Source organism: Dactylosporangium sp. NPDC050688 (assembly GCF_040654515.1).
Taxonomy (GTDB): Bacteria; Actinomycetota; Actinomycetes; order Mycobacteriales; family Micromonosporaceae; genus Dactylosporangium.
This window is the reverse complement of the sequence record NZ_JBFAIC010000041.1, coordinates 57,672-102,075: the sequence shown is the minus strand read 5'-3', so window position 1 is coordinate 102,075 and position 44,404 is coordinate 57,672. Positions and strand designations below refer to the sequence as shown.

At 70.1% G+C, this 44,404-nt stretch carries 23 protein-coding genes and 1 pseudogene (1 of these 24 running past the window's edge); 17 read left to right on the top strand and 7 right to left on the bottom strand.

The window, feature by feature from the left end; genetic code table 11:
• Positions 1 to 177: 177 nt before the first annotated feature.
• Together AB0H83_RS32115 and AB0H83_RS32110 are read right to left on the bottom strand one after the other, a co-directional pair.
• Positions 178 to 1,440 carry a hypothetical protein gene (locus AB0H83_RS32115; RefSeq protein WP_360101547.1) on the bottom strand — a complete coding sequence of 421 codons (1,263 nt, stop codon included), beginning with the start codon at positions 1,438 to 1,440 and terminating at the stop codon, positions 178 to 180.
• Positions 1,441 to 1,711: 271 nt separating this feature from the next.
• Positions 1,712 to 1,912 carry a hypothetical protein gene (locus AB0H83_RS32110; RefSeq protein ID WP_360101545.1) on the bottom strand — a complete coding sequence of 67 codons (201 nt, stop codon included), beginning with the start codon at positions 1,910 to 1,912 and terminating at the stop codon, positions 1,712 to 1,714.
• A gap of 345 nt (positions 1,913 to 2,257) precedes the next feature.
• On the opposite strand from AB0H83_RS32110, the gene AB0H83_RS32105 reads away from it, so the two are divergent.
• Complete coding sequence (locus tag AB0H83_RS32105) at positions 2,258 to 3,229, top strand: helix-turn-helix domain-containing protein (protein WP_360101543.1); 972 nt, start codon at positions 2,258 to 2,260, stop codon at positions 3,227 to 3,229.
• Positions 3,230 to 3,399: 170 nt separating this feature from the next.
• Positions 3,400 to 4,260 (top strand): terpene synthase family protein, encoded by an 861-nt coding sequence (locus AB0H83_RS32100; RefSeq protein WP_360101541.1) that lies wholly within the window; start codon positions 3,400 to 3,402, stop codon positions 4,258 to 4,260.
• 75 nt (positions 4,261 to 4,335) lie between these two features.
• On the opposite strand, the gene AB0H83_RS32095 is transcribed toward AB0H83_RS32100, so the two are convergent.
• Positions 4,336 to 5,967 carry a prenyltransferase gene (locus tag AB0H83_RS32095; RefSeq protein ID WP_360101539.1) on the bottom strand — a complete coding sequence of 544 codons (1,632 nt, stop codon included), beginning with the start codon at positions 5,965 to 5,967 and terminating at the stop codon, positions 4,336 to 4,338.
• A 238-nt stretch (positions 5,968 to 6,205) separates the two neighbouring features.
• Here AB0H83_RS32095 and AB0H83_RS32090 point away from each other — a divergent pair, with 238 nt between their 5' ends.
• From AB0H83_RS32090 to AB0H83_RS32075, 4 genes are read left to right on the top strand one after another with little or no spacing between them, the layout of a single operon-like run.
• Positions 6,206 to 8,620: a nitrate- and nitrite sensing domain-containing protein gene (locus AB0H83_RS32090; RefSeq protein ID WP_360101537.1), complete on the top strand. Its 2,415-nt coding sequence runs from the start codon at positions 6,206 to 6,208 to the stop codon at positions 8,618 to 8,620.
• 37 nt (positions 8,621 to 8,657) lie between these two features.
• A complete protein-coding gene (locus tag AB0H83_RS32085; RefSeq protein WP_360101551.1) occupies positions 8,658 to 9,080 on the top strand; it encodes a roadblock/LC7 domain-containing protein in 423 nt (140 codons plus the stop codon).
• A 10-nt stretch (positions 9,081 to 9,090) separates the two neighbouring features.
• Positions 9,091 to 9,474 carry a DUF742 domain-containing protein gene (locus AB0H83_RS32080; RefSeq protein ID WP_360101535.1) on the top strand — a complete coding sequence of 128 codons (384 nt, stop codon included), beginning with the start codon at positions 9,091 to 9,093 and terminating at the stop codon, positions 9,472 to 9,474.
• On the top strand, positions 9,455 to 10,063 hold the full coding sequence (locus AB0H83_RS32075; protein ID WP_360101533.1) for an ATP/GTP-binding protein: 609 nt from the start codon (positions 9,455 to 9,457) through the stop codon (positions 10,061 to 10,063). The genes AB0H83_RS32080 and AB0H83_RS32075 overlap by 20 nt, the downstream gene beginning before the upstream one ends.
• A 519-nt stretch (positions 10,064 to 10,582) precedes the next feature.
• Here the strand turns inward: AB0H83_RS32075 and AB0H83_RS32070 are convergent.
• A complete protein-coding gene (locus AB0H83_RS32070) occupies positions 10,583 to 10,810 on the bottom strand; it encodes a hypothetical protein (RefSeq protein ID WP_360101531.1) in 228 nt (75 codons plus the stop codon).
• Between the two features lie 193 nt (positions 10,811 to 11,003).
• Here AB0H83_RS32070 and AB0H83_RS32065 point away from each other — a divergent pair, with 193 nt between their 5' ends.
• Complete coding sequence (locus tag AB0H83_RS32065; RefSeq protein WP_360101529.1) at positions 11,004 to 12,197, top strand: S8 family serine peptidase; 1,194 nt, start codon at positions 11,004 to 11,006, stop codon at positions 12,195 to 12,197.
• On the opposite strand, the gene eccCa is transcribed toward AB0H83_RS32065, so the two are convergent.
• Complete coding sequence (eccCa, locus tag AB0H83_RS32060) at positions 12,097 to 16,059, bottom strand: type VII secretion protein EccCa (protein WP_360101527.1); 3,963 nt, start codon at positions 16,057 to 16,059, stop codon at positions 12,097 to 12,099. The genes AB0H83_RS32065 and eccCa overlap by 101 nt on opposite strands.
• Positions 16,060 to 16,173: 114 nt before the next feature.
• On the opposite strand from eccCa, the gene eccD reads away from it, so the two are divergent.
• The 7 genes from eccD to AB0H83_RS32025 all read left to right on the top strand — a co-directional run bounded on the left by eccD (position 16,174) and on the right by AB0H83_RS32025 (position 22,839).
• The gene (eccD, locus tag AB0H83_RS32055; RefSeq protein WP_360101525.1) at positions 16,174 to 17,547 is read left to right on the top strand and encodes a type VII secretion integral membrane protein EccD; all 1,374 of its coding nucleotides are present in this window, start codon (positions 16,174 to 16,176) and stop codon (positions 17,545 to 17,547) included.
• 18 nt (positions 17,548 to 17,565) lie between these two features.
• A complete protein-coding gene (eccB, locus tag AB0H83_RS32050; protein ID WP_360101523.1) occupies positions 17,566 to 18,993 on the top strand; it encodes a type VII secretion protein EccB in 1,428 nt (475 codons plus the stop codon).
• An 82-nt stretch (positions 18,994 to 19,075) separates the two neighbouring features.
• On the top strand, positions 19,076 to 19,384 hold the full coding sequence (locus tag AB0H83_RS32045; protein WP_360101521.1) for a WXG100 family type VII secretion target: 309 nt from the start codon (positions 19,076 to 19,078) through the stop codon (positions 19,382 to 19,384).
• A gap of 28 nt (positions 19,385 to 19,412) precedes the next feature.
• Positions 19,413 to 19,718: a WXG100 family type VII secretion target gene (locus AB0H83_RS32040; RefSeq protein WP_360101519.1), complete on the top strand. Its 306-nt coding sequence runs from the start codon at positions 19,413 to 19,415 to the stop codon at positions 19,716 to 19,718.
• Positions 19,719 to 19,720: 2 nt separating this feature from the next.
• On the top strand, positions 19,721 to 20,218 hold the full coding sequence (locus AB0H83_RS32035) for a hypothetical protein (RefSeq protein WP_360101517.1): 498 nt from the start codon (positions 19,721 to 19,723) through the stop codon (positions 20,216 to 20,218).
• A 22-nt stretch (positions 20,219 to 20,240) separates the two neighbouring features.
• On the top strand, positions 20,241 to 22,556 hold the full coding sequence (locus AB0H83_RS32030; RefSeq protein ID WP_360101515.1) for a hypothetical protein: 2,316 nt from the start codon (positions 20,241 to 20,243) through the stop codon (positions 22,554 to 22,556).
• On the top strand, positions 22,447 to 22,839 hold the full coding sequence (locus AB0H83_RS32025) for a YbaB/EbfC family nucleoid-associated protein (RefSeq protein WP_360101513.1): 393 nt from the start codon (positions 22,447 to 22,449) through the stop codon (positions 22,837 to 22,839). The genes AB0H83_RS32030 and AB0H83_RS32025 overlap by 110 nt, the downstream gene beginning before the upstream one ends.
• A gap of 7 nt (positions 22,840 to 22,846) precedes the next feature.
• Here AB0H83_RS32025 and AB0H83_RS32020 read toward each other — a convergent pair whose 3' ends face one another.
• Positions 22,847 to 24,397 (bottom strand): hypothetical protein, encoded by a 1,551-nt coding sequence (locus tag AB0H83_RS32020; protein WP_360101511.1) that lies wholly within the window; start codon positions 24,395 to 24,397, stop codon positions 22,847 to 22,849.
• Between the two features lie 609 nt (positions 24,398 to 25,006).
• Here AB0H83_RS32020 and AB0H83_RS32015 point away from each other — a divergent pair.
• The 3 genes and pseudogenes from AB0H83_RS32015 to AB0H83_RS32005 all read left to right on the top strand — a co-directional run.
• Positions 25,007 to 39,937, top strand: a complete 14,931-nt coding sequence (locus AB0H83_RS32015; protein ID WP_360101509.1) for a hypothetical protein — start codon at positions 25,007 to 25,009, stop codon at positions 39,935 to 39,937.
• Between the two features lie 104 nt (positions 39,938 to 40,041).
• A complete protein-coding gene (locus AB0H83_RS32010) occupies positions 40,042 to 40,602 on the top strand; it encodes a type VII secretion system-associated protein (RefSeq protein WP_360101507.1) in 561 nt (186 codons plus the stop codon).
• Between the two features lie 705 nt (positions 40,603 to 41,307).
• A pseudogene (locus AB0H83_RS32005) lies at positions 41,308 to 41,685 on the top strand (RICIN domain-containing protein); the annotation flags it as partial.
• Positions 41,686 to 41,700: 15 nt separating this feature from the next.
• Here AB0H83_RS32005 and AB0H83_RS32000 read toward each other — a convergent pair.
• Positions 41,701 to 44,404, bottom strand: the 3' portion of a protein-coding gene (locus AB0H83_RS32000) for a right-handed parallel beta-helix repeat-containing protein (protein WP_360101505.1). It continues 635 nt past the right edge of the window; only the last 2,704 of its 3,339 coding nucleotides appear in the window; the start codon falls outside the window, past its right edge; its stop codon occupies positions 41,701 to 41,703.

Below are 44,404 nucleotides of genomic sequence, written 5' to 3'. Positions count from 1 at the left end.
GCGCCGGGAACCGCCGCAACGCACGGAACTCCTCGAACGTCATCGACGCCACCACAAACTCCCCACCGGACGAGACAAGACGGGACGGACCCGGGCCGGGACAATCTAGCGAGCCACCGGCCACCCGCGAAACTCCTGACCGGCCGTGCGGCAGTCGCCGGCGACGCCCGGGAGGTCCTACGCGATCCACCCGCCGTTGAGGTAGAAGACGGTCAGCGCGCCCTGCAAGGTGAGGCCGACGTAGAGATACGCCCTGGCGAAGAGCCGGGCCTGCACGATCACCCGGCCCAGCAGGATGAACGCCGGGAAGATCTCCAGCACGTGACGCGACGCGGACGGCAGCCGGCCGGTGGGCTCGGGCCAGCCCGGGAAGCTGACGATGAACAGCCACTGCACGACGCCCAGCAACGGCAGCGCGAACAGGTGCCGGGGGAGTTTCCAGGGCCCGACGAAGCACAGCACGAGCAGCACCGCGACGAACACCACCGAGCCCAGGTTCAGCACGTTGACCGAGTTGGTCGAGATCGGCGTGTTGATCAGTCCCTTGACCGTGTCGGCGATCGCCACCCAGGGGGCCGCGAAGTGCCGGCCCCAGTTCTCCTGTGCGTGGCTGTACGCCAGCGCATCGCCGTACTTCGACCAGGTGTAGGTGGCGTAGGCGACAAGACCCATCGGCACCAGTCCGATCGCCAGCACATCCGCCCTGATCCGGCGGATCTTGAACTCGTGCTGGCGCAGGTACTCCCAGGCGAACGGCACCGCGAGGAGCAGGCCGGAGCCCCGGCTGCCCGACGCGAGCGCGCCGAGCAGACCGGCCACCCACCAGCGCCCGGCCCGCAGCGCCGCGAAGCAGGAGACGGACAGGAACAGGATGAGACCGGACGGATAGGGCGCGACGAGGAAAAATCCGGTGGGGAACACGGCCAGCACGGTCATCGCACGCTGCGCGGTCCGTTCGTCGAACTCCCGCGCGACCAGCCGGTGCAGGACCACCAGGGTGCCCAGCAGCGCCAGGCTCGACACGACGAGACCCGCGAACACCGGCGGCCCGGGCACGACGAAGTCGAACCCGCGGACCAGCAGCCCGTAGAGCGGGAAGAAGGCCGCGATCCGGGTGTCTTCCGGCGTGTACATCCCGTCGTAGCCGTCGGTGGCGATGATCCGGTAAAAGCCCCAGTCCCACTGTCCCCATGCCCCGACGAGGACCTTCCAGCTGACGGGATTGGGCTTCACGAGGTGCGCGAAGTAGGTGAGCACCAGCGCGTTGAGCATGCAGAGCAGCCACGCGGTCGTGCCGGCGAGCAGCGAGCCGCCGTACCAGGCGCGGACCCGGTCCAGCCGGCCAGGCGCCGCTGGGGGCAGTGCGTCGCCGTCCGAGGGCCTGCGCTGTGTGGGTATCGCGTCGGTGGCAGCCGGCACGGCTGCGGTGGGCCAGGTCACGGCGACGAGTGTATGGACGCGCTCGCCGGCGGTCTACGTCCGTGGTCACAGCGGCTGAAGCTGACCGGTACGGGGAACCCGGCAGCCGGCCAGGATCCGATGCCCCGACCGCGGGTGGGCCGTACCGCCCTGCGGCGTTCAGGGGCCCGGCCGGCGGCAGATGAGGTAGGTCGCGGGCCCGGCGGCGGCGAGCGCCGCTGCGGTGATGACGCGGAACATGGTGTCGTACCCGGGTAGCTGTTGCCGCCGAGCTGGTGGGCGAGCCAGGGGGTCAGGACCCGGAAGGCGTACGGCGTTTCGGTCGGGCCTTGGGCTCCAGTGCCATGTTGAGGTAGTGCGCGGCGTCGCCACCCGCGTACAGCGCGTGGGGCAGCAGGACGAGCCGGACGGCGGTCAGCGCGACCGACAGCCCGGTCGCGGTGAGGACCTGGACCGGGGTGACGCGCGGCGTCGCAGATGCCGAGGGTGTCATGGCGGGTCGTGTCAGGCCGTCTGGGAGTGGACGTTGTTGCCGGTCTTCAACACCTGGGTACGGTCGATCCACTGGGACAAGCGCGCGTTCGGCTCCGCCGACTGCATCCCCGTTCCTCCCCGTTCGAACGAGGGGCATTCTTTCTCATCGCCGTCGGGTACGGGGACCGGCGGCGCTGGGCGCGGGCATCGTCCCGTCAGGCGCCGGTACATCACAGGCAGCGACGGAAACACGTGTTGACAGTATTACCAAACGTGTGAATACGATCGCGCTGGGCAAATATTGATCACGTTGCGGGGTTGCCGGTGCGGCTCGCCGGGCGGTCCGTTACGGGGGGTGCGGGAAGTGCTGGCAACGCAGGCGGTCGACCTGTCGGAGCTTCCGGCCGCGCAGCGCTTCGACTACTGGTCGGAGCTGGTGGCCAAGGAGGTCGCGCCGAACCAGATCAGCAGCGACCACGCGCATGACTTCGACGCCCGGATGCAGATCACGAGTCTGGGGAGCCTCGGCCTCACCTCGCTGCAGTTCCCCTCGTTGACCACGCAGCGGACGGCTCGGCTGATCCGTCAGTCCGACCCGGAGCAGTACCACCTGGCGCTGCTGACCGCCGGCGCCGGGGCGGTCGAGCAGGACCGCCGGGAGTCGGCGATCCGGCCGGGCGACTTCACCCTGTTGAGCAGTTCCCGGCCGTACGAGGCGTCGCACGGCGTCCGCTCGGGCGGACCCGACCCCGTGAGCTCCGTCGTTGTCGTCATTCCGCACTCACTGCTGCCAATGCCGTACGACAAGGTGAGCCGGTTGTTCGGGGCACCCATGCCCTCGGCCGGCGGGATGGGCATTCTGGTGGCGCGGTACCTGCAGCACATCAGCGCACACCCTGAGCAGTACCAACGATCCGACGCGCTGTTTCTCGGCAATACCGCGCTCGACCTGATCGCCGCGATGCTCGCGCAGCAGCTCGATGCCATGAGTTTCCTGCCGGGCGATGTGCGGCAACATGTGCTGCGTGCGCGCATCGACGCGTTCATCGACGCCAATCTCGGGGATCCCGACCTGCGTCAGCAGACGATCGCGGTGGCGCACAACATCTCGGTCAGCACCCTGAAGCGGCTCTTCCGGGCGGACCACACCTCGGTCACCGAGCTGATCCGCACCCGCCGTCTGCAGCGGTGCCGGCAGGACCTGGCCAACCCGGCCCTGCGCGGCCGGCCCGTCTACGCCATCGCCGCCCGCTGGGGATTCCCGGACAAGGCACACTTCAGCCGGGTGTTCCGGGCGAAGTACGGGTTGACGCCCAACGAGTATCGCCAGCAGTAGCCGGCGCGTCCGCGGCCTCCGGCAGGTCCGGCGTCGTGTCCCTGATCACAGCACGGGCGCGGTGGAGGACCTTGCGATGATCATCTATCCCGGACGACGATGGAGGCAGGCCGGCAACCCTGTGCAAGCTCCAGGAGAAGCGGTCCTGCCAAGGCTGCGGGAGGCTCTGCATGGTGGCGTCGAAGGACATGCTGCGAGACGCCGGCGGTCCACCCACGCCGGCCACGATCGGCGAGGACCTGGCGCAGTGGGCGAAGGACCATGGGGCCGGCGTCGATCGCCGCCTTGCCCAGCGGCTCGCTGACGTCGTGACCCGCATCGCGCCGGATCTGCCCGCGGCCGGCCGCAGGCTGTTGGCCCGGTACAGCCTCTGGACCTTCCTCCTCGACGACGAGCTCGACGACGTCACCGCCGGGCCCGACGCCCTCGCCGAGCTGGCCGGCCGCCTCATCACGCTGGTCCGGACGGCCACCGCGGCCAGTACCCCGACGCGGACGATCGAGGCGATGCTCGCCGAGATCGTCATCGAACTCAGGTCGGTGGGGCCCCCCGCGCTGCTGGCCCGATTCGACGACGCGCTGTGCACCGCCATCAGCACCGGCGTCCAGCACACCGTCCGCGCCCAGCAGCTGCGTCAGGGCCGCGCCGGCGCGCCGACGGCCGTGGAGTACCTGACCGTCGCCGGCCACCACATCAACTACTGCAGCTTCGCCTACGCGCTGCTGATCCTCACCCGGGCCACTCCGACGGCGGCCGCCGCGCAGCGGATCGACAAGGCTCTCGTCGCGGCTTCCCGCGCCATCCGGATCGCGAACGACCTGGCATCCGCCGACCGCGATCGCGCCGAAGGCCGTCTCAACATCGTGCTGCTGCCGCCCGCGGACACCGTCGACATCGCAGCGCTGGAGCGCCAGGTCGACCGGTACGTGCGGTTGCACGACCGTCTGCTGCGCGACACCGCCGACGCCGGTGTGCTGCGCCGGAGCCTGCACACCGCGGTTGCGGTCTACCGCGTCACCGACCTGCGTTAGGGGATGCCGACGCACGGCGTCGCCGGGCCGACGTCATCGACGACGTGCCGATCCGGTCGGGCGCCACGGTGCTGGTCAGCTCAGGGCCGCTCGAGGCGCGGGCACCAGCGGCGCTGCGACCGCGCCGGCTGGAGCTGCACCTGAAGGCATCATGAAGCGGTCCGCGGCGCCGAGCGCGGCGAGCCGGGCGGCGCGGATGACCCGCAGCGGTGCATACAGATCTTTGGCGTGCCAGAGGCCGCGGTGCGGGCCGCTGTCCGGTTGCTGCCGCAGGTACGCGGCGCCGGCCATGACGGCCGCGGTGACGTCGATGCCGGCGCCCGCGCCCGCGCTGGCCAGCACGTGCACGCCGTACGCCGTCTCCTCGACGGTGCCGCCCCAGCGGCCCCACGACCCGTCGGAGTGCTGCGTGGCCACGGTCCACGTCACCGCCCGGCGAACGGCCTGACGGGCCGGATCGGCGGCGCGGGGGAGCAGCGCGTCGACGCAGCAGGCCGTCGCGTAGTACGGCGAGGCATGCCATTTGTCCCACCAGCAGCCGTCGGCGGACTGGACGTCGACCAGCCAGGCGGCGGTCGCCACCGCGACCGGATCCAGCCGACGGCGGTCGGCCGGCTGGGCCGCCATCGCCTCGTGCAGCGTCTCGAGCGCGTGTGCTGTCGTGCTCACCGACGGGGTCCGCTCGCTCGGGAAACAGCGGAAGTACGCGCCGGTGTGGTACCGCAGCAGCGCGTCGACGGGGCGTGCCCGGCCGTGCCGGTGCAGCGCGGTGAGGACCACGGCGGCGTCGTCGCAGTCCGGCGGCAGGCTGGGCGCGGCCGGGGCCCCGTCCGGACCGAGCGCTGCGTCGAGGCTGTCCAGCACGCTCGCGGCCGGGGAAATGCCGGGCATGACCGGCGCCAGGGTGCTCAGCACCCAGGACTGCTCGAAGTAGGTGATCGGCCAGACACCGGCAACAGGCCCGCCCCCGGCGGCCTGCAGCCGGTCGAGGTAGCGCGCCGCGGCCGCCGCGGCCGGCGTGCTGCGGTCCGCGTCCTCGCCCAGCCACGCCGCGGTCGCCGCCGGGGAACAGGCGATCATCCCGTCGTCGTGCGGTCGCACCGTGGCGAGGCGCTCGGCGCCCGCACCGAGCGCCTCAAGCGACGCCCACCACGTCTGCGGGCCGCCGCCGTGCTGCACCCGGGCCGCCAGCCGGTCCGCAGCCGTCGGGTCCATGCCGGCGGGCACAGCCAGCCGCACACCGCTGCCGACGGTTGATCCCGCCGCATCGAGATGCGCGTTGATCGCGGCGACCAGAGCCGGCACGACGAGCTCGACCGCAATCGTGTCCGGCACGGGCGCCCGGCTGCCCGACCAGTGCCGCAGCGCGGCCAGGCCGCGCTGCGCCGTGCTGCGCAGTTGTCCCGCCTCGACCCCGGCCACCGGCGGCCGGCGGAGGGTGGCGAGGACGGCCTCGACCGCGCTCAGCGTCGGGACCAGCGCATAACCGTCGGCCTCGCCCCAGAGGCCGTCGCTGCGCTGTCCGGCGATGAGGAACCGCAAGCGGGCCGTGTGGCCAGGCAGCGACGGGGTGAGGCTGACCAGCCGGGCAGTGTCGTAGATCGAGGCGGTCACCGCACCCCACGGGTCCGTGGCGACCTCATCCAGCAGGGCTGCTGCAGCGTGCCGGTCGAGCGACGGTTGATCTGCAACAATTCGGTCCGGCATTTGTGCACCCATCGCCCGTCGCCATTTTGATCATTGGGGCACAGTGTATGGCACCGTCCGACACTGATACATTGCCTGCCGTGTCATTGCCGGAATCGGGCAGGAGCCCGGGGTTTCGGCTTGCGTCCACGGCTCGCCCCAGACAATGGCGGCTGCTTCCCACCCCACGGATCGGGACGGGTGAATGATCTCCGCGAGTAAGCGCACGGCTGGTCAACCGCGTGGCACACGGCTGCGATTGAAAGTCGTCGCCCTGCTGTTGTCCCTCGTCGCGCTGTGGGCATTCGCCGCGTTCGTGACGCTGCGCGAGGGCCTCAACCTCTTGTGGGTCAGCACCCTCGACCCTGGTGTGGGCCGGCCGACCGAGTCCCTGGTCGGCGCGCTGCAGGCCGAGCGTCGGCTGTCGGTGGTGTACCGCAGCAGCCCGACCGCCCGCGACGCTCAGCGCCAGGCCATGGCCGACCAGCGCCGAGTCACCGACGAGGCAGTCGCCGTGTGGCGGGAGTCCGTGGGCGGCACCGGGGTGTCCTGGGCGGCGGACGGCACCCTCAAGGCCCGCATCCGCGACCTTGCAGGGCTGCTGGACCAGCTGCCCGTCCAGCGCACGGCCGTCGACAACGGATCCGGGACGAGCGTGTCCGGCCTGGCCGGCGAATACACGAAGATCATTGACGGCGCGTTCCGGGTCTACGGCTCGATCTCCGCCCTGGACGATCCCGAACTCGCCAAGCAGTCGCGGACCCTGATCGCCCTGACCCGGTCCCGGGAGCTGCTGTCGCAGGAGGACACACTGCTCGCCGGCGTGTTCGCCGCCGGGCGGTTCACCGGCTCCGACCCGCTGGACCTCGCCAGACTGGTCAGCGTCCAGCGGTACGCCTACGCGGAGGCGGTCGCCGACCTGCCCGGCCCCGAACGGGCAGAGTACGACCGGCTCGCCGACGGCGCCGCGCTGACCCGGCTGCGCACCATCGAAGACCAGCTGATCGGCAGCGCCCGGTCCGGGGCGGCGCCGACGGTCGCCGCGACCGACTGGACCACCGCGATCGCCGCGGCCACCGAGGAGCTGCGCAAGTTCGAGCTCGCCTCCGCCGACAAGACGGTGCAGCGCGCCCAACCGGCAGCCATCGGTGTCGTCGTCCGTCTCGTGCTCGCCGGTGGTCTGGGCCTGATCGCCGTCATCGCGTCCATCATCATCTCCATCACCACCGCCAGGACGCTGCTCGCCCAGCTCGTCCGGCTCCGTGACGCAGCAGATGAGCTGGCCACCCAGCGGCTGCCCGAGGTCATGGAGAAGCTGCGCCGTGGTGAACGCGTCGACGTCGACGTCGAGGCGCCGCCCCTGCAGTTCGGCACCGACGAGATCGGGCAGGTCGGTCACGCGTTCAACGCCGTGCAGCAATCCGCTGTCCGCGCCGCGGTTGAGCAGGCCGAGCTGCGCCGGAGCGTCCGCGACGTCTTCGTCAGCATCGCCCGGCGCTCGCAGGGCCTGATCCACCGGCAGCTCAAGACGCTGGACGTCATGGAGCGCGAGGAGACCGACGCGGCGAACCTGGCCAAGCTCTTCGACGTCGACCACCTCGCCACCCGTATGCGGCGCAACGCGGAGAACCTCATCGTGCTGTCCGGCGGCACGCCGGGACGGGCGTGGCGCCGGCCGGTCCCGATGATCGACGTCATCCGGGCGGCGACCGCGGAGATCGAGGACTACGCCCGGGTCAACGTGCTGCCCCTCTCACCCGCCAGCCTGGTCGGCCGCGCCGTGGGTGACGTCATCCACCTGCTCGCCGAGCTCGTGGAGAACGCCGCCTCGTTCTCCCCGCCGCACACCAAGGTCCTCATCGGCGGCGAGACGGTCAGCAACGGCTACGTCGTGGAGATCGAGGACCGCGGTCTGGGCATGGGCGAGGCCGCCCTGGCCGCCGCGAACGAGCAGGTCCGCAACCCGCCGGAGATTCAGCTGTCCGGCAACGTCCGGCTCGGTCTGTACGTCGTCGGCAAGCTCGCCGAGCGGCACGGCATCCTCGTGCACCTGCGCCGGTCCCCGTACGGCGGCACGACCGCGGTCGTGCTGATCCCATCCGCGTTGATCGCCGCCCACACCGAGGACGAGCCGGGCCCGGCCCAGCACGCTCCCGTCAACGGTGCGGCCACCGCCGCGCAGCCGATGGCCGCCGTCACGGCCCAGCAGTCCACGGCCGCCAGGTCCACCCCGGCTCCTGAAGGGCGGCACGCCGCCGTCGCGGTGATGCCCCGGCCGGCCGAGGCGGCGACGAACCCGGGCATCGAGGCCCTGGCGGATGAGCCTGCGCCTGCAAACCCGGCGGCAACTCCGGCCGCGACCACAGCGCCGGAACCGGCCACGGTGTTCGGCCTGCCCCGGCGCTCCCGAAAGCAGCCGGAGCCCAAAGCGGCCGAGCAACGGACCCCGCCGGTTACCGCCGCGCTGCCACCGCGTTCCCCCGAGGTCGTCAGCACGCGGATGGCCGCGTTCCAGCGCGGCTCGCAGCAGGCCCGGCGCGAGGCGGTCGGCGCCGACAACCCGGCCGGCGCCGACAACCCGGCCGGCGCCGACAACCCGGACCACCAAGGCGAACTGGTCACCGAGGACCCCGTGACGCAACCGCAACCGCACCCGCCCGCCGCGCAGTCATGACACCACGCCACCCTCGACCGCACGTCAAGAAAGGAACATCGTGGTGCAGGAACCGATTGCAGTCGATCTGACCTGGCTCGTACAAGACCTGGTCGACCGGGTGACGGACGTGCAGCACGCCGTCGTGCTCTCGGCCGACGGGCTTCGTGTCGCCTCCTCAAAGGACATCCAGCGCGACGCCGCCGACCGCGTCTCCGCCATCGCTTCCGGCCTGCAGAGCCTGGCCCGCGGCATCAACACGCACTTCCAGATCGGCAACCTCCGCCAGACGGCGCTCGAGTACGACGACGGATACGTGTTCGTGATCGCGGCCGGCCACGGCACCTGTCTCGCCGTCATCAGCGGGCCGGAGACCGACATGGGCCTCGTCGCGTACGAGATGGAGATGATGGTGCAGCGCGCCGCCGAACATCTCGCGACCCGGCCGCGGGTGCACGCCGGCCAGACCAACGGCGGGTGACGCCGAGGCGATGGAACCCACCGAGCAGCACGACCACGACGAAATGTGGGTCGACGGAGAGGCCGGCCCGGTCGTGCGCCCCTACGCCATGACCCGTGGCCGGACCCAGCCGACGAGCGGCAACTTCGACCTGGTCTCCATCATCATGACCATCCGCCAGATCTCGGGATCCGACATCATCGATCTCGGACCCGAGCACGAGGCGATCGTCCAGCGGTGCCAGCGGCCGACGTCCGTCGCGGAGTTGTCCGCGCACCTCGACCTGCCTGTCGGCACCATCCGGGTCCTGCTCGGCGATCTGCTCAGCCGGGTCCTCATCGTTGCCACCAACCCAGATCCCGTGCCAGGGGACGACATCTTCGAAACGGTGATCCATGGCATTCAACGACTCTGATCCGCGCAGTCTGCCATCCGTCCCCAAGGCCACGAAGATCCTCGTGGCCGGCGGCTTCGGCGTCGGCAAGACGACGTTCGTCGGCACCGTCAGCGAGATCCTGCCGCTGCGGACCGAGGAAACGATCACCGAGGCCAGCATCGGCATCGACAGCCTCGACGGCGTGGCTGCGAAGACCACCACCACCGTCGCCATGGACTTCGGCAGGATCACCATCAGCAACGACCTGGTGCTGTACCTGTTCGGCACCCCCGGTCAGGACCGGTTCCTGTTCGTCTGGGACGAGCTGGCGCTCGGGGCGCTGGGCGCGGTCGTCCTCGCCGACACCCGCCGCCTCGACGAGAGCTTCCCGTCCATCGACTATTTCGAGCAGAACGGCCTGCCGTTCATCGTCGGGGTGAACTGCTTCGACGGAGCCCGCCGCTACCAGCCCGAAGAGGTCCGCATCGCGCTCGACCTGGACGAGGAGGTCCCGGTCGTCCTCTGCGACGCCCGCGACCGTGAGTCGGCGAAGAAGGTGCTCGTCAGCATGCTGCTGCACGCCCAGAGCATCGCCAAGCGGCAGCGCAGCACATCCGCTCGGGTGTGACAGCGCTCCGGCCACCACCTCAACCGTGGGCAGGCTGAGGCGCCGTCATCGATGTGACGACTCGCGGCCGGAGCGCCGGTGACATGCTGGGCGTTCCTCGCCCTCGGGCGGGTGCATCCCTCCCTCGGGTGGTGCATCCCCCGAGGGCGAGGAACATCGGGCTGAACTGGCGCTGGTTCGCATCCGGCCGGGCGCCCCAGCGTCCGTCGGCGACGCGGTGCGATGGGATGGCACCCGTTGCCACCTCACCGCACCCCCCGATTCGCCTCGTCGCGCTCCGCCCGTGATCAAGTGATCGGGGACCAGTCTGCGAGCCACCGGGGCACCGCACGTTGTCCATCCGGCTCACGTTGTTGCCGGCATGGGTCAGCTGCCGTTCCGGTGGGGATCAGGTCGATCTCCGGCCCGCCGGGGCCGTGGTGGCGATGAGGTCCGCGAGGTCGGCGGCGGTGCCCACCGGCACGGTGAAGCGGTGCCGGACACGGGTCCGGCACGTTGCTCCTGTCGAATTGGGTGGGGTCAGGCGCAGGGCACGTTGCCGAAGCCCTTTTCGGCGCCGACGACCTTGTTGTCGCAGCTGACCGTGTTGGTGAGGACCGGGGTGAAGGCGAAGCCATAGCCGGGCCCGTTCACCTCGGCGGTGTTGCCCTTGAAGACGTTGTCCTTGCCCCAGCCGTCGACGACCGCGTGGGTCTGGAAGCCGTCGAGCTTGGAGTTGCGCCCCTGGTTGCCCTGGATCGCTGTCACCAGCCGGTGGTGACCGATGCCGTGGGCAAGCCCTGAGGTGTGGCGGGCTGCGCCGCCGGACTCCCAGACGGGCTCCTACCAACGCTCAATGCACCGGTGCCTGCCGTGAAACCCTTGTATGGCAAGGAAAATCGCCGCTCGGCGATGGGCCGTGCGGCTTTCCGATTCGTTGACCGACCGCTATTTTCGGTGCATGTCGAGGGTTCTGCTGCGTCGCCTCCTACCTGTGCTCGGCGCTCTCGCGGTGCTGGTCGCCACGCCCGCGGCGGCGGCCGACGAGCTGCCCGAGTTGCCCAACACCGCGTCGGGCAAGTGCGTGGACGTGTCGAAGGCGACGTTGGCGGACAAGCCGTGGGCGCAGCGGACGCTGCTGCCTGAACGGGTGTGGCCGCTGGCCAACGGCGCCGGCGTGCTCGTCGCGGTCCTCGACAGCGGAGTGCACGGGGAGGGCCAGCTCGCCGGCGTGGTCACCGGCTCGGGCAACGACTGCGCCGGCCACGGGACCTTCGTGGCCAGCCTGATCGCCGCCCGGCCGGCGGCAAACACCGGTTTTGTCGGCCTGGCACCCGGGGCGACCGTGCTCTCCGTGCCGGCCAACTGGACCAACGCCGCCGCCGCCATCACCACGGCGCTCTCGATGCGGGCCTCGGTGATCTGCCTGTCCGCCGTGGTCAGCCAGGACAGCCCGGAGCTGCAGGCCGCGGTCGCGCTGGCGGCCAAGCAGGGCGTGCCGATCGTCACGCCGGCGTTCGCGGACACCGGAAACCCGGCGCCGGTGAGCGTGCTGCAGCGGATGAGCGGCGTCATCACGGTGGCCGGGGTCGACCCGGACGGCCAGGACGTCATCAAGCCGCCGGCCGGCGCCGTCGTCGACGTCTACGCCCCCGGCAAGGCCATCGTCGGCCTCGGCCCGCGCGGCGGCCAGCTTGTCGCCACCGGTGCCGGCGTCGCGACCGGCTTTGTCGCGGCCACCGTGGCGCTGGTGCGCCAGTACCGGCCCGAGCTGACCCCGACCCAGCTCAAGCAGCGCCTGATCGTCACGGGGTACCAGCAGAACACCGGCACCGCGGCCCGCACGATCGACCCGCTGGCCGCGGTCACCGCCGTCGCCGGCACGCGCGCGCCGGTCGCGGTGCCGGTGTACGTCTCGGCGGTGCCGGAAACACCGGGTCCGGGTGGGCGCACGACCGCGTTGATCGTGCTGGCCGTCTCCGCGGGCGTCATCGCGGCCGCCGTGAGCGTCAGCGTCGTGGTTCCCCGCGCATCCCGGCGTGGCTGGCGCGCCGCTAGCGGGCACCGTCCGGCCCCGCTTTCGCCGTCTGCATCAGATACACCTCGCGACGAGCGATCCGCTGTGCCCGGCCGGCGGGGAGCTGGCGTGGCTTGATCGTGCCGAACAGCAGGCCCTCGGCCAGCGGGCAGGACATCAGCAGCGACTGCGTGTTGAGTTCGAGGAGCCGGCGGATCAACTGGTCGTTCATGCTCCGCGAGGCGCCGTTGGCGGCACGGGTGACCACCACGTGCAGACCGATGTCGGCGGCCTGCGCCATGAGCGGCAGCAACGGGTCGAACGGGTGCCGCATCACGTTGACGCCGAGCATCTCGTAGTCGTCGACGATCAGGAAGATGCGCGGCCCGCTCCACCAGTCGCGGCGCCTGAGCTGCTCCGGAGTGATGTCCGCGCCGGGCACCCGCGCCTGCAGCGCGGCCGTCACACCGTCGATGATCTCCTTGACCACGTCGATCGAGACCGCGTAACCCAGCCGGTACTCGTCCGGCACGCTGGCGGTCAGTTCGCGCCGGAAGTCCACCAGCGCGATCTGCGCCTCCTCCGGCGAGTACCGCGCGGTGATGGCGTGGCTGACCAGGCGCAGGACGTTCGTCTTGCCCGACTCGGCGTCACCGACGACGAACAGGTGCGGTGATTCGTCGAAGTCGTGCCAGGCCACCGCGAGCTCGCGCTCCTCGACGCCGAGGGCGACCCGGAGGTCTCCGGTGGGCGTCGGCAGCTCCGCCGCGTGCAGCAGCGCCGGCAGCATCCGCACCGGCTGCGCGACCGGCCCGCGCCAGCCCTGCCGGATCGCCTCGACAGCGGCGGAGGTCGCCTCCGCAAGCGACTGGGCGTCGCTGACACCGTCCACTCTCGGCAGTGCGGTCAGGTAGTGCAGCTTGCCGTCGGTGAGGCCGCGTCCCGGGATGCGTGGCACGCTACCGGCCATCCGCATGTTCACCAGCGACTCGACCGGGTCGCCGAGTTTGAGTTCGAACCGGGTGGCGATCTGGTCCCGTAGCGCGGGCGTGATGTCGGTCCACCGGTTGGAGGCGATCAGCAGGTGCACGCCGTAGTTGAGTGCCCGCGGGGCGATCGCCGAGATCTGCGCCGCCTGGTCCTGGTAGTCCTGACGCATCGTGGACCAGCCGTCCACGACCAGGAAGACGTCGCCGAACCGTTCCTCGGCCAGCTCTCCGGCGGCGCGCATCCGCCGGTAGGTGGTCATGGAGTCGATCCCGCGCTCGGTGAACATCCGCTCCCGGTTGGCCAGCATGCCGGCGATCTCGGTGATCGTCCGGTTGACCCGGTCCGGGTCGAGCCGGCCGGTCACGCCGCCGACGTGCGGCAGGTTGGCCAGCGTGCCGAGTGTGCCCCCGCCGAAGTCGAGGCAGTAGAACTGGACCTCGGCCGGGGTGTGGGTCAGCGCCAGGCCCAGCATCAGCGAGCGCAGCAGCGTGCTCTTGCCGCTCTGCGGCCCTCCCGCGATGGCCACGTGGCCACCCGCGCCGGACATGTCCGCGATCAGCGGGTCGCGTCGCTGCTCGAACGGCCGGTCGATGATGCCGACCGGGACCCGTAGCGTGCCCCGCTCCGCGTCCAGCACGCAGTACCCGTACCTCGGGTCCGTCCCGCACTCACCCATCAGCTCGTCGAGTGTGGGCGGCTCGTCCAAGGGCGGCAGCCACACCCGGTGCGCCGGCATGCCCACGCCGCGCAGCCGGTCCACCGTGGTGAGCAGGATGCTCTTCGCCTCCACCCGCTCCTCCACCGGCTCCGGTGCCTCCGCCTCGGGCAGCGGCGCGCGGGGCGCCACGTACCCGACCGAGTACGGCACCACCTGCCCGGCGATCAAGGCCCGGCGGCCCGCGCGACGTGCCGGCCGGTAGGGGCCGGAGACGTAGGCGGCCTTGAACCGGGTCAGCGTCGCCACGTCGCTCTTGAGGTATCCGTTGCCGGGCGACGTGGGGAGCTGGTAGGCGTCGGGTACCCCGAGCACGCTGCGGCTCTCGATGGCGGAGAAGGTACGCAGGCTGATGCGGTAGGACAGGTGGGTCTCCAACTGGTGGACGCGCCCCTCGTCCAGGCGCTGCGAGGCGAGCAGCAGGTGCACGCCGAGCGAGCGGCCCAGCCGGCCGATCATCACGAACAGGTCCATGAACTCCCGGTGCGCGGAGAGCAGTTCGGAGAACTCGTCCACCACCACGAACAGGGTCGGCAGCGGGGCCAGGCCGGCGCCGTTCGCCCGGGCCTGCTCGTACTCCAGCCGGGAGCTGAAGTTTCCGGCCGCCCTCAGCAGCTCCTGCCGGCGGATCAGCTCGCCGTGCAGGGCGTCCTGCATCCGGGCCACCAGCGCCACCTCATCGGCCAGATTCGTGATGACGGCCGAGGTGTGCGGCAGTTGGTCCAGGTTGAGGAAGGTCGCGCCACCCTTGAAGTCGACCAGGATGAAGTTGAGCGACTCGGAGGAGTGGCACAACGCCATGCTGAGCACGAGCGTGCGCAGCAGTTCGCTCTTGCCCGAGCCGGTAGCGCCGATGAGCATCCCGTGCGGGCCCATGCCACCCAGCGCCGACTCCTTGATGTCCACCTCAATGGGGCTGCCGTCCTGGGCGACACCGATCGTCACCCGCAGCGCCTGCGCCGCCGGCCGCGACCGCCAGAACGCGACGGCGTCGTGGGTGGACAGGTCCGGGATGTTCAGCAGGGTGGTCAGGTCCACGTTCGCGGTCAGCGGCTCGGAGACGTCGGCCGAGATGCTCAGCCGGTACGGTGCGAGCAGCCGGGCCAGTGCCGCGGCCCGGGGCACGCTGAGCCGGTCCGGCCGCCCGATCCGGTCCCGGGTCTCCTCCCGGTTGCCCTCCACGCTGACGGTGTGGACGTCCTCGGCCGTCACCTCCAGCCGCAGCGCGTACGAGTGGTGCCGCCAGGAGAGCGTCTCCGCCACGTCGATCACCGTGACGTTGCGGTACCCCGAGGTGTCCAGGCGGGACCCTTCCTGGATCCTCGCGTCGTCGAGGATCAGCACGGTGTACGGCTCGTCCCGGCTCGGCTCGGCATCAGGGTCGAACGGCGGCCGTTCGGTCAGCTCGTCCCCCATCAGCCCGACGAGCTCCCCCAGCGAGCCGGCCACCTGACGGACCGGGCCGGCGCCGTCCTCCTCGATCGGGTGCAGCGCGTGCGGCAGCCACTTGACCCAGTCCCACGCCGAGCGCCGCGCGTCCGACACGCATACGGCCACCCGCATGTCGTCCGGCGAGTGGAACACGGCCAGTTGGCCCAGCAGCGCCCGCACCATGCCGAGGATCGCCTCCCGCTCACCGTCGAAGAGCACCCGGGCGTAGCCGCGCAGGTACAGTGCGACGGGCTGGTCGGCGACCGTGCTGTAGGCGGCGATGAACCGGCGCAGCGCGTGGGCCGACAGCGGCTCCAGGTCCTCGATCGGCTTGGTCGACAGCGGCATCAGCCGGGTGGCCAGTCGCTGCTCACCCACGGCGATGCGCACCTCGCCGAAGTCCTCATGGGTAGGGCGCCGCTCCCACAGCCGGGACGTGCGCACCACCGACCACAGCAGCTGCGGATCGGGATGCTGCCACGACTGCGCGTTGCGGTGCGCGGTGATCGTCTGCCGGATCTTCTTGCGGGTCTGCGACAGGTACCGCAGGTAGTCGCGCCGCTCGTGGCCGACCCGCTTCTTGCGGTCGCCGGCGTTCTTGATCAGCTGGGCCACCACCGTGCCGATCGTGGAGACCACCAGCAGCCCGGCCGCGAGGTACATGGTCACCCCGCTGCCTGCCCCCGACCGGGAGAACAGCAGCACCGTCGCCGACGACGCGATCGCCATGGGCAGATACATGAAGAGCGACGACAGGTTCTGCTGGTGCTCGGGCAGGGGCGGCGGCTCCTGCAGGCTCAGCTCCCCGGCCGGCATCTCGGGGCCCGGCTGCCGGGGTGGCCGCCGGTACTGGATGACGCTCATGACGACACTCTTTCCCTCGGCTGACGGTCCGTCGGCCGAATGTCAGGCGTTCGTTGGTGGTGCCAGGTGACATGGCCCCGGAGGAGAGCGAACGCCGAAGGAGGGTCGTCGTCCGTGGAGAATACCCTGATCGGACTGTGCCGCATCAACATCCGCGCGCCGGATTCCCGGATCGAGCTCGCGGTGCCGACGGACGTCCCGCTGGGCGACCTGTTGCCCGAGATCCTCCGGCACGCCGGCTCGGGAATGGACGAGGCCGGTCTGGTCCACCAGGGTTGGGTGCTGCAGCGACTGGGCGACGAGCCGCTGGACGAGGAGAGCACACTGGCCGTCGCCGGCCTGCACGACGGTGACACGGTGTACCTACGGCCGCGGGCCGATCAGCTTCCGCCGGTGCACTTCGACGACCTCGTCGACGGTGTCGCCAGCACGCTGCGCGACCGGGCCGACGCCTGGCGCCCCGCCGCCACCCGGTATGCCCTGCTCTTCGCGGCGGCAGCGGCACTCGCCGCGACGTTCGCCGTGATCGCCGGCGGCATGCGCGGATCTCCCGCCGTCCTGTTCTCGGCCAGCATCTCCGTGCTGCTCGTCCTCGCCGCCGGGGCGGCTTCCCGGGCCGTGGACGACGGGGTGGCCGGCATCCTCCTCGGCGTCGCCTCCATGCCGTTCATGGCGCTCGCCGGCGTGCTGGTGACCACCGGTACAGGCTCGCTGCTGGGCGCCCGGGTGCTCGCCGGCGCATCCGCGGCCGCCGGGACCGGAGTGCTCGCGCTGGGCCTGGTCGGTACCGGCGCCGCGGTGTTCCTCGCGCTCGTCGGGGTCTGCGTGATCGGCCTGGTCGGCGGACTCCTGATCGTGCTGGCGAACGTCAGCCCGGTCGGTGTCGCCGCCACCGTCGCGGTGCTCGTCCTCGTCCTGACCCTGTTCGTGCCGATGCTGGGGGTGCGGCTGGCCGGGCTGAAGATCCCGCCGCTGCCGACCAACGCCGACCAGCTCCAGGAGGGCATCGAGCCGCACCCCGGCGGGGACGTGGTGGCCAGGGCCAAGCTGACCAACTCCTACGTGACGGCGTTCCTGCTCGCGGTCGGTGGTGTCCTGATGTGCTGCCTGACGGCACTCGCGACGACTCGCACCTGGCAGAGCTATTCCCTCGCCGGCGCGGTGTCGGCGATCTGCCTGCTGCACAGCCGCTCGCTGGCCGGCATCTGGCAGCGCCTCGGCAGTCTCGTCCCGGGCCTCTACGGCGCGCTGCTGCTCACCGTGGGGTTCGCCCTGTACGCGCCGGTGAACTGGCAGATCTCGACCCTGGTCACGCTGGTCGTGCTCGGTGCGACGCTGCTCATCGGCTCGTGGACCATTCCGGGCGCCCGGCTGGTCCCGTACTGGGGCCGCGCCGCCGAGCTCCTCCACACGCTCGTCGCCATCTCGCTGGTGCCCCTGCTCGTGTGGGTGGTCGGCGGGTACGGCTGGGCACGCGACCTGTTCTGAGACGACCGGGAGTCCACCATGCAATCGCGCCGGGACCAGGTGCAGGCCCATCGGTTCGTGGTTGGGCGCCTGACCTCGGGCATTCTCGGCGCGGATCCGGACATGCCGGAGACGCCGCTGGCCCGCACCAGCCGTGGCGTGTTCATCGGCGCGCTGCTCGGGCTCCTGGCCATTGCCGTGTCCGCCATCTTCGGCCTGCTCGTCCCGAGCAAGTCGACCAAGTGGCGCACCGCGCGCTCACTCATCATCGTCAAGGAGAGCGGGGCACGCTACGTCTACGTCAACGGCACGCTCCATCAGGTGCTCAACTATGCCTCGGCGGTGCTGCTGATCGGCGGCACCAGCGCGACGACGGTACCGGCGAGCGCGCTCAACGGGGTGCCGCGCGGCGCGCCGATCGGGATACCGGGCGCGCCGGACGAGCTGCCGCGCGCGACGAAGCTGGGCGGCGAGCGGCCGTGGCGGGTCTGCGCCGGCCAGAACGGTGCCGACAGCGAGCCCCTCACCTCGATGCTCATCGACGTTCCAGACTTCCCGCAGGTGCTGCCCGCCGGCCAGGGCGTGCTGGTGGGGGTCGCTGAGAACGCCACCTATCTGCTCTGGCAGGGCAAGCGGTACCGGATGCCGGAGGACCGGGCATCGCTCGGGGCACTCGGCTACGCCGACGCGCGGGTGCGGCGCGTCGACGCCGCCTTCCTCAACGCCGTGCCGGCCGGGCCTGACCTGGCCGCGCCGCCCGTGCCCGGCCGGGGCGGGGACGGGCCACGGATCGCCGGCCAGCCGACCAAGGTGGGCCAGTTGTTCGTTCTCGCCGGTTCGGGCCAGACGTACGTGCTCACCACCGGCGGGCTCCGCCCGGTCACCCGCACCCAGCAGGCCCTGCTGCTCGCCCATCCCGACACGGCGAAGCTGGCCTACGGCGGCGCCGCGCCGGTGACCCGGGAGCTGGACGCGGGGGAGCTGACGACGCACGCGGACCCCGTGCGCTACGACGAGATCGGCCTACCGCCGGCGCCGCCGGAACTGGTGCGCCCCGGCGGCGTCGAAGCGGTGTGCCTGCTGGTGCAGCCCTTCGGGGACGCGCCGCGGTACGGCGTCTACCTCACCGACGCCGATACGCTCGGCGGGCACCCGGTGATCGTGCCGGAGTCCGTCATTCCGAGCTGCGCCCCGGCCGACAAGGTCGTCGTCGGCCCGACCGGCGGTGCCGTGGTGCGGGTGCTGTCCTCATCGGGGCTGTCCCGCAACGGGCGCCTGTATCTGATCACGCCCACCGGCATCAAGTATCCGATGACCGGCGCCGGCGCGCAGACCCTCGGGTATTCGGCGGTCACCGCCACCGCGATCCCGCACGCGCTGCTCGACGCGCTGCCCACCGGCCCGCTGCTCGACGCGAGCGCGGTGCGGTCGGGAGCACGGGGGTTTCCCGTCGAGGGATGTGTGTGATGCGTCAGGAATCCATCGGCGCCGCGTTGGCCGGGGTTGGCAACGTGGAAAAGCATCGATCATACCAGCGAAGGGAGGTCAGATGACCAGCCCAGCAGGTCTTCTGGCGATTCAGAAAGACGCGATGCAGCGAGCCATCGCCGGGACGGACGAGGCGACCAATGGCTGCAACAACATCCACACCCGGGTGGCGGAGCAGATGGCGGTGCTCGCGCACCACTACTCCGGCGAGTCGGCGACGGCGTTCCAGAACGTGATGCACGAGTGGGACAACGACTTCCAACGGATCTTGCAGGCCGTCAGGTTCCTGCACGACAACCTGGTCGCGAACCTGCAGGGCCTGGGCGCGATGGAGCAGCACAACGTCGACATCGCGGTCCGCCGCGGCTGACCTGCCCCAGATCGAGAAAGGACCGCCAATGCAGCCCGACATCCACATGCGTTACGAGGGCGTCGACCAGACCCGCGACGTGCTGCGCGCCGCGACGCGCGAACTCGAAGGCGTCCTCGAGAACTTGACGAACCTGTTGAACAGTCTCAAGGACGGACTCGTCGGCAACTCGCCCGATGCGTTCCGGCAGGCGCACGGCGTGTGGCACACGGCCACCGGGGAGATGAACGCTCAGCTGAACAACAGCAACATGAACCTGGGCATCATCCGCGACAACACCAGCCACACCGACAACAGGCTCGCGCTCACCTGGTCCGACATGGGAAGTCTCTAGTCGTGGCCCCGGGCACGTTCGCGTTCGACAAGGACAACCTCACGAACCTGAGGAACAAGATCGCCAACCTGAACAACGACCTGATGGGGGACCCGGAAGTCGTTGCCTTGCAGGAGTGGGCAGCCACCAACCTGTGGGACACCTCGACGTGGAACTCGTCGATGAACGGGGGCGGGGGCGGGGGCGGCGGTGGCGGCGGCGGCGGTAAAGCCCTCCTCTCCCTGAAGCCCGGAAACCTGGAGAATTTCCCCGCGGCGAGCCTCGTGGCGACCCGCGGGACCAGCTACGCCTCGTCCGTCGTCAACGCCGTCAACTGGGTGCACGACGTGCTCACCAATCTGACGACCAACATCGACTTCACCATCAGAGCGGTCGAGAACTCCGAGGAGCAGAACACGTTCACGGCCGGGCGGGCAATGACGTACTTCAAGCAGACCGTCAACGGCCTGGGTGGTCCATCGGTGCAGGGGCCTCCGACCATCTCGATCAACGGGACCTGACGCACCGGAGAGGGGAACAGCCGTGCCCGACTCGCTTCCGGCCGCGCAATGGTGGGAATCGGCGGTCAACGTGCTCTCGGGTGGCTCGTTCTCCGCGGTGCCGGACCGCGCCACCATTCTGAGCGGTTCGTGGCTCACCAGTCACCACTTCAGCTGGACGAGCGGCAAGCGCCACGTCATCTACACCTACGGCTACCAGACGTGGCAGGCGTATGCGGACTATGACTCCAACAAGATCGCCTCGGACGTGCCGTCCAGCGATTGGCAGAAGTTCTACGACGGCGCCTTCACCATCATGTCCGGCTCGACGCGGCTGCCGTACCAGACCGAGACCGCGCAATGGGATTCGTTCCGGGCTCCTGACGGGCTCTCCGGGCCGATCACAGGAGTGTTGGACTGGCTGAATGCCAACACCGGGACGATCCGCGCGATGCGGAATTCGGTGGCCGAGGACGAATCGACGATCCACGGCCAGGCCGCCGACGTGATCTGGCAGATCCTCGACCGCTTCGAGTACGGCATGAACTTCGTCGCCGGCCAGTTGCAGAAGGGACTGGACTACCTTCGGGAGGCCGCCGACCTCCTGGTCCGGTACCACGATGCGTTGGTGGCCGCCTGGAACAGGTGGATTGCGGGCGACAGCGGCACGTCCTTCGACACCGGCAAGGGGTATCAACTCCCGGACTCCCCGCGGCTGGTCTCGCCGGTGGGCTGCCTCAACGCGATGGCTCGGGTGCTCACCTTCAACAACGGCATCGCCGACGTGGAGCGCGGACTGGCCCTGCCGGTGCCGGACCACTTCGCCCCGAACCACGGCCTCGCATCCTGGGGCATGTGGCAGGAGATCGAAGCGGGTGCCAAGAGGGTCTGGCAGGAGAAGCTGAAGCAACTGGACGCACCGGAGATCAAGACGGCGTTCGACGCGCTCGTGGACAAGTACCGCATGAGTACCAGCGCTCTGCAGCTCACCGCTCCCGTGTTCCCGCCCATCGACGCCGGGTCGCCGAACGGCCCGAACGGGGGCGGCTCCGGCGGCCCGAACGTGAACGACCTGGTCAACAACCTGCTCAACAACAGGCCCAGCCCGCCGCCGGGCGCCGAAGGTGCGGGCGGCGGCCCGAACCTGGACGACCTCACCGATGCGCTCGGTGGGGACGGTGGGGACGGTGGTCTGAACCTGGACAACCTCACCGATCCGCTGGGTGGGGACGGTGGGGACGGTGGTCTGAACCTGGGCGACCTCACCGATCCGCTCGGTTCGGACGGCGGTCTGAACCTGGGCAACCTCACCGATCCGCTTGGTTCGGACGGCGGTCCGGTTGGCGGATTCGTTCCGCCGCTGCTGCCGCCCACCCTGCCCCCGGGCGGGTTGACCCCGCCTCCGGGTGGTCCAGGCACGGGCGTCGACGGTTACCTCGTGCCGGACGGCAAGGGCGGATACGAGTACCACCCGTCGTCGGACTTCATCACCACCCCGGCACCGGCGGGTGCCGTTCCCGGCCGGATGATCACCGGACCGGACGGCAAGCAGGTCTTCCAGCCGTCCTCCATCGGCTCGACCCCCACGGCCCCGGAGAACAGCACGCCCGGTTTCCTGGTGCCCGACGGCAAGGGCGGATACGAGTTCAAGCCTGCGTCGGAGTTCCCGAACGCCTCCGACGTGCCCACCGGCTCGATCGCGGGCTACCAGGTCAACGACGGCGACGGCAAGAGCCACTTCGTCCCGTCGGGCGCCGGTGCCGGCCTCGACGACGACCCGCTGAACATTCCGCCGCTGAACATTCCCCCGCTGACCAACCCCCCGCCCATCTCCTACGCGCCGCCGCCGACGGTCTCGAGCGGGACCGGGCTGGACGTCGTGAGGCCCGCCCAGCTGTCCGTGGACAGCAACGGCGAGTACCTCACCCCGCCGGCCCCGATCTCGAACTTCAATACTTCGTCGACCGACCCGAGCACCGGCCAGAGCACGGGAAGCAGCTCTGGCGTCTCCTTGGGTGCGGCCGGGCCGGCCGCCGCGCAGCCGGTCGGCGGTGGCGTGCCCCTGTACCCGCCGACGGCCGGGATGGGCGGCATGGGCGGCCAGGGGGGCCAGGGGGGCCAGGACCGCCAGCGCACCACTTGGCTGTCGGAGGACGAGAAGGTCTGGGGCACCGACCGGCCCGTCGCGCCGGCCGTGCTGGGTCGCGGCAAGCGCAAGCGCCGGGCCGGGGAGGAAGAGGAGTTGGACTATGCAACCTTTGGCGGACAACGACCCCGATCGCATGCTGGCCAGTCTGAACGACCTGAGGACCAAGATCGCCGCAGCCAGGGAGGAACTGGCGGCACGGCGGGTGTCTGAGATGTCCAAGGACCACCTGGTCACGGCGACCATCGGGCCGGGTGGTGCGCTGGTCGACCTGAAGTTCAACACCACGGCATACCGGTCGATGGCACCGGCGGAACTGGCCAACGTGGTACGGGAGACCGTCGAGCGCGCCCGGAGCCGGATGCAGCGGGAGGTGATGGAGACCGTCCAGCCGTTGATGCCCGGCGGGGTGCAGATGCGCGACGTCGCCGAAGGGCGGTTGTCGGTGGAGGAGTTCCTAGAGGAGGCCCGCAGGGGCCGGGAAGGGGGCCTGTGATGGCCGTCTACGACGCCAATCCGGAGGAGATGGCCCGCCGCACACGGATCCTGGAGGCCGTGGCGACCGGCGTCGCAAAGGTGTTCGGGGACCACCAGAACCGGTGCGCGAGCATCGGCAACGTCTGGGGCACCGACGAGCTGGGCCTGCAGTTCGCGTCGCGGTACGTGCCGAGCCAGAAACAGTTCGACGAGTTCTCGGGCAACGTCGTGACGGGTGTGCGGACGTCGGTCGACGCGGTCGTGGACAGCGCCCACCAGATCCACGTCACCGAACAGAACAACACGCTGCACGGCGCGGCACGGCCGAAATGAGTCTGGGCCGGGTTCCACAGGAGGTCGTCAACCTGTTCGAGGGGTTGACGGGCATGAAGTGGCCGCAGATGGATCCCGACCAGATGTACGCGCTCGCCGCCGTCTACCACGACACCAGCAAGAGCATCACGGACACGTTGCCGGAACTGTTCAACAAGGGCGTCACCGAGCTCACCGAGACGTTCCACATGAGCGCCACGGATCCGTTCGTGAAGTCGATGGCGCAGTTCACCAGCGGCCAACCGAACTATCTCGCGGAACTGGCTCAGACGGCCAGCCAGATCGGCGAGTTCATCGAGAAGACGGCGGCCGACGCCGAGTACAGCAAATACATGATCATCGCTCAGCTCATCCAGCTGCTGATCGAGATCGCGTTCGCGATCTTCATGGCGTCGATGGGGTTCTTCGAGTTCCTGTTCGAGCTCACCCTCAAGTACATCATCACCCGCCAGTTCATCGTCACGGTGCTGCGGAGGCTGTTCCAGGGCATCGCCCAGCACGTGATCATCGGTGTCGTCACCGGCGTGGCGATGGACCGGATCATCCAGCGCATCCAGATCAGCAAGGGCCACCGCGACGGCTATGACAACAAGCTGCTGGTGCAGGCCGTCGAGTTCGGCGTCATCGGCGGCCTGCTCGCGGGGCCGCTGGCGAGGGCGGGCGCCGGCCTCGGCAAGGGCATCGGCAAGGGCCTCGGCCGGGACCTCACCGGCCTGCTCGGCACCGCCATCGGCAAGACACTGACCAACAGCTTCGGCGACGCCCTCTCCAACGTGGCCACGAACGCGCTGGCCCGGGATCTGTCGAAGGTGTTCGCCAAGGACATCCAAGGATTCCTCAGGGGTTTCGGCGACTCGGGCATCGTGCGGCTGGCCGGCGGTGTGGCCCAGGCGTTCGAAAAGCACCTCGGCGGTGTGCTCGGCGCCGACGTGGCCCGGCGACTCGGCCGGGCCTACGCCGAGGCGCTGGCCGCGAACTGGGGGAAGGAGAGCCTGGAGGCCGCGCTGCGGGGCGTGGTCCGCGAGGCCGCGGAGTCGGCGGGTGAACGGGCCGGCACGCTCCTGCGCGCGGAGGCCAACGTGCTCGCCAAGGACCTGCCGGACGCGATCAGGAAGGTGCTGAAGGAGAGCCCTGAGGGGACCATCCTCTACCGGGCCGGCTACCAGGTCGGCATGGCGACCTCCGAGTTCGGCCACGGCAGTTTCACCGAGGGCTTCTACAACCTCATCTTCGATCCCAGCCACAGCTTCACGATGACCTGGCAGTCCGGCGCCGCGTCGGCCGCGTTGAGCCGCGCCGCCCACATGGGTCAATGGGGAGCGCTGTCGATCGCCGACAGGTTCTGGCCGGACCGGCCGACGATCCCGGGTCTGTTCGAGAAGTACCTCGGTCTCGGTGTGACCGGGATGCCCCGGGGGGCGGACCCACCACTGTGGTCTCCGCCGCCTTCCAGCGCCGGCGGCTCCGATCTCCCCTTCTTCCTGGACGATGTCAGGATCCCCACCACGGCCGGTGCGGCTCCGCAGACCGCTGCCGAGACCCCGCCGCCCGAGGCCACGACCACTGTGGACAGCTCCGGCCGGTCCACCACCGTGGACAACGGGCAACCGGCCCCCGCGGGCGGTGTCAACCAGCGAGCCGCGGCGGAGGGCCACCCCGCGCCGCCCCCTGTGGGTGGTGCCAGCCAGCGAGCCGCAGCGGAAGGCCACCCCGCGCCGGCCGCCCCGGTGGCGCCGCCGCCCCGCCGGTTCGCTGAGGACGGTGCCCGTGCCGCCGGCTGGGAGCGCACGCAGCGGGACATCGCCGGCGAGTACGACGCAAAGCTCGCCGAGAGGGCGCGGGTCCAGCACACCATGGCCGCCGCGCGGCCCGGGATCGACGCCGGCTTCACCCAGTGGACCCAGCAGCGGGTCGAGGACGGCTCGATCCGGAGCCTCGCCGACGCCTTCGGCATCCCCGCCACGTACCTGACCCCGGAGCGCCTCGCCGAGGTGCGCGAGCACGCCATGGAGTCGATCACCGACCAGGTGACCCGGTTCGCCGACACCACGCCGGAGCGCGTGCTGGACGGGCTGGCGGGGGAGTTCGACCGGCAGGCCCTGCGCGTGGCCGGCCAGGTGGCCGCCGACCGGCTCGTCGAGCGGTACTTCGACATGAACCAGAGGACGATCGGCGGTCCCGAAGCCGCTGCCCGCAACACCCTGGCGGCCATGCCACCGGAGGTCGCCGCCGCGGTGAAGGAGTCGGTCGGCAAGTCCGTCCGGTCCTTCCTGGACGAGAAGCTGGCACCGGTGCTCGCACCGGGGAGCCGGGGCATCACCGTCCGTGCCGCGGACGCGCTGCGCATCGTCGGGGAGGTGCCCGCCGGGCTGCCGGCCAAGGTGGACCTGGAGACCGGGCGGCTCGCAGCCCAGGACGAGGCGGCCGAGGCCTTCGCCGCGGCCGCCGCCGAACACCTCGGCCAGCCACCCGAGCCGCCGACGCAGAACACCGACCCGGTCACCCAGTTGCTCAGCGAGTTCCGTCAGCACGCCGTCGAGCACCTCAAACTCGGCTACGTCGCCGGGGTGGCCGCCGCCTTCCACAACACCTACGGGCATCTGGACCCGTACGCTCCCGCGCCGAAGGACGGCACCCCCGAGGCCGACTGGAACGAGCAGGTCGCCGCACTCACCGGCAAGCTGCCCGGCCAGTTGCGCGAAGTGGCGGCGTGGGACAAGCCGCTGCTCGACCGGTGGGACCGGCTCAGCACCGTCAGCCAGCAGTGGAAGCAGCGCGCCAGGCCCGACTCCGCCGACCTGTTCGACCGCTTCGGCCTGGACGGCAAGGAGCCGGGCGCGGCCGCGCTCGACGCGGTGCGCAACAGCCTCTTCCGCGACCTGGGGGAGGGCTTCCGCAGCGTCTACCCGGACGGCCCGGGCGCCGAGCCGGACCCCGCGAAGGCCGCCGAGTGGGATGCCAAGGTGGCGCAGGTCGTCGGGACGCTGCCGCGCACGATCGCGGTCGCGACGGCCCGTGAGGTCGCGAAGCAGGAGGCCGAGGCCCGCTTCGCCGAGCACCTGTCCGGCCGCGGCCTGGTACCCCTCGGGCAGGAGGCGATCGACCGGGTGAGGTCCGGCTACCTGGAGCGCGTGGACGCGGCCTTCACCGCGCACTTCAAGGCCGGTGAGCCGGGCGACTCCGCCGCGTACGGTGAGCACGTCGACCGGCTCACCGGCGAACTGGACGAGCACCTCGCCTTCGAGTCCGACGCCGCCGAGGGACTGACGCGGGCCGGAGCCATGTTCGACGGTCTCGCCGGCCGGCACACGACCGACGAGGCCGTCCGGGACGAGCTGGCGCCCGAGTTCCGCGACGACTGGTTCCACGCGTTCCACGAGACGTGGGCACCGAAGGACGGCGACGCCTACGACTGGCTGCGCCACGAGGGAGAGCACGAGAACGCGTTCCAGTCCGCCCGGCCACGCACGGAGTCCCGGGATCCGGTCGACGCCGGCGAGCTGGTCGAGTACCGGGATCCCACACGGACGAGCCCCGCACGTTCGAGCTCGGTCGCCGTCGCCGGCTTCCCGGAGCCGGAGGCCAGCCGGCCGTCGACCGTCTCGGAGCCGAAAGCCGGGCCGGACCTCACCACGAGCGACGTGCGGGATCAGCCGCCGGCCCCCCAGCTGTCCCGGTCGCCGGAGCGGGCTCGCCCGGATGGGCAGTCGCGGGTGCTGGACGTGGACGGGGTGTGGGTGCATCCGTTGACGGGTGTGCGCACGCGGGCGGCTTTCGACGTGCGGCTGACCGGTGAGGGCGGTCGTCCGGCCGCGGAGCTGACCCTCAGATTGAGGATCGTGCCGGATGCGGCGCTCGCGGCGCGGGACCTGGTGACGACCTGGGATACGGTTCGCGCGGCGGTGGAGGAGTACTACAACGCCCCGCGGTATGAGTTCCGCAAGTACGGCACCGCGAAGTTCAGCGTGGTGCCGGTCACGGACGGGCCGGCGCATCAGGAGATCGCGCTCGGCCGGCATGCGCGGGTGACGCAGCGCAGCTGGCGCCCGGACATGACGGCTCAGGAGATCGCTCACGAGCTGGGCCATAGTTTCGGTTTCCTGGAGGAGCACCGGCAGCCCGGCGATCCGGAGACGGTGCTGGACGTGCCCGGCTCGTTGATGGGGAGATTCCGCGCGCCGGTACCGGAGGATCTTCCGGCCGAGCCGGCGGACGGGGAGCTGCCGCCGGGTGGCATGCGGCAGCGGTACCTGGATCTGACGGAGCGTCTGATCGACGCGCGCATCGACGGTGGCCCACTGCCTCGGCCGTTCCCGCAGACCGTGGACGGGTTCGCCGAGCCGCACCTGCCGAGTCTGGAAGCTCCCGCCGGTGCTGCCGTGCCGGTACCGCATCCCGGCGCAGGCCTGACCGAGGTGCAACGGCACGCGCTGTCGGTCGCCGCGCAACGCGGCGCGGCGGCACACGATGCGAACCGCGCGGCGCTGATGGACCGCGTCCGCGCGATCAACGAGCGGGCACAGACCGGCTATCCCGTGGACGACCCGGTGCTGATGGAGCAGATCCTCGAAGCCGCCCACCTGCACCTGCAGACGATGCCGATCGCGCGCAACATCGATCTCGGCCGCGCGCCGAGCGGTGCGCCGAGCCATGCGGGGCGGCGGGCGGAGACGTGGGCCGAACACCTGACGCGGCGGGAGCGCTTCCCGACCTACTGGGAGAACGGCTACACCACCGGCACGCCTTTCCGGGGCGGTCGCGGCTGGGTGGAGGAGCAGCAGGGATACGCGTCGGTGCTCAACCGCGTCTCCGGTGATCCCGCCGACATCCGGGACAGGGCCGCGGAATTCGACCCGACCGATCCGACGGCGCTGCCGGTCTACGGCGCGCTGCTGTCCGGGCTGCAGCACGGCGGGACATACGGTTACGGCTCCACCGTGCTGTACCTGAAAGAAGAGGTTCGTCAGCGGGCGACCTACACCCCGCAGGACAGCGCCGCGCCCGGTCTCTCGGGCATCGCGGGGTACACCGACCACAAGCACCTCTACGGCCTGCTCGCGCACGGGCCGCAGGACAACGTCCGGCTGGTCCTGGGTGGCGTCACCGGGTTCCGCTACGACGAGGAGATGCGCGGCGACATCAAGCGTTTGGGGTACGCGGCCCTCGGGCGGTACTTCGAGGCCCAGATCCACGGCGGCATGTCGTGGCACGACGTCGCGAGGGTGACGGTGAACTGGGGCGACCTGCATGGGTCACTCACCAGGAACACCACGCGCGAGGAGGCGCAGGGGCAGGTGGACTTCCTGCGCGCCTTCGCCGCCGAACACGGCTACACATTCAAGATCGAGCTCGGCGTGGAGATCGGATCTCCCGACGGCCTGCTCCGTGCCGAGACCTCGCGCGCGCTGGAACTGTTCGAGGCCGACGCCGACGACCACGCCGACCGATCCACCATCGCGGTGCTGGACCGCCTGGCCAAGGACACGCCGTTCCCGAGCCGGGCCAACCGGGACGAGATGTTGCTGCTGGCCGACCGCGTGCGCATCGGCGGCTCCGATCCGGGCACCCGGCTGAGGGAACTGTTCGACCGGACCCGCGGGATCGTCGCGAACGGTGGTGGCATCGACGAGGCTAGCCGTGAGCTCGGACTGCCCGGGCCGCACCAGGGACCGTCCGCTGAGCAGATCCTGGCCGACCTGCGCTCGTCGGCACGAGTCACGGCCCCGGCGGACGGGCTGCTCGGGCCGGATCTCTTCGGGCTGCGCGAGGCCCCGCCGCCGCCGTCATTCCTGTCCGGCCTCGACCAGAGCCAGATCCCCACCAGCATGTTGTGGGGCTTCTTCCACAAGTTGAACATGGCCGCGGTACCCGAGGACCGCCTGTCCGACACTCCGCTGCGACTGTCCGACTTCTTCGACGCTCCGGCGTCCGTCGTGACAGTGGAACGTCAGGGCGACCCTCGTGAGTGGTCGACCGGTGCGAGGCTGCCGGACGACATGGAAGACATTCCGCAGTCCATGGAGATGCCCGTCCTGCTCCACTCGCCTTGGCTGGGCAGCCCGCTGGCCGCGGATACAGCTACCAAGCAGGAGTTCCAGGAAAACCTGGCCGAGATGGCCGCAGCCGGTGTCCCGGTAGTGCTCTGGACCGACATCCCCCGGGCCACGTTCCACCTCGCCGAGGAGGCTCCGGAGAACGTCGAGGGTCCGTTGGCCGGCGTGCGGCAGATGCTGGACTGGGCCCGGCGACACGACATCTGGCTGATCAATGTGGACGAGATCTTCCATGCTGATGCACCGATGCGGCTCGCCGCCCAGTACCGGATGGAAATGGCCAAGCGGATGGGCCTGGGGTATGCCGCGGCGAGCGACATCGTCCGGCTGGAGATCGAGCGGCGCTTCGGCGGCGGGCACACCGACCCCGACAATCGCATCGAGGTGCCCGAATCGGTGGCCGTTGATGAACTCCTGCGGTCGCAACTGGGGCCGGACGGCTTCGCAGTCCACGCCCTGGAACTGTCCGGCGGTGTGGAGGTGGCCAACTCGGCCATGCTCGCGGCCCGCAACCACCCGTTTGTCAACGCATACCTTGATCGGATCGCGCACAACTACACGCTCCCCCAGTCCCAGCTCGGCCCCGGCCACAACGTCACCGACCGAGCGTCGGCCGAGGCGTGGACCTGGCCGGATCTGCGCCATCGCCGCAGCTCGGTGCTCGCGCGTACCGGCCCGGAGAACCTGACGACGCCGACCTGGGCGGGTTACCCCGATTACCGGGCGTTGCCGCGGCTCACCGCGTTCACGATGGGGTCGGCGCAGAGCTGGCTGCCGTCCCGGCCCTTCGAGCCGGTCGGACAGTTCACCGCGAGTGAGGTGCCCGATGTGGTCAAGGGCGTGGTGGCCACGCTGGTCCGGGAACTCTACAACCGGGACGGCGACCTGCACCTGACCTACGTCGCCCCCGTCGTCGAGGCGCTTCCTGTTCCAGCCGCGGCCTGGCGTGCCGTGACCGACTTCATCCTCGACGAACCGAGCCTGGCGTCACGTGTCACGACGGTCACCGACCGGATACTGGTGGACGACCACGGCCGGCCCGCCGTTGTGCCACTTGACGTGCCCGCGGACGTCCTGCGCAGGTTCGGCCTCGACCCCGCGCCGGCGGATGCGGACCTGCCCGGACAGTGGCGCCTCGGTGAGCTGGCACGGCCGGTCGATCTGACGCTCGCCGAGCCCCGCTCCGGACCGCACACCACGGCTCCGTCGCCCACCCCGCAGCAGGTTCGCCGGGACGGGCAGCCGGAGGTGCTGGATGTGGACCTGGCGTGGGTGAACCCGCGGACCAATGTGCGGTATCGGGCGGCTTTCGACGTGGTGCTGAGGCCCGGGGCCGCGGAGTTGACGCAGCGGTTGACGATCGTGCCGGACGCGACGGTCACGCCGGAGCAGTTGGCGCGGATTTGGGACCAGGTGAGCGCGGCCGAAACCCTGTTCAACGACTCGCCGTACCAGTTCCGTCAGCACGGCCGCCCGACCTTCAGGTTGCCGCAGGCCACGGATTCGCCGGCGCATGCCGTCATCAGCCTGTCGAACCTGAACACTGAGGTGACGCAGTTCCAGTGGCATCCGGACATGGACGTCCGCGCGGTAGCCCACGAACTCGGTCATGGATTCTTCTTCCTGGACGAGTACCGGGGACCCGGCGCCGCGCAGGGGTCGCTGGACGTTCCTGGCTCGTTGATGGGCAGGTTCGACGACCCGGTTCCGGCGGATGTCTTTCCCGAGGCGCCGGAGGGAAGCCTGCGGCAGGGCGGGTTGCGCCAGCGGTACCTGGATCTGACCGAGCGGGTGATCGATGCGCGGATGCTCGCCGGTCCGGCACCGGCGCGCTCCCTGCAGACCGTTGCGGGGACGGACGAACCACACATGCCGAGCACGCGCTCGGTCAATGCTCGAGTGGCCAAGCTGGAGGAGCTCGCCTTCGCCGGGGCGTTCCGCCAGCACACCGGTGTGCAGCCCCGTCCGCTGACGCCGGCGGAGGCCCTGGTGTGGGTGACGAACACGACCGGGTTGGAAGGCAATCCGAATCCGACCACCGAGCAGAAGTGGGAACACCTGCGGAGGCTGGAGCAGCGCAGCGGGGCGATCCCGACGCCGGCGGAGCCGAGCGAAGGTTCGGGGACGCCGATCCGTCAGGAGGTGTTCGCCAGTCGTGACCGGCGTCCGTGGCTCCAGGAGGGAGCGACGCCACCGCCCGGCAAGCCCAACGGTGTTGTCAGGTTCGCGGACGACCACACCGTGCCGAAGGCGGTGCCCTCGGCGTTCGGGCGTGACCGGCCTTCGTTCAAGCTGACCGACGAGATCGCCCGCAGGATCGCTGACGAGCACAATTTGCGCCGGTCGGCGCGCGAAACGATCGCCCGGGACCTGCGGGAGCGTCCGGAGCGGTTCTTCGGCGAGGGGTATCGGCTGCGGATCACCCGAGGGGACGGGACACGGTCCGAGATCATCATCAGAGCCAGCAACTACGGAGAATGGAGCCGGTACTCGGCCGCGGCGACGTTCCGTGCGGAAGTCAAGACGGTCCTCACCAAGTACGGCAAGCGCGCGCTCACCACCAAGCGGCACGTGAGCGACACGGTGGTGCACATCGATGACGTGCACTTTCTGGTGACCGATGGCACGAACCCGCGCGACGGCGCTCCACCGGCCGGTTTCACGGTCCGGAACGGATTGCACTGGCAGCTGTCGAGGGAGGCCACGAAGCCGCGGTCCTTCAGCGACCTGCCGAGCAGGATCACTTACAACGAGGAGACGCGGGTCGGTGAGGTCGAGGTAGAGGGGGTGAGCGCTTCGCTTCAGGGGGCCGCCGACTTCCTCAAGTCGGTCTTCCCGGACCTTACCCCGCAGAGCCCGATCTACCGGGCGGTGCAGGACTTCCTGGCACGCGACCTGACTGAGTACATGCCGCAGATGTTGCAGGGTTGGCTGGATGTGCCGGGCACGAACCCGCCCGGGGTGCGGATCCGTGCGGAAGCGGAGAACGGTCATCTGGCGTACGTCAGCAGGCAACCGCCGGTGCGGCCCGCGGCCCCCAGGCACGGTTCGGGTGGCTTGAAATCGATGTTCACGAGCGGGCCGAAGTCCGATGGGACGCCGATCGTCGACCACTCGGGCCAGTACGGGGTCTACGACACCCGGGTGCGTCTGGAGCTTCAGCGGCTGGACGGCAAGCACCAGCCGATGGGAGATGGTGGCCGCAGTACGTTTCAGCTCGCGCCGGTGACGGCCCGGCTGCGCATGGGCAAGGCCGAGGCGGACCGGGTCGCCGCGCCGACCCTGGCGGAGGCGCGGGTGCAGCCGGTGAGCGTCACCGACCCGAGGCCGCGGTTCGAGGACGTGCAGGAGCCGGTCGAGCGGAAGGCGGTTACCGCCGTCGAACGCACCTGGTGGGATGCCGTGTACCGGCATTACCAGGACCTGCGTGATTTCGTCGGCGACGCCCGGAAGCATGAGCGGCAACTGGAGCTGCGCGGTCAGGACCCGGAGCAGGTGCTGCTACCGGAGATCGTGTACGGCGACAGCTGGCGGTCGGCGTTCGTGGCACGGCACGGGACCGACACGGGTCTGCTGACCGATCCGCCGCCGGTGCCGCCGGACAGGTTCACCGAGCCGCCACCGCAGCGTCCGCCGGCCGGGGGCACGAAAGCCGTGAGTGAGCACCTGGAGGTCGTCCGGGAGTGGCGGCACCGGTTGGATCGGCATCGCCAGGACGTGGAAGCGTTTATCGACCAGGCAGAGCTGTACGAGCGGCGACTCCAGCAGGCCGTCGAGACCGCGCGTGCGGGCGAGGGGGTGGTGGCGCCGTCGGAGGCCGCGCACACCGGCGGGACGACCGCGGCGTCGACGCCGGATCCGGTCCGTCTCGTCTCGATCATGGTCCACGGTGGCAATCATCGGATGGTGGGCCTGTCGGAGCCCATCAACGTGTCCCGCTATGCCCTCGGGAAAGCCTCGCTGAAGGCCGGCCTGCCGTACGCCACGCAGATCGTCGACAAGCTGATGGACCTGGCGCAGGCGAATGGCGTCACGATTCCGCCGGAGCGGCTTCGTGCCTTGCCGATGGAGCTGGCCAACAGCTACATGGAACTGCTGTCGGGCTATCTGCTCAATCTGGGTGGCGCCGAAGTACTGATCGGCATCGATCCTACGCATTTCTGGAAGGTCGCTCACCCGGGCGGCTCCTTCGGTGGCGTTCCAGGGCGCTACGGCGATGACTTTCGCGGCACGCAGGACGAGGCGGCTCCCCCCGCCGAAAGCGCCGGGACGGAGGAGACGACGTCAGCCGCTCCCGCCAGCAGTCCCGCTGCGGGTATCAAAGCCACCGAGGTGACCCACGGCAGGTTCCAGACCGGCACCCATGGCTACGCCCACACCGGCCAGATGGGCGTCACCAACCTCAACGCGACGGCCAGTGCCGGCGTCGGTATCGGTCCGGACATCGCGCACGTCGCCAAGGTCAGCGTCTCGCTGAACGTGACGAAGAACAAGGTGACGAACACCATCAAGGCTGAGCACGACGCCGAGCAGGGCATGGTGGACACCAACCGCGGGCCGCAGGTGGCGGTCGCGGGTGAACCGAACTTCTGGCTGCAGTTCCGCGTCGACGGTGCCATCCCCTTCGCCGATGTGGAGCGGCATGCCATCGACGGGCCGAAGAACGAGAAACTCATCGTCTGGGTGAGCGAGTCCGATCTCGGGCCCCGGCCGGCCGAGACGGTGACCGTGCGGAAACCCCCGGCGCGGGATGCGCAGATGCCGCAGAAGCCAGCGGTCGAGATGCCGCAGCGGCCCGCGAACGACTCTCCGGAAGAGACGCAGCGGTACGAGGCCGAACTGCAGGCATGGAAGGACGCGCAGCGGGATTACTACCTGCGGCTCGGGGAGTATTTCGAGCTGCAAGCACCGCCGATGCCGGCGCGACCGAGGGACGAGAAGCCGCAACGATCCACCGACGAGAGCGAGGCGGCCAGGGAAGAGTACGGCGCGGCGCTGCGCGCCTGGGAGGGCCGGCAGAAGGAATACTTCGACCAGCTCCACGAGTACCATTCCCATTGGCAGCAGTATCTGGCGCACATTCATAACCTGGCCGATCAGCGTGCACGTCAGACGGGTTTGCCGGACATCCTGCACGCCTCCGAGGTGACCGGAAAGGTCGAGCTCTTCGACAACATCGTCAGGGCGCTGCGGGAGCGTGGGCTGGATCTGCCGATCGGCCACCCGACCCGGGAAGACCTCCGGCAGCGAGTGGTGCTGAATCTCAACACCAACCTGAAGGACGCGGCCAACGACGAGAACGGCTACCACTTCACCGTCGGGGGCAGAGGTGGCGACCGGGCCACGGTCTGGATCTTCGCCGAGCGGAACGACGGCGAACTGGTCAGTCCGCCCGGCAAGGGGTCGCAGATCGAGGATGTGCGCACCGCGATCCAGGTCATGAGCGGTAGCCAGGGGGTGGGTCAGGAGACCAAGCTCACGCTGAGCGGCGGTGTCGACCTGATACCGATGCCGGCCGAAATCGTGAAGGTGAGCGCCACGGCCTCCCTGGCGAGGAGTTGGAGCGATTCGGCTGGCCTCGGCGCCGGGCGGGCCGGCCTCTGGGTGCTGGTGAGCCGGTACCGGGGCTACACCAGCGGATATGACGCGTCGGTGACGCTCCGCGCATTCGTCAGCACCTCCAAGAGTTCGGATCTCGGCCGGTACCAGCTCGCACCGCTGCCGGTCAGGGCACGGCTGCAGATTCCCGAGGTCGACGCCTATCTGCATGGCTTCCAGGTGGCCAAGGAAGCGGTGACCGACCCGTCCGACCTGAGCCCGCGGCCGGGAGCCATTCGCGATACCGCGCCGAAGCCCGACGATCCGAAGGCCGTGCCGCTGCCGCAGCATGTGCAGCGGGGGAAGGGCCCCGGTTTCGGTTTGGTGAAGACCGACCAGGGCCCGATCAAGACGATCCACAACGGCCTGCTGGAGGAACTGCGCAGGACCGGTTTCGTGCCGGACCAGCACCATCCGTTCAGCGAGAGCGCGAGCACGCGCGACAGCATGATCGACAACCTGCACTTCCTGAGGAAGATGGTGTCGAGGCAGGGCTTCGACTCGTTCGCCACACAGATGCGTAACGACGGCATGATCTTCACGCTCGTCCGGCGCAGCCCGACCGGCCCCACCAGATACGCCCGGATCACGATCAAGGTCGAGGAAAGCCTTCAGGAGTACACAGATCACGAGGGAAACCGGCACTCCGAGTATTTCGTCCGGTATACCGATGAGCTCACCAACACGAACCTCACCATGGGCATGGACTCGATGGCGCCCAGCATCTCGGGTGGGACGAGGGACTCCGCCGGAATCAGGGCCACCGTCGGATACACCGGCGACAACCCGAAACTGAAGTTCCTGCGGGCGGGCACGGTCGGGTACGAGTTCGCCAAGGGGTACGGCGCGAGTGAGGCGCAGTTCCTCATGACGAACATGCCCTACCTGGCGGAATTTCCGGGCAGACTGGCCGAGTTCCGGATTCCGGGAAAGTTCATCGCGATCATCGAGTACAGCAGTTTGAAACTCGGAGTTCCGCGGCCCATCTCGGTGGACGGTTTCAGCACCCTGCACATCGCGGACTTCATCAACAACCCGCCGAAGGCGGGGGAGCCGGTCATCTCCCAGCCGATGTCGATGAAGATCCTGCAGGACGCCGTTCCACTGTGGGCGGACACCCAGGGCGTGATCGACGCGATCCGCCGGTTGCTGCCGGACATGACCGGCCCCGGAGAGATCAACGACGAGGCGGCGAGCATCTTCGGCAGCAACGTCATCATGCTCGCGCACCTGCCGGAGATCTTCCAGAACACGTTCGTCAGCGACCAGTTCTTCGACCCCGGATTCCTGCGCGACAGCATGGCCGCGATGGCGATAAGGGCCACCCCGGGTGCGATCAGGTACGCCGGCAGCGCCACGTCGAAGTTCGTGCTCGGCTTGATCAAGCTGTGGCTGGCGCAGGCGTCACAGACGGCGACCCGGTCCACCGGGCACTCCCTCACGCTGCAACTGGGCGCAGGCGGGCCCGTCGACGACACCGACATGACCGGCTCATTGGGTGGGAGCATCTCGTGGGGGAAGAGCGAGTCGTATTCCTCGCTCCGTGCCGGTGCGAGAGAGCTTCTCGAGCTGATCTACCAGGACGACGCGGACTCGGTCCTCATCTTCGACGTCGATCTCTCGTACCACGTGCGCGCCGTGAAGGAGCGGCACAGCAAGCTCTGGTCGACTTCGGTCGATCCCCGCACTGAGGTGCCCGTCGCCGGCCGGTCCGCTCTCATTGCGTTGAGCAGGTTCGATGCCCTGGAGCATTACCGCAACGGCGACCTGCCCATCCCCGACGCCGTGCTCCACCGGATACTGACGAACTGGAACGACGGCAAGTTCAAGCTCAGTGGCAACGTCGTCGCCGGTGTGCTGGCCCGGCGGATGTCCTCCCAGGCCCAGTTCGGCGAGTGGGACGGCGCCGTCCCACTCGCCGAATGGGCACGCATCCTGCGGGAGAAGCACAACAGCGGCGAGCTGCATGTCACCGGCGAAACCCTGCAGCAGTTCAACGCCGAGTTCCCCGAGCGCCGCCTCGACGGCGGCGGCAACCCGTTCGCCGACAAGTGGATCCCCCCGTACCTCAAGCGACCGGGTGTCAAGGGGCTCGGTTTCGTCGGCGTCCACAGGCTGACCTTTGACGCCGAGCTGAAGCTCGGTGGTCCGGACGGTGCGCAGCTGATCGCCCTGGCCGCCGATCCGAAGCTCGGTGGTCCGGACGGCGCGCAGCTGATCGACCTGGTGCTCAACCTCGTGCAGGAGTCGCGTCCCGGATTGATCACCAGCGATCCCGAGGTGTGGTACAAGGGCGGGGACGGCGTCATCGGCAAGATGCAGGGTGGCCTTGTCGGTCTGCAGGCGATGGTGGGCGGCAAGCGGGTGGAGCCGATGCTCGAGGACATGATGCACGAGGAGGGCGTCCAGTTCGTCCTCGGCGACCGGAAGGGTGCGATCGGGTTCGGCTTCATCAAGATCACAATGAAGTACCGGCTGACAGAAGAGCCGGCGGTGGTCGAGATGGTCGAACAGAGCGGTATTGAGAGCTATGTTCACGGATACGACGGCCGGAGCGAGACCCGGGCGCAGAACTTCGGCTACTCGGCGAACACGTCGCTCAGAACGGGAGACTCGTTCGGCCACCACAACCCGGACGAGCCCACGAACGACCTCGCGAAGGGCAGCCTCGCGGGCACGCCGGGGGTGAACGCGGCGACGGGTAGCAAGACGGCCATGACCTACTCCGAGACCGAGGTCAAGGAGCAGACCTTCTACGGCTGGAACGATGTGGCCCGAGCCAAGGTGGGGCACCGCCTGAAGATCACGGTGGAGCAGGTAGACCTGGCGGGGGCGCCGGTGACGAATCTGTTCAACAAGATCCACCGCAACGTGACCGGTCAGGGCGCGCGGGTGGAGCGCGAGTACGCCGGCACCACGGTGCTCAAGCTCCCGAGGAGTCTGGTCGACGCGGTGCCGATGATCGGTCCGCACAAGCCGGATTACCGGCCGGTGACGAGATGGCCGGCAGACGCCAACTTCAGCCTCGTCCTGCTCGATTCCGCCATGCCGGTGCTCCGTGGGCTCATGGTCGAACTGGTCGGGAAGGAGGCCGACGATCCGGCCTACCTGTCCAGCCTCTCGGTGCCGGTCGACCTGAGCCGCACCGGCCTGCAGGGCCACCTGCACCAAGCCGTGGCAGGCAACGTGTACGTGCTCGGCACCGACATCGTCCTGCCCGGTCGCACCAGCAAACGCATGACGATATTCATGACCGGCGACGTCTATGACATCCGGGAGGTCGCTTTCTCCGATCTGGGTACCGGCGTCTACGTCAAGAACCAGAAGGGTGGAGCGTTCAGCCATACGTCCGACAGTCTCAGGGCGGGCTGGGGCGCCGGGATGGACAGTGGTGGCGCGGTACACATCAAGGACCAGGCACACCAGACGGCCGACTACGGCGCCGATCAGATGGCCGGGGCGCCGGGCACCGGCTTCAACCAGGCCCACGGCCAGACCAGCACGTATGCCGCGAACACCCGCCTTGAAGACCACAACAAGAGGGTGGACGGACACGTCCTCGTGGAGGTGCGCGGAACGTTCGTCTTCGGGGCGCGGCTGGTGGAGAAGAGCAACTGGCTGCCCGATGACGTGGAGCCGATCGCGTACAGCGAGCCGGTCAGCGGGCCCGTCTACGCCTGGATGCCCGTCGGCGAGATGTACATGCTCCGGCAGGGGCTGCAGCCGTTGGACCCGATCGGACCGGACCCGGCCACCTGGCCGCAGGTGCGCGACGACGCGCCACGGCGCGACCTGATCGAACTGCTGGCCGAGGTCGACCGGCAGGGATACGACCAGTTCCAGGCGGCCGGCGAGGTGGCCCAGGCGCTCCGAGCCGACGTGGGGGGTGTCCCGGCGCGGGGCGGCCACGACGCCTCCACCCATCCCGGCCTCGTGCTCATCAGCAGGGATGCGGAGGCGGCCGTCCGCGCCTACGAAGCCGCCCTCGGCAGGGCGCAGCGGGAACTGCGGGGCATCGGCCGGGAAGGGGTCGATGCCCCGCAGGAGATGGGGTCCTGGCAGGAGTCCCTGGAGCGGCGGAAGCCTCCCATCTTCGACCTGCACCCGGTGCCCATCGGTCGGCAGGTGGCCCGCGAGCTCCAGATCAACGTCGAGGTGCGGCATACCGGCCTTGACGGCGTGACAAGGACCTACCGCATCGACCCCCTGGGGCGCCAGGCCGAGTTCGACCCCAACGGGCGGCTGATCGAGCCCGACCCCAACCAGGGCTGGGAGCGGCTCCTGCTCGAAGAGGCAGCCGGGCCCACGTCCGATGACGACGTGCCCAGGAAGAAGTTCTCCGACGTGGAGGAGCCGCGCGACGAGGACGAGGAGTCCTCCGACGAGGATGAGGAGTCCTCCGACGAGGATGAGGAGTCCTCCGACGAGGATGAGGAGTCCTCCGACGAGGATGAGGAGTACTTCGACGCGGAGGAGTTCTTCGACGCGGAGGAGTCCTTCGACGGGCAGGAGCCGCCGGCTGACTCGGTGAAAACACGGGACGCCTCATCGGCGGCAGTGCACGAGCCGGAGCAGCCCAGGGCGGTCATCCACTATGACGAAGACCTGCACCCGAACCCGAATCTGTACTGGAATACCGACCGCAACACGTATCGGGTCGGCAACCACAGCCCGGGCACGGGGTGGGAGGTGGCCGGCCAGTTCTGCGCCTACCTGGCGATACACTGGCTGACCAGCGGCACCCCGCCCACCGGCCTGCGGTTCGACGACCTGAACGAGACTGACCGGCGGGCAGCCGTGTTCAGCCACTTCCTCTGGACTGACCACGGCGGACTCGCCGCCCAGGTCGAGCAGGCCAGGGCGATGTTGTCCGCCCAGAGCCCCGCAGAAAACCAGTCGACGCCAACGATCCGCAGCCAGACCTGGCCGGCCGGCACCCGGATCTGGTTCGGGAATGACCGCCACGCGCTGGCGGCAATCGTGGGATCCAACGGCCAGATCCTGGTCTACGATCCGAACACCGGCATGGTGGAGTCCCGGTCACCATTGGCGTTCGACGCCTACGTCAGAGTTTTGGGCGCGAACGAGTTCGTCGTCGCCGAGCCGCAGCACGAAACAGCCGACGTCGGGTAGGGACGCGAGCCCGGCGGACCCGACCCGGTGGCCTGTTGGCGTGCCGTTGGGGTCGTGTTGGCCCGTTCCGGTCAAATCGGAGGACGACCGGAACGGGAGCCGACATGGAAAGCGCACAATCCGTCGCCGCGGAGGTACGCCGGAAGGCGGCCGAGGAGCCCGGCGAGCCGATCGCGCTCATCGACCCGCACTGGGAGGGCGACGGTCCGGTGCCCGCGTGGGCGGTGATCGGCGCCTGGCAGGTCGACGAGGCCGGGGACGTCGTCGGCTTCGAGTACAACGACGAGTACCGGCCGACCCCCGAGCGGCTCGGCTGGCCCGAGCCGACCGATCCGGTGGACGCGGCGATCCAGTTCCTGACCGTCGGCTACCGGACCTTCGACGACGTGGCCAGGGCTCTGGTGACGGCCGAGGTCGCGGTGCTCCTCGGTGCCGACGGCACGCCGGCGTCGCTGGCCACGCCGGCCGGTGAGCCGGCGGTCGCGATCTTCACCGCCACGGAGCACTTCGGCCCCCTGGTCAACTTCGGCTTCACGGCGATGCCGGTGACCGACCTGCTGCCGCTCGTGCCGCCGGGCCATCTGCTGTACGTCAATGCAACCGCCGTAGCCTCCACTGTCGTGCCCGTCGAGGCGCTGCGCGCCGTGCTCGCGCCCACTGAGTGACCCAGGAGTTCTTCCGTGCCCGACCGCAGGCGAACCACCAGCGAGCCGCAGGACCCGCAGGACGCTCCGGCCCCCGCCCAGAGCGTCACCGTGGACGGGGTGAACGTCCAGGTCCAGGCCGCCGCCCCCGAGCCCTCGGCGGAGACCCAGGCGGCCCCCGACGCGGCACCGCCGCCGCGCTCGCCCCTGCGGGCCGCGCTGGGGGCGGCACGGCGGCGCGGAAGCCTCTTCGTTTCCAGCCCGAACCGGCCGGGCGACGGCGACACCAGGGCCGAGCCGCCCGGCCGGGTGCCGCGCCCGGTGCGGGCGGGTGCGCTGATCGCCGGTCTCGTGCTCGTCGCCGGAGCCTTCACCGTCAGCGGCCTGCACGACTCCGGCCAGAAGCGGCAGCGCGCGGCGGATCCGGCGAACCAGCTCGTCGGCGACCCGAACAACGGCGATCCCGGTGCGGCACCGGGCGCGGTGCCCGCCCCGCTGGTCCCATCCGCCTCGGCGCTGCCGTCGATCGTGCCCAGCGGCGCCCAGGGCAACGGCGCCAACCAAGGAGGCAGCGGCGGTTCGACCGCCGGCACGGCCGCGGGTGGCGCTGCCGGCAGCACCGCCGGGGCCAACGGGAGCAACGGGGGCACCGGCACCAACGTGAACACTGGCAGCACGCCGAAGCAGAGTGCCGCCCCGGCAGCCCCGCCTCCGGCCGCGGCGGCGAACACCAAGAGGATCATCGGCTGGCAGGGGTTGTGCATCGACGTGCCAGGCTTCAACGGTGTCGACGGGCAGCGCCTGCAGGCGGCGACCTGCAACGGCCAGAAGGCGCAGAGCTGGACCCTCCCCGGCGACGGCACGATCCGCATCTACGGGCTGTGCATGGACATCGCGTGGGCATCGACGGACAACGGCGCGGCGATCCAGTTGGCCCGCTGCAACGGCGGCTGGGCGCAGAAGTTCAACCTGACCGGCGCCAGCGACCTGGTCAACCCCCATGCCGACAAGTGCGTCGACGTCAAGAACTGGGGCGGCAGCGGTAGCCCGCTGCAGCTGTGGGAGTGCTCCGGCGGAGGCAACCAGAAGTGGCGTCTCGGCTGACCAGTCTCCAGCTGATCAGGCCGCTACGTCCACGGGCAGCAGGGTGCGCAGGTCGGAGAGTTCGGGGGTGCCCATCGCGCTGAGCCGCCCGGCCTGCTGGGTGACCATCGCCATGAGCACCTGCCGGGCGTACCGGCCGTTGCCGAAGGTCGCGTCGCGCACCACCGCGTCGAAGACACCGCGTAGCCGGTCCGCGGTCTCCGGCGGGATCTCGTATCCCGAGGTGGCGGCGTGCATCGTGACGATGGTGACCAGTTCCTCGGTGCTGTAGTTGGGGAACTCGATGGTCCGCGCGAACCGGGACGCCAGCCCCGGGTTGGACGACAGGAACCCGTCCATCTCGGCGGAGTACCCGGCCGCGATCACCACGACGTCGTCCCGGTGGTCCTCCATGAGTTTGACGAGCGTGTCGATCGCCTCGTTGCCGAAGTCGTTGCCGGAGTTGCCGGCCCGCGACAGCGTGTACGCCTCGTCGATGAAGAGCACGCCGCCGAGCGCCCGCTCGAAGACGTCCTTCGTGAGCGCGGCCGTGTGCCCGACGTACCGGCCCACCAGGTCGGCACGGGACACCTCCACGAGCTGGCCGCCGCGCAGCACTCCCAGATCGGCCAGGATGCTGCCGTAGAGGCGGGCCACGGTCGTCTTGCCGGTGCCGGGTGCGCCCGAGAAGACCAGGTGGGCGCTGACCGGGGGCACCGGCAGGCCGGCCGCCTCGCGCTGCCGGGCCGTGGCGAGCAGGTTGATCAGGTCATTGACCTCCCGCTTGACGTTCGCCAGGCCCACCATCGAGTTGAGCTGTCCCAGCAGGGCCGGCAGCGCCGAGTCGTTGCGGCCCCGGGCGCCCGACGAGATCAGCGAGCCGCCCGGGAGCTCGATGTCCTCGGGCAGGAGCCGGGTCAGCTCCTCCGGTGTCGCGTCATCCATGTCGGCCAGCCGGGTGGCCTGCCGATCCACCATCTCCTCGAAGACCTTCCGGGCGGTCCGCCCGTTGCCGAAGTTGGCGTCCCTCGGGATGCGGTCGAAGCAGAGCCGCAGCCGCTCGTGCGCTGCCTCGTCCAGCTCGTACCGATGCTTGGCGCACATCTGTTCGACGATGGTGACCAGTTCGTCGGTGGTGTAGTTCTCGAACTCGATGGTGCGGGTGAACCGGGACGCCAGGCCCGGGTTGGAGGAGAGGAAGCCGCGCATCTCGTGCGAGTAACCCGCGGCGATCACCACGATGTCGTCCCGGTGGTCCTCCATGAGCTTGACGATCGTGTCGATGGCCTCCCGTCCGAAGTCCGGGCCGGTCCCCTTCTCCTGGGCGCTGAGCGTGTACGCCTCGTCGATGAAGAGCACGCCACCCAGGGCCTTGGTGAACGTCTCGGTGCTCTTGATGGCGGTGCCGCCGACGATCTGCGCGACGAGGTCGGCCCGGGACACCTCCACCAGGTGGCCGGTGCGCAGCACGCCGAGATCGGCCAGGATGCTCCCGTACAGCCGGGCCACGGTGGTCTTGCCGGTCCCGGGTGCGCCGGCGAAGACGAGGTGCCGGCTCATCGGCGGGGCCGGCAGCCCGACCTCCCGCCGCCTGCGTGCCAACCGGTTGAGGTTGACCAGTGAGGACACCTCGCGCTTGACGCCGGTGAGCCCGATGAGCGCCTGGAGCTCCTGGGACGGCCCGATCGCCTCCTCCGGGTCCGCCTCGGCGACCGGCGCCGCGGCCGCAGACCCGGACTGCCCGCCGGCGGGCTCCGGCAGGGCCACCGGCTGCTGCGCGTAGGCGGCGCCGTAGGCGTCCGGCGAGGAGTTGCGCTCCGACGTCAGGCTCTCCACCGACATGCGCTGGTTCGGTACGGTCGCGAGCAGGCCGGCGCCCCCGTTGCCGGTGAGCGTGCAGTCGAGCACCGTGACCGGATCGCTGGTGCCGACGACCAGACCATGGCCGGCGTTGTCGGTCAGTTCGCAGGTGGAGAGGTTGGCCCGGGCGCCGGCGCCGAGTTGAGCGCCGTTGCCGCCGCAGCGGCGGATGCGCATACGGACCGCGGAGACCTCCGCGTCGTGCTCGACGGCGAGGCCGTGCTCGGCACAGTCGCGGACCTCGCAATCGCGGAGGGTGGCCGATGCGTGCGCGCCGAGCGAGATCCCGGTGGTGAGGGAGGAGAGCACGGTCAGCGCGCTGAAGAACGGCGTCCCGCCGTCGATGCGCACCGAGGTCGCCGCGGTGTCGCGGATCGTCAGGTCGGACAGCCGTCCCCGGCCACCGTCACCCACGAGCACGCCGTGCCCGCGCACCGCCGTGATGGTGGCACCGGAGAGCATCGGGTTGGCTCCGCCGCGGACGACCACCCCATCGGTGACCTCCCGCACGGTCAACGCCTCCCACGACCCGGCCGCCGCGTCCTCGACCACCACGCCCTCGGCCGCGCACTGCTGGATCACCGTGCGGGTCATGCTCGGGTCGCTGCCGCCGCCCACCCGTACCGCGGCGCCGTGGGTGCCGGTGATCTCGCAGTCGGTGATGTTGCCGCGCGACCGTTCCAGCACGCGGATGCCGTCGCCCCTGGCACCGGAGATGCGGCACCCCGTGATCCGGGGTGCGGTCCCCGAGGTGAGCACCATGCCGTGCTCGCCGATGCCGGTCAGCACGCAGTCGGAGATCTCTGGGGTGCCGGAGGTGGCCAGGTACACCCCGACGCCCGTGGTGTCGTGGACCTTGGTGCCGGTGACCGTGGTGCTG

Bases quoted from the DNA above. Each gene is read 5' to 3' on its own strand.
- AB0H83_RS32110 (WP_360101545.1), bottom strand. From the start codon at position 1,912: ATGACACCCTCGGCATCTGCGACGCCGCGCGTCACCCCGGTCCAGGTC.
- AB0H83_RS32100 (WP_360101541.1), top strand. From the start codon at position 3,400: ATGGTGGCGTCGAAGGACATGCTGCGAGACGCCGGCGGTCCACCCACG.
- AB0H83_RS32095 (WP_360101539.1), bottom strand. From the start codon at position 5,967: ATGCCGGACCGAATTGTTGCAGATCAACCGTCGCTCGACCGGCACGCT.
- AB0H83_RS32080 (WP_360101535.1), top strand. From the start codon at position 9,091: ATGGAACCCACCGAGCAGCACGACCACGACGAAATGTGGGTCGACGGA.
- AB0H83_RS32075 (WP_360101533.1), top strand. From the start codon at position 9,455: ATGGCATTCAACGACTCTGATCCGCGCAGTCTGCCATCCGTCCCCAAG.
- AB0H83_RS32065 (WP_360101529.1), top strand. From the start codon at position 11,004: ATGTCGAGGGTTCTGCTGCGTCGCCTCCTACCTGTGCTCGGCGCTCTC.
- eccCa (WP_360101527.1), bottom strand. From the start codon at position 16,059: ATGAGCGTCATCCAGTACCGGCGGCCACCCCGGCAGCCGGGCCCCGAG.
- eccB (WP_360101523.1), top strand. From the start codon at position 17,566: ATGCAATCGCGCCGGGACCAGGTGCAGGCCCATCGGTTCGTGGTTGGG.
- AB0H83_RS32045 (WP_360101521.1), top strand. From the start codon at position 19,076: ATGACCAGCCCAGCAGGTCTTCTGGCGATTCAGAAAGACGCGATGCAG.
- AB0H83_RS32040 (WP_360101519.1), top strand. From the start codon at position 19,413: ATGCAGCCCGACATCCACATGCGTTACGAGGGCGTCGACCAGACCCGC.
- AB0H83_RS32025 (WP_360101513.1), top strand. From the start codon at position 22,447: ATGCAACCTTTGGCGGACAACGACCCCGATCGCATGCTGGCCAGTCTG.
- AB0H83_RS32015 (WP_360101509.1), top strand. From the start codon at position 25,007: ATGGCCGCCGCGCGGCCCGGGATCGACGCCGGCTTCACCCAGTGGACC.
- AB0H83_RS32010 (WP_360101507.1), top strand. From the start codon at position 40,042: ATGGAAAGCGCACAATCCGTCGCCGCGGAGGTACGCCGGAAGGCGGCC.